Origin of the sequence: uncultured Eudoraea sp., assembly GCF_947258925.1 — a bacterium.
Lineage (GTDB): Bacteria > Bacteroidota > Bacteroidia > Flavobacteriales > Flavobacteriaceae > Eudoraea.
The window spans coordinates 1-57,671 of sequence record NZ_CAMYKG010000002.1 but is presented as its reverse complement, the minus strand read 5'-3'; the positions used below and the strand labels follow the sequence as shown (position 1 = coordinate 57,671).

Annotated in this window: 53 protein-coding genes, 1 pseudogene and 2 riboswitches (1 of these 56 running past the window's edge); of the genes and pseudogenes, 47 read left to right on the top strand and 7 right to left on the bottom strand. The window is 37.6% G+C overall.

Translation table 11 applies throughout. The features are described from left to right. Positions 1-44, top strand: a riboswitch (SAM riboswitch) (it extends 68 nt beyond the left edge of the window). A 178-nt stretch (positions 45-222) separates the two neighbouring features. The 13 genes and pseudogenes from Q0X77_RS00945 to Q0X77_RS00885 all read left to right on the top strand — a co-directional run bounded on the left by Q0X77_RS00945 (position 223) and on the right by Q0X77_RS00885 (position 16,836). Next, positions 223-1,515 (top strand): O-acetylhomoserine aminocarboxypropyltransferase/cysteine synthase family protein, encoded by a 1,293-nt coding sequence (locus Q0X77_RS00945; protein WP_297791932.1) that lies wholly within the window; start codon positions 223-225, stop codon positions 1,513-1,515. Positions 1,516-1,602: 87 nt separating this feature from the next. Next, positions 1,603-5,007, top strand: a complete 3,405-nt coding sequence (thrA, locus tag Q0X77_RS00940; RefSeq protein WP_297791930.1) for a bifunctional aspartate kinase/homoserine dehydrogenase I — start codon at positions 1,603-1,605, stop codon at positions 5,005-5,007. Between the two features lie 32 nt (positions 5,008-5,039). Next, complete coding sequence (locus Q0X77_RS00935; protein WP_297791928.1) at positions 5,040-6,212, top strand: aminotransferase class I/II-fold pyridoxal phosphate-dependent enzyme; 1,173 nt, start codon at positions 5,040-5,042, stop codon at positions 6,210-6,212. Positions 6,213-6,249: 37 nt separating this feature from the next. Next, positions 6,250-6,663, top strand: a complete 414-nt coding sequence (locus Q0X77_RS00930; RefSeq protein ID WP_297791926.1) for an Rrf2 family transcriptional regulator — start codon at positions 6,250-6,252, stop codon at positions 6,661-6,663. Positions 6,664-6,840: 177 nt separating this feature from the next. After that, positions 6,841-7,104 (top strand): DUF2061 domain-containing protein, encoded by a 264-nt coding sequence (locus Q0X77_RS00925; protein ID WP_297791924.1) that lies wholly within the window; start codon positions 6,841-6,843, stop codon positions 7,102-7,104. Positions 7,105-7,127: 23 nt separating this feature from the next. Continuing rightward, positions 7,128-7,751: a phosphoadenosine phosphosulfate reductase family protein gene (locus tag Q0X77_RS00920; RefSeq protein ID WP_297791922.1), complete on the top strand. Its 624-nt coding sequence runs from the start codon at positions 7,128-7,130 to the stop codon at positions 7,749-7,751. Next, positions 7,733-8,344 (top strand): annotated as a pseudogene (locus tag Q0X77_RS00915) (NAD(P)-dependent oxidoreductase). Before Q0X77_RS00920 ends, Q0X77_RS00915 begins: the two are co-directional and overlap by 19 nt. A gap of 250 nt (positions 8,345-8,594) precedes the next feature. Continuing rightward, positions 8,595-8,714: riboswitch (SAM riboswitch) on the top strand. Between the two features lie 161 nt (positions 8,715-8,875). After that, positions 8,876-9,895, top strand: a complete 1,020-nt coding sequence (locus tag Q0X77_RS00910) for a homocysteine S-methyltransferase family protein (RefSeq protein WP_297791920.1) — start codon at positions 8,876-8,878, stop codon at positions 9,893-9,895. Between the two features lie 3 nt (positions 9,896-9,898). After that, on the top strand, positions 9,899-12,667 hold the full coding sequence (metH, locus tag Q0X77_RS00905; RefSeq protein ID WP_297791918.1) for a methionine synthase: 2,769 nt from the start codon (positions 9,899-9,901) through the stop codon (positions 12,665-12,667). A gap of 52 nt (positions 12,668-12,719) precedes the next feature. Continuing rightward, positions 12,720-13,673: a methylenetetrahydrofolate reductase [NAD(P)H] gene (metF, locus tag Q0X77_RS00900; RefSeq protein WP_297791915.1), complete on the top strand. Its 954-nt coding sequence runs from the start codon at positions 12,720-12,722 to the stop codon at positions 13,671-13,673. A gap of 166 nt (positions 13,674-13,839) precedes the next feature. Next, complete coding sequence (locus tag Q0X77_RS00895) at positions 13,840-14,940, top strand: acyloxyacyl hydrolase (RefSeq protein ID WP_297791913.1); 1,101 nt, start codon at positions 13,840-13,842, stop codon at positions 14,938-14,940. 40 nt (positions 14,941-14,980) lie between these two features. After that, complete coding sequence (locus Q0X77_RS00890; protein ID WP_297791911.1) at positions 14,981-15,754, top strand: head GIN domain-containing protein; 774 nt, start codon at positions 14,981-14,983, stop codon at positions 15,752-15,754. A 68-nt stretch (positions 15,755-15,822) separates the two neighbouring features. Further along, positions 15,823-16,836: a serine hydrolase domain-containing protein gene (locus Q0X77_RS00885; RefSeq protein WP_366939185.1), complete on the top strand. Its 1,014-nt coding sequence runs from the start codon at positions 15,823-15,825 to the stop codon at positions 16,834-16,836. 1 nt (position 16,837) lies between these two features. Here Q0X77_RS00885 and gldA read toward each other — a convergent pair whose 3' ends face one another. Continuing rightward, the gene (gldA, locus tag Q0X77_RS00880; RefSeq protein ID WP_297791909.1) at positions 16,838-17,734 is read right to left on the bottom strand and encodes a gliding motility-associated ABC transporter ATP-binding subunit GldA; all 897 of its coding nucleotides are present in this window, start codon (positions 17,732-17,734) and stop codon (positions 16,838-16,840) included. A gap of 400 nt (positions 17,735-18,134) precedes the next feature. On the opposite strand from gldA, the gene Q0X77_RS00875 reads away from it, so the two are divergent. The 15 genes from Q0X77_RS00875 to Q0X77_RS00805 all read left to right on the top strand — a co-directional run bounded on the left by Q0X77_RS00875 (position 18,135) and on the right by Q0X77_RS00805 (position 32,032). Continuing rightward, a complete protein-coding gene (locus Q0X77_RS00875) occupies positions 18,135-18,962 on the top strand; it encodes a prephenate dehydratase (protein ID WP_297791907.1) in 828 nt (275 codons plus the stop codon). Continuing rightward, positions 18,959-20,104 (top strand): aminotransferase class I/II-fold pyridoxal phosphate-dependent enzyme, encoded by a 1,146-nt coding sequence (locus tag Q0X77_RS00870; protein ID WP_297791905.1) that lies wholly within the window; start codon positions 18,959-18,961, stop codon positions 20,102-20,104. The genes Q0X77_RS00875 and Q0X77_RS00870 overlap by 4 nt, the downstream gene beginning before the upstream one ends. 77 nt (positions 20,105-20,181) lie before the next feature. Further along, complete coding sequence (locus tag Q0X77_RS00865; protein ID WP_297791903.1) at positions 20,182-21,048, top strand: prephenate dehydrogenase; 867 nt, start codon at positions 20,182-20,184, stop codon at positions 21,046-21,048. A gap of 2 nt (positions 21,049-21,050) precedes the next feature. Beyond that, a complete protein-coding gene (locus tag Q0X77_RS00860; protein WP_297791901.1) occupies positions 21,051-22,151 on the top strand; it encodes a bifunctional 3-deoxy-7-phosphoheptulonate synthase/chorismate mutase type II in 1,101 nt (366 codons plus the stop codon). Between the two features lie 109 nt (positions 22,152-22,260). After that, entirely contained in the window at positions 22,261-22,935 is a 675-nt protein-coding gene (locus Q0X77_RS00855; RefSeq protein ID WP_297791899.1) for a head GIN domain-containing protein, read from the top strand. Between the two features lie 153 nt (positions 22,936-23,088). Next, entirely contained in the window at positions 23,089-24,039 is a 951-nt protein-coding gene (rsgA, locus tag Q0X77_RS00850) for a ribosome small subunit-dependent GTPase A (protein ID WP_297791897.1), read from the top strand. Beyond that, positions 24,036-24,491: a D-aminoacyl-tRNA deacylase gene (gene dtd, locus Q0X77_RS00845; RefSeq protein ID WP_297791895.1), complete on the top strand. Its 456-nt coding sequence runs from the start codon at positions 24,036-24,038 to the stop codon at positions 24,489-24,491. The genes rsgA and dtd overlap by 4 nt, the downstream gene beginning before the upstream one ends. Continuing rightward, positions 24,488-24,814, top strand: coding sequence for a nucleotide pyrophosphohydrolase (locus Q0X77_RS00840; RefSeq protein WP_297791893.1), 327 nt, complete (start codon positions 24,488-24,490; stop codon positions 24,812-24,814). The genes dtd and Q0X77_RS00840 overlap by 4 nt, the downstream gene beginning before the upstream one ends. A gap of 36 nt (positions 24,815-24,850) precedes the next feature. Continuing rightward, positions 24,851-26,083 carry a 3-phosphoshikimate 1-carboxyvinyltransferase gene (locus Q0X77_RS00835; protein ID WP_297791891.1) on the top strand — a complete coding sequence of 411 codons (1,233 nt, stop codon included), beginning with the start codon at positions 24,851-24,853 and terminating at the stop codon, positions 26,081-26,083. Positions 26,084-26,164: 81 nt separating this feature from the next. Next, entirely contained in the window at positions 26,165-27,214 is a 1,050-nt protein-coding gene (gene queA, locus Q0X77_RS00830; protein ID WP_297791889.1) for a tRNA preQ1(34) S-adenosylmethionine ribosyltransferase-isomerase QueA, read from the top strand. Between the two features lie 77 nt (positions 27,215-27,291). Further along, on the top strand, positions 27,292-28,335 hold the full coding sequence (rlmN, locus tag Q0X77_RS00825) for a 23S rRNA (adenine(2503)-C(2))-methyltransferase RlmN (RefSeq protein ID WP_297791887.1): 1,044 nt from the start codon (positions 27,292-27,294) through the stop codon (positions 28,333-28,335). Between the two features lie 159 nt (positions 28,336-28,494). After that, positions 28,495-29,472, top strand: coding sequence for a polyprenyl synthetase family protein (locus Q0X77_RS00820; RefSeq protein ID WP_297791885.1), 978 nt, complete (start codon positions 28,495-28,497; stop codon positions 29,470-29,472). A 104-nt stretch (positions 29,473-29,576) separates the two neighbouring features. Further along, the gene (locus Q0X77_RS00815; protein WP_297792010.1) at positions 29,577-30,140 is read left to right on the top strand and encodes an RNA polymerase sigma factor; all 564 of its coding nucleotides are present in this window, start codon (positions 29,577-29,579) and stop codon (positions 30,138-30,140) included. Then, positions 30,127-30,870 carry a hypothetical protein gene (locus Q0X77_RS00810; RefSeq protein ID WP_297791883.1) on the top strand — a complete coding sequence of 248 codons (744 nt, stop codon included), beginning with the start codon at positions 30,127-30,129 and terminating at the stop codon, positions 30,868-30,870. Before Q0X77_RS00815 ends, Q0X77_RS00810 begins: the two co-directional genes overlap by 14 nt. A gap of 82 nt (positions 30,871-30,952) precedes the next feature. Then, a complete protein-coding gene (locus Q0X77_RS00805; protein WP_297791881.1) occupies positions 30,953-32,032 on the top strand; it encodes a hypothetical protein in 1,080 nt (359 codons plus the stop codon). An 83-nt stretch (positions 32,033-32,115) separates the two neighbouring features. Here Q0X77_RS00805 and Q0X77_RS00800 read toward each other — a convergent pair whose 3' ends face one another. Continuing rightward, positions 32,116-32,316, bottom strand: coding sequence for a zinc-ribbon domain-containing protein (locus Q0X77_RS00800; RefSeq protein WP_297791878.1), 201 nt, complete (start codon positions 32,314-32,316; stop codon positions 32,116-32,118). 165 nt (positions 32,317-32,481) lie between these two features. Between Q0X77_RS00800 and dnaG the strand changes: the two genes are divergently transcribed. Then, positions 32,482-34,461 carry a DNA primase gene (gene dnaG / locus Q0X77_RS00795; protein ID WP_297791876.1) on the top strand — a complete coding sequence of 660 codons (1,980 nt, stop codon included), beginning with the start codon at positions 32,482-32,484 and terminating at the stop codon, positions 34,459-34,461. Between the two features lie 85 nt (positions 34,462-34,546). On the opposite strand, the gene Q0X77_RS00790 is transcribed toward dnaG, so the two are convergent. Together Q0X77_RS00790 and nadE are read right to left on the bottom strand one after the other, a co-directional pair. Beyond that, on the bottom strand, positions 34,547-35,176 hold the full coding sequence (locus Q0X77_RS00790; protein ID WP_297791874.1) for a response regulator transcription factor: 630 nt from the start codon (positions 35,174-35,176) through the stop codon (positions 34,547-34,549). 166 nt (positions 35,177-35,342) lie between these two features. Further along, the gene (gene nadE / locus Q0X77_RS00785) at positions 35,343-36,131 is read right to left on the bottom strand and encodes an NAD(+) synthase (RefSeq protein ID WP_297791872.1); all 789 of its coding nucleotides are present in this window, start codon (positions 36,129-36,131) and stop codon (positions 35,343-35,345) included. A 91-nt stretch (positions 36,132-36,222) separates the two neighbouring features. Between nadE and gldB the strand changes: the two genes are divergently transcribed. Then, positions 36,223-37,185: a gliding motility lipoprotein GldB gene (gene gldB / locus Q0X77_RS00780; RefSeq protein WP_297791870.1), complete on the top strand. Its 963-nt coding sequence runs from the start codon at positions 36,223-36,225 to the stop codon at positions 37,183-37,185. 3 nt (positions 37,186-37,188) lie between these two features. Then, complete coding sequence (gene gldC / locus Q0X77_RS00775; RefSeq protein WP_297791868.1) at positions 37,189-37,527, top strand: gliding motility protein GldC; 339 nt, start codon at positions 37,189-37,191, stop codon at positions 37,525-37,527. Here the strand turns inward: gldC and Q0X77_RS00770 are convergent. Then, a complete protein-coding gene (locus Q0X77_RS00770) occupies positions 37,524-39,140 on the bottom strand; it encodes a hypothetical protein (protein WP_297791866.1) in 1,617 nt (538 codons plus the stop codon). The two genes, gldC and Q0X77_RS00770, sit on opposite strands and share 4 nt — an antisense overlap. A 108-nt stretch (positions 39,141-39,248) precedes the next feature. Here Q0X77_RS00770 and Q0X77_RS00765 point away from each other — a divergent pair, with 108 nt between their 5' ends. Next, a complete protein-coding gene (locus tag Q0X77_RS00765) occupies positions 39,249-39,638 on the top strand; it encodes a GTPase (protein ID WP_297791864.1) in 390 nt (129 codons plus the stop codon). An 11-nt stretch (positions 39,639-39,649) separates the two neighbouring features. Here the strand turns inward: Q0X77_RS00765 and yihA are convergent, their stop codons facing one another. Together yihA and Q0X77_RS00755 are read right to left on the bottom strand one after the other, a co-directional pair. Continuing rightward, positions 39,650-40,261, bottom strand: coding sequence for a ribosome biogenesis GTP-binding protein YihA/YsxC (gene yihA / locus Q0X77_RS00760; RefSeq protein WP_297791861.1), 612 nt, complete (start codon positions 40,259-40,261; stop codon positions 39,650-39,652). A 13-nt stretch (positions 40,262-40,274) separates the two neighbouring features. Further along, positions 40,275-41,039: an alpha/beta hydrolase gene (locus Q0X77_RS00755; protein ID WP_297791859.1), complete on the bottom strand. Its 765-nt coding sequence runs from the start codon at positions 41,037-41,039 to the stop codon at positions 40,275-40,277. A gap of 269 nt (positions 41,040-41,308) precedes the next feature. On the opposite strand from Q0X77_RS00755, the gene mraZ reads away from it, so the two are divergent. From mraZ to Q0X77_RS00680, 15 genes are all read left to right on the top strand, one after another. Continuing rightward, entirely contained in the window at positions 41,309-41,773 is a 465-nt protein-coding gene (gene mraZ / locus Q0X77_RS00750; protein ID WP_297791857.1) for a division/cell wall cluster transcriptional repressor MraZ, read from the top strand. Further along, the gene (rsmH, locus tag Q0X77_RS00745) at positions 41,751-42,656 is read left to right on the top strand and encodes a 16S rRNA (cytosine(1402)-N(4))-methyltransferase RsmH (RefSeq protein WP_297791855.1); all 906 of its coding nucleotides are present in this window, start codon (positions 41,751-41,753) and stop codon (positions 42,654-42,656) included. The genes mraZ and rsmH overlap by 23 nt, the downstream gene beginning before the upstream one ends. A 37-nt stretch (positions 42,657-42,693) precedes the next feature. Next, the gene (locus Q0X77_RS00740) at positions 42,694-43,014 is read left to right on the top strand and encodes an FtsL-like putative cell division protein (protein WP_297791853.1); all 321 of its coding nucleotides are present in this window, start codon (positions 42,694-42,696) and stop codon (positions 43,012-43,014) included. Continuing rightward, entirely contained in the window at positions 43,015-45,021 is a 2,007-nt protein-coding gene (locus tag Q0X77_RS00735; RefSeq protein ID WP_297791850.1) for a penicillin-binding protein, read from the top strand. Beyond that, positions 45,018-46,481, top strand: a complete 1,464-nt coding sequence (locus Q0X77_RS00730) for a UDP-N-acetylmuramoyl-L-alanyl-D-glutamate--2,6-diaminopimelate ligase (RefSeq protein WP_297791848.1) — start codon at positions 45,018-45,020, stop codon at positions 46,479-46,481. The genes Q0X77_RS00735 and Q0X77_RS00730 overlap by 4 nt, the downstream gene beginning before the upstream one ends. Positions 46,482-46,495: 14 nt before the next feature. Continuing rightward, a complete protein-coding gene (gene mraY / locus Q0X77_RS00725) occupies positions 46,496-47,716 on the top strand; it encodes a phospho-N-acetylmuramoyl-pentapeptide-transferase (protein WP_297791846.1) in 1,221 nt (406 codons plus the stop codon). After that, the gene (gene murD / locus Q0X77_RS00720) at positions 47,716-49,050 is read left to right on the top strand and encodes a UDP-N-acetylmuramoyl-L-alanine--D-glutamate ligase (protein WP_297792008.1); all 1,335 of its coding nucleotides are present in this window, start codon (positions 47,716-47,718) and stop codon (positions 49,048-49,050) included. Before mraY ends, murD begins: the two co-directional genes overlap by 1 nt. Positions 49,051-49,052: 2 nt before the next feature. Beyond that, complete coding sequence (locus Q0X77_RS00715) at positions 49,053-50,252, top strand: FtsW/RodA/SpoVE family cell cycle protein (RefSeq protein ID WP_297791844.1); 1,200 nt, start codon at positions 49,053-49,055, stop codon at positions 50,250-50,252. Beyond that, positions 50,239-51,330, top strand: coding sequence for an undecaprenyldiphospho-muramoylpentapeptide beta-N-acetylglucosaminyltransferase (murG, locus tag Q0X77_RS00710; protein WP_297791842.1), 1,092 nt, complete (start codon positions 50,239-50,241; stop codon positions 51,328-51,330). The genes Q0X77_RS00715 and murG overlap by 14 nt, the downstream gene beginning before the upstream one ends. A 1-nt stretch (position 51,331) precedes the next feature. Next, the gene (murC, locus tag Q0X77_RS00705; RefSeq protein WP_297791840.1) at positions 51,332-52,684 is read left to right on the top strand and encodes a UDP-N-acetylmuramate--L-alanine ligase; all 1,353 of its coding nucleotides are present in this window, start codon (positions 51,332-51,334) and stop codon (positions 52,682-52,684) included. Then, positions 52,674-53,393, top strand: a complete 720-nt coding sequence (locus Q0X77_RS00700; protein ID WP_297791838.1) for a cell division protein FtsQ/DivIB — start codon at positions 52,674-52,676, stop codon at positions 53,391-53,393. The genes murC and Q0X77_RS00700 overlap by 11 nt, the downstream gene beginning before the upstream one ends. Before the next feature lie 6 nt (positions 53,394-53,399). After that, the gene (gene ftsA, locus Q0X77_RS00695) at positions 53,400-54,722 is read left to right on the top strand and encodes a cell division protein FtsA (RefSeq protein WP_297791836.1); all 1,323 of its coding nucleotides are present in this window, start codon (positions 53,400-53,402) and stop codon (positions 54,720-54,722) included. Positions 54,723-54,763: 41 nt separating this feature from the next. Next, complete coding sequence (gene ftsZ / locus Q0X77_RS00690) at positions 54,764-56,680, top strand: cell division protein FtsZ (protein ID WP_297791835.1); 1,917 nt, start codon at positions 54,764-54,766, stop codon at positions 56,678-56,680. 101 nt (positions 56,681-56,781) lie between these two features. Further along, the gene (locus Q0X77_RS00685) at positions 56,782-57,231 is read left to right on the top strand and encodes a GatB/YqeY domain-containing protein (RefSeq protein ID WP_297791833.1); all 450 of its coding nucleotides are present in this window, start codon (positions 56,782-56,784) and stop codon (positions 57,229-57,231) included. 7 nt (positions 57,232-57,238) lie between these two features. Further along, the gene (locus tag Q0X77_RS00680; RefSeq protein WP_297791831.1) at positions 57,239-57,562 is read left to right on the top strand and encodes a TraR/DksA C4-type zinc finger protein; all 324 of its coding nucleotides are present in this window, start codon (positions 57,239-57,241) and stop codon (positions 57,560-57,562) included. Positions 57,563-57,671 lie beyond the last annotated feature (109 nt).

The window sequence follows — 57,671 nt, the reverse complement described above, 5'->3', positions numbered from 1 at the left end:
GAAGGTGCTAAATTCTATCACATGTATTGTGTGACAGATAACAATATAGAATTACCCCTAGTAATTTATCTTTCTTATTAACATTTTAATCATGCCTGGTTGCCTTTAAGAGCGCCGAGGCTTGGATTGCACTATTATTTTTGACCAAAGAGCGACGAGAAAGTCGCTGAAAGAATTGTATTAAGAACCAGTATTCAATTTGAATACATAGAAACGAACATTATGAGTGAACACAAATTTTCTACCAATGCATTACATGCCGGTCATGACACAACTATAAATGGAGGTACACGTGCAGTCCCGATTTATCAGAGTACAGCCTACGTTTTTAATGATTCTGAACATGCTGCTAATTTATTTTCATTAGCGGAGATTGGGAACATATATACAAGGATAAATAATCCTACCAATGATATTTTGGAACAACGTTTGTCTGCATTGGAGGGAGGTATTGCCTCCGTTGTTACTTCATCCGGAACCGGAGCAATTAATACGGCGCTTTTAGTATTGTTGAAATCAGGAGATCATATAGTAGCTTCAAACAGCCTGTATGGAGGAACGTATAATTTATTAAGTGTTACCCTACCCAGATTAGGAATTACAACAACATTTGTAGACCCTTCAGACCCTTCTAATTTTGGTAATGCAGTAAAAGAGAATACACGTGCGATTTTTGTAGAATCTTTAGGAAATCCAAAACTTGATGTGCTGGACCTCAAGGCAATATCTGCCGAAGCAAAAGCTGCTAAAGTACCTTTTATCGTGGATAATACAGTTGCAACACCGGCTTTGTTAAATCCTATTGAGCATGGAGCAAATATTGTTATTCATTCACTTACCAAATATATAAATGGTAATGGCACAGCCCTGGGCGGGGTAGTAATAGATGCCGGTACTTTTGATTGGGCTAATGGGAAATTTCCGGAATTTACCGAACCTTCACCGGGATATCATGGTTTAGTATATCATGATGCCCTGGGACCGGCGGCATTTATCGCTAAGGTTCGGATCGAAGGCCTGAGGGATCACGGAGCTTGCCTAAGTCCGTTTAATGCTTTTCAAATTATCCAGGGTCTTGAAACTCTAGAGGTACGTATGAAAAAGCATAGTGATAATGCGCTTGAACTAGCCGAATGGCTTGAAGGCCGAAATGAAGTTACCTGGGTGAATTATCCGGGTCTAAAAAGCAGTAAATATTTTGCAGAGGCTGAGGCTTATCTGCCAAAAGGACAAAGTGGATTAATAACATTTGGTGTTAAAGGCGGGTACGATTCGGCAAAGAAAATAGCCGATGGAACACAGATCTTTTCTCTTTTAGCCAATATAGGTGATACAAAATCTCTGATCATACATCCTGCAAGTACAACGCATCAGCAATTAGATGATGCAGAACAGGAAGCTACAGGTGTTACCAAAGATTTAATTCGATTATCTGTTGGTTTGGAAAATTTAGATGATCTAAAGGCCGATCTGGAACAGGCATTTTCAACTATTGATAAATCTGTTCTGGCTTAGAACGCCAAACACCTCTTTTCAAAGCTGAGTTGAATGGTTATGCTGTACTGGTAACTTTTCAACTCGGTTTTAAATTATTTCGTTCACATGAAAGACCAGAATACAAAACTTCAAAGTATAAAAATCCCCTCTTATAAAACCTATAGTGGGGTAGTGCAAGATTTGGAGTTATCCTATCAACTTTTTGGTCAGGAATTGCATTCCGCTCCAATTGTATTGGTTAATCATGCCTTAACCGGAAATTCAAATGTAGCTGGCTATGAAGGATGGTGGGCCACTTTGATAGGTGACGGTAAATGTATTGACACAAATAAGTATACGGTACTGGCATTCAATATTCCGGGTAATGGTTACGATGGATTTGTAATTGATAACTATAAAGATTTTGTTGCTGGTGATGTTGCAAGGATTTTTATTGAAGGTTTGAAAGCGCTTCATATAGAACGGATTTATGCCTTAATAGGCGGTTCTTTAGGTGGTGGAATTGCCTGGGAAATGGCGGCGATGAATCCTTTACTAACAGAACATTTGATTCCTGTTGCAGCCGATTGGAAATCAACAGATTGGCTTATTGCCAATTGTCAGATTCAGGAGCAGTTTCTTGTTAATTCCAAGCAACCGGTACACGATGCCAGAATGCATGCTATGCTGTGTTATAGAACGCCACAGTCTTTTAAAGCACGGTTCCAGAGAAGCACAAATGAAGAACTCCAGGTTTTTAATGTGGAGAGTTGGCTGTCTCATCATGGTAAAAAACTGAATGAGCGATTTGAGCTTTCCGCTTACAAATTGACTAACCAGTTATTAAAGACAATAGATATTACCAGAGAAGGGGAAGATGCATTTGTTAATTTACAAAACAGCCCTACCAATATTCATATTATTGGGGTAGATTCTGATCTTTTTTTTACCGCGAATGAGAACAAGGACACCTTTAAACAATTAGCCCAAGCCAATAGCAATGTAACTTATGGTGAAATACAATCGCTGCACGGACATGATGCATTTCTTATTGAATATGAACAAATGCAGCAGCTACTTAAAGGGATATTTGACAAAAATGGTAAATCCGGAAGAATTAAAATTCTAAAATTTGGCGGAAAGTCACTTGCTAATGGAGAAGGCCTGGGTAGGGTATTAGAAATTATAAAGGAAAAAGTAAAAAATGACGAAAACATTGCCGTGGTTTTGTCAGCGCGTGAAAAAGGGACTGATCAACTCGAAACCATATTAGACAAGGCGGCAAAAGGAATAGACTATAGAGAGGAATTTGGGAGATTTGAACAATATCAAAAGCATACTTTTAAGAATATCAATCTTTCAGAAGAATTCAGTGCATTGGTAAAATTGTTTGAGGGAGTTGCCCTGCTTGGAGACTATAGTGCTAAAATAAAAGACCAGGTTCTGGCATATGGGGAACTTATTTCGGGCAAGTTGATGACAAAGTTGCTAATAGGGGAAGGGATTAATGCAAAATTGCTTGACACCCGCCGGTTGATAAAAACAGATGCGACTTATGGAGATGCAAAAGTTCTGGAAGAGATATCCAGAGAAAATGTACTTCTTGAATTTTCCAAAATAAAGACAGAAGAGGTGCCATTGATCACGGGTTTTATCGCATCAACAGAGACCGATGAAACCACTACGCTTGGGCGGAATGGCAGTAATTATACAGCTTCCCTTATTGCTAATTTTTTGGATGCTGAAGAGCTTCAGAACTACACGCATGTAGATGGTATTTTTACAGCAAATCCCGAATATGTTGCTGAAGCACAGAGGATTGCGCAATTATCATATGGTGAGGCTAATGAACTTGCTAACTTTGGAGCAACTATTTTACACGCAAAGACCATTATTCCGTTAATCGAAAAGAATATTCCACTAAGGATACTCAATACCTTTAACAATGACAACGAGGGGACACTTATCAGTGCGAAGTCCAGCAAGGAAGGAATAAAATCATTATCTGTTATTGAAAACGATGCATTAATTAACCTCGAAGGTAGGGGGTTGCTGGGGAAGGTAGGTATTGATGCGCGAATTTTCAGAACGCTTAGCCAGAATAATATCAGTGTGAGTATCATCTCCCAGGGATCTTCTGAGCGAGGAATAGGATTGGTGGTGAATTCAGAAAAGGCCCTTTTGGCAAAAAGGGCGTTGGAAATGGAGTTTGAAAGCGATTTCCAATCACGTGATATTAATGCGATTACCATTGTAAGTGAAGTTTCCGTTATCTCAATAGTTGGTCAGGATTTAAGCACTTTTCACAAACCGTATAATGCTTTAATTAAGAACCAAATAGTGCCCCTGTTGTTTAATAATACCATAACAGGAAAGAATGTGAGCCTGGTGGTAAAGAAATCTGATCTTCACAAGGCACTTAATGTAATGCATGGTCAAATTTTTGGAATTAGTAAAAAAGTTAACCTTGCAATTTTTGGACATGGAAACGTAGGCGGCACCCTTGTAGATCAGATATTAGTATCGAAAAAAGGAATAGAAGAAAGGAAAGGCATTAATCTAAATATCTTTGCTTTGGCGAATTCAAGAAAATTACTTTTAAACAAAAGTGGTATCTCAGAATCTTGGCGTGAGGATATCCAAGAAAAGGGGATGTCTTATACTATTGAGGATCTCTTTGATTATGCCAGAATGCATCATCTTGAAAATTTAATTACCATTGATAATACGGCAAGTCAGGATTTTGTGGCTAATTATTTTAATTTTATCGAAAATGGATTCGATTTGGTTTCTTCGAATAAAATTGCCAATACGCTGGGGTTTGATTACTATAGCTTGATTAGGGACGAGTTGGCAAAAAAACAGAAACAATACCTATATGAAACCAATGTTGGTGCAGGTTTGCCATTGATAGATACCATTAAACTTTTACACCTGTCTGGCGAAAACATAACGCGAATAAAAGGTGTTTTTTCAGGGTCTCTGAGCTATATATTTAATACTTTTTCGGAAGGGGAATCTTCTTTTTCTGCAATTTTAAATGAAGCCATTAATAATGGATTTACTGAGCCTGATCCCAGGGAAGATTTATGCGGTAATGATGTAGGAAGAAAATTATTGATTTTAGCTCGAGAATTGGATCTTGAAAATGAATTTGATGATATTTCCATCCAAAATCTCATCCCCGAATCGCTTCGTAAAGGCACTGTGTTGGAATTTTTGGATAACCTGGATATCCTGGATGATTTTTTTAATAAAATTAAAGATAATCAGGAGCCCAATCATGTCCTTCGATATGTGGGAGATCTACATGGGGATTTGCAAAAAGAGCGAGGTGAACTAGACGTAAAACTGATATCTGTTCCCAAAGAAAGTGCCTTGGGCCAGGTAAAGGGTTCAGACTCTATTATAGAGATTTATACAGAATCATATGGTGAACATCCTTTGGTTATACAAGGAGCAGGAGCCGGAGCAGCCGTAACGGCACGCGGAGTTTTTGGGGATATTTTGCGTATTGCGGAGAAAGGATAATTACTTTTTAAATAAGACAGCTTATAGTAAGGATGAAGAAAAAAAGATTTGAAACTGAGGCAATACGTACACAAATAGAGCGTACCAGGTTTTTGGAACATTCGAACCCATTATACCTTACTTCCAGTTTTGTTTTTGAAGACAGTGAAGATATGAGGGCATCCTTTGCTGAAGAGAAAGAGCGAAATATTTATTCCAGATATTCTAACCCTAATTCTTCAGAATTCATCGAAAAAGTATGCAAAATGGAAGGTGCAGAAGATGGTTTTGCATTCGCCTCCGGAATGTCTGCCGTTTTTTCAACTTTCGCTGCTTTATTGAGTAGCGGGGATCATATTCTTTCAGCACGCAGTATATTTGGATCAACCCATAGTCTGTTTACTCAGGTTTTCCCTAAATGGAATATAAACCATAGTTATTTCAAAACAACTGAAACGCCTGAACTTGATGCATTAATTACTCCGCACACGAAAATACTATTTGTAGAATCCCCAACAAATCCTGCAGTAGATATCCTGGACCTCGAAGCGCTTGGCCGGTTTTCAAAAAAGCATAATTTGATAATGATTGTTGATAATTGCTTCGCTACACCTTACCTGCAGCAACCTATAAAATTTGGTGCAGATCTCGTTATACATTCTGGCACAAAACTTATGGATGGTCAGGGACGGGTTTTAGCGGGTATTACGGTCGGCAGAGCTGATTTAATAGATCAGATTTATCGATATTCAAGAATCACCGGACCTGCTTTATCTCCATTTAATGCCTGGGTTCTTTCTAAAAGTCTTGAAACTTTGGGAGTTAGAGTAGACAGACACTGTTCAAATGCCTTAAAAGTGGCAGAATTTCTTGAAACTCATAAAAGTGTTAATTGGGTAAAATATCCATTTTTGAAATCCCACCCTCAGTATGAGCTTGCCAGGAAACAAATGGCAGCTGGTGGATGCGTCGTTGCATTCGAAATCAAGGGTGGACTGGATACGGGCAAGAGATTTTTTGACTCTATCGGATTGTTATCTCTATCCGCTAATCTAGGCGATACCAGAAGTATAGTAACACACCCGGCATCCACCACCCATGGCAAATTATCTTCCGAAGAAAGGTCGGAATGTGGCATCACAGATGGGATGGTACGTATTTCGGTTGGATTGGAACACGTAGATGATATTATTGGGGATATCCAACAGGCGCTGGATAATATTTGAGAGATAGAAATCTTCCTATTTTGACTATCTTCGCTTCATGCTTTCTAAAAAGACCAAATATGGCTTAAAGGCTCTTACTTATTTAGCATTACAAAGTAAACGAGAACCTGTGCAGATTTCGGAAATAGCCAGGCACGAGAATATTCCTCAAAAGTTTTTAGAAAGTATTTTACTTACTTTGCGCAAAACAGGATTATTAGGATCGAAGAAGGGAAAAGGAGGGGGTTATTACCTGATAAAAGAACCCAATGAAATTCCTATGACAACAGTTATACGTGTCTTGGAAGGTCCTATTGCCATGGTGCCGTGTGTAAGTCTAAATTTTTATGAAAAGTGCGACGATTGTCCCGATGAAAATAAATGCGCTGTCCACAAGTTAATGCTTCAGGTTCGTGATAGTGCCCTGGAAGTCTACAGAAAAAATACACTTGCTGATCTTATTTCGGAATAACACATTTCTAAAATACTTGAGAAATCAATGAATCATACGCAATAACTGCATCTTAATTTAATTAATCTATTAAAACTATAGAGTAAAAAGAATATTTAATAATTATTAACGTCTTACTCTAAAATATTATTTTATTTTTGTTAACTCTATAAAATCGATAGGGTAAAAGTAAAATAGATGATTGCAGACCGAATTTTAATTGATAGAAAAACAACACCTAGCAATTATAAAGCAGATAGTACTTCTGAACATCCGAAAAGAAGTATCGTTAAGTCTATTAGCTGGCGCCTGGTAGGAACATTAGATACAATACTGATATCATGGATAATTACAGGAACTCTTTCTTTGGCATTTTCCATTGGATTAGTGGAATTGATTACAAAGATGGTCTTGTACTTTATGCATGAAAGATTGTGGAATACTATCAAGTGGGGCCGGTAATTTTTAACTTAAAAAAGTCAGATATGGGTTTATCAAAGGAGGATATTGAGCATTTAAATAATCATTTCAGAGGAATTCCCCCGGAAGAAATAATTTCATGGGCAATTCTCTATGGTTCCAAGCCTGTTGTAACTACAAATTTCAGGCCTTACGAAGTTGCCATTTTAAATGCGGTCACTGAAGTTAAATCGGATATTCCCGTTATCTGGTGTGATACAGGTTATAATACGCCCAACACATACAGGCATGCAGAAGAATTGATAGTTGGCCTGGATTTGAATATCAAGCTATTTTTACCCAAACAAACAGCAGCACATAGAGATGCAGTAATGGGGATTCCCGATATTGATGACCCCAGGCATAAAGAATTTACTGAACAGGTAAAGTTGGAACCTTTTCGCAGGGCTATGGCAGAATATAAACCGGACGTCTGGTTTACAAACCTCCGAAAGGGTCAGACAGCTTTAAGGGATACCTTAAATATTTTAAGCTTAAGTGAGACAGGGGTACTCAAGGTAAGTCCGTTTTACCATTGGAGTGATACCAGGCTCGATGCCTATTTAAATAAAAGAGGACTTCCTAATGAACATACTTATTTTGATCCTACCAAAGTTTTAGAAAACCGCGAATGCGGATTACATTCTTAAGAATAAGCGTTCTGGGCTTTATAACCAAAACAAACTACAGTCTAAAAGGTTTTAAGGTAATGTTAGGTGGCGGATTAGGTTCACAACCCCGCCATGCAGATGAATTGTATGCATTTCTAGCGGCCAGGAAAATTACTCCCATGATGGAGGCTGTTATTCGTTTATTTTACAGATATGGCGAAAGAAAAAGCAGGGCCAAAGCGCGATTGAAGTTTCAATTAAAAAACCTTGGACTCGAGAACTTTAGGGCGCTGGTGATTGCTATCACAGACAAACCAGAAATTAACATGATGGTTTACAATGACTGCAGAAGCAGGCATTAACTTGTTAATGTTGCTGACACCACTTCTTCTTGTGATTTTTATATTGGCGGGATTGCGACTAAGGGCAATGTTAAAATTGCTATATCAACCAATGGAAAATCCACGACAATGGCTAAAAGATTAAGAAAGTTTTTTGAAGAGATCATTCCCCAAGATATCAACAGGATGGTTAAGAATCTTAATCTTTAGAGAAAGACAATTAAAGGCGATTTTGAACAAAAAGTTGATAAAATGAATGAAATTACCGAAACACTAATTTCAGATAGCTAAGGAGAGCTCTATTTGAATTTCAAAACTTATAGTATCAGGCATTAAAGGACAGAGTGATTAAATCAAGAACAGTATAAATTCAATTTATAATTTGGGCCTGATAATATAAAACCAGCTCAATATTTGATCGGGTTAGTGTATTCATTCGGCCACTTTGGTCATAGCTCCGGTCAAACCAAAAAAAGTACATTTTCCTTGTTTTTAAATAACACGTGGTGTTTCTTTGTGCCAGTTCATTACAACATTGACATTGTTATCAAGAAAGGTGTAGGGAATAGACCCGTTGAAACCTTAGCAACCCTTTAACTATAAAGAAGGTGCTACATTCTACCACTATTATGCTTTTTGCGCAAACAGGGCTAGATAACACGAGTATAGGAAATAACCGACACCTAATTTCTTGATAATTTTATAGAACGTGCTGTGAGTACATTTGATGATCAAATGTATCAAGTATTATTTCTAATAGTTGCATTTTAAGGACGTATAACATTAGAAAAGAAAATTTTAATTCCTAATTACAAGTAACATATGAAGAAGATTCAGGAGATACTTAAAGAGCGGGTTATGATATTGGATGGTGCCATGGGAACTATGCTTCAGCGTTATAAATTTACGGAAGCAGACTTTCGGGGAAACCGTTTTAAAGATTGGCCTCATCCGCTTCAGGGAAACAATGACCTGTTGACGATTACGCAGCCGGACGCTATTGCCGAAATTCATAGAAAATATTTCGATGCAGGTGCGGATATTGTGGAGACCAATACCTTTTCTGCTACTTCCATAGCTATGGCGGATTACCATATGGAAGATTTAGTATATGAACTTAATTATGAGTCTGCGAGAATAGCCAAAAAGGTGGCCGGTGAATTTACGAAAAGAGAACCAGATAAGCCAAGATTTGTGGTAGGCAGCATGGGACCCACCAATAAAACAGCAAGTATGTCACCCGATGTAAATGACCCTGGTTACAGGGCCGTGACATTTGAGACATTACGTTTAGCATATAAACAGCAGGCCGAAGCACTTTTAGATGGCGGAGTTGATATTCTTATGGTGGAAACCATTTTTGATACACTTAATGCTAAAGCAGCACTTTTTGCAATTGAAGAAGTAAAACAAATACGAAATACGAATATTCCGGTTATGGTAAGCGGTACCATTACGGATGCCTCAGGACGTACCCTATCCGGACAGACAGCAGAAGCATTTCTGATATCCGTAGAGCATATTCCGCTGCTGTCGGTTGGGTTTAATTGCGCATTGGGCGCAAAGCAGTTAGTACCTCATTTAGAGGCTATTGCCAACCGTACGGAAATTGCAATTTCTGCTCATCCTAATGCGGGTTTGCCTAATGCCTTCGGAGCTTATGATCAAACACCCGATCAAATGGCTGATCAAATAAAGGAGTACCTGGATAAGGGTCTGGTAAATATTATCGGAGGCTGCTGTGGCTCTACCCCGGAGCATATTACTGCGATAGCAAATATTGCGGCTGATTATAGCCCCAGGAAGTTTAGTTTGTCTCAAGGAAAAGGGGTTGCCATATAAATCATGACAAATTCAACCAACATACCTTATAATACAGACAAGGAACAAAAAGCCGGAAATAAGCCATTGGTTAAATCAAAAGTTCTAAAGCTATCTGGCCTGGAGCCCCTGGTAATTACCCCGGAGAGCAATTTTATTAATGTAGGGGAACGAACAAATGTTGCAGGATCAAAAAAATTTTTACGCTTAATTAAGGAAGAAAAATATGAGGAAGCTCTGGAGATAGCCCGTCATCAGGTTGAAGGAGGTGCCCAGATCATTGATATAAACATGGATGATGGGCTTATAGATGGAAAACAGGCTATGAGCAGGTTTTTGAATTTGGTTATGGCCGAACCGGATATTGCCCGGGTACCCATTATGATTGATAGTTCTAAATGGGAGATTATCGAGGCAGGCCTGCAATTGGTTCAGGGAAAATGTATTGTAAATTCAATTAGTCTGAAGGAAGGAGAAGAAGAGTTTATTCGTCAGGCAAAACTAATACGACTTTATGGAGCAGCAGTAATAATAATGGCCTTTGACGAAAAAGGGCAGGCTGATAATTTTGAGAGGCGTATAGAAATAGCGAAAAGATCCTACGATATATTGGTTGAAAAGGTTCATTTCCCACCGGAAGATATCATTTTTGATCTTAATATTTTTCCGGTGGCAACCGGAATGGAGGAACACAATCGAAATTCGGTAGATTTTATTAAAGCTACTGCTTGGGTGCGAAAAAACCTTCCTTATTGCAGTGTTAGTGGGGGAGTGAGTAATGTTTCATTCTCTTTTAGGGGGAATACCCCTGTGCGCGAAGCCATGCATTCAGTTTTCCTATATCACGCAATTCAAGCCGGTATGAATATGGGTATTGTTAATCCGGCCCTGCTGGAAGTATATGACGACATTCCAAAAGATTTACTGGAAAAGGTGGAAGATGTTATTTTAAACAGAAGGGATGACGCCGCTGAACGACTACTCGATTTTGCCGAAACGGTAGTGGGAAAGGCAAAGGATAACAAAGTAGACTTATCCTGGCGAAATGAACCGCTTCAGGATAGGATTACCAGGGCTTTGGTAAAAGGAATAGATCAATACATCCTGAATGACGTTGAAGAGGCTCGATTGGCTGTCTCTAAGCCTATAGAAGTCATAGAAGGTTATTTAATGACCGGGATGAATGTTGTTGGTGATCTCTTCGGCAGTGGAAAAATGTTCCTCCCACAAGTAGTTAAATCTGCAAGGGTAATGAAGAAGGCTGTGGCTTATTTACTGCCCTACATTGAAGAAGATAAAGACAATAAATCGCAGTTGGCCGGTAAAATCCTTATGGCAACTGTAAAAGGTGATGTACATGATATTGGTAAGAATATTGTAAGCGTAGTTTTAGCTTGTAATAACTATGAGATTATTGATTTGGGTGTAATGGTACCTCCCGAAAAAATAATTCAAAAAGCCAAAGAAGCACAGGTAGATGTAATAGGGTTAAGTGGTTTAATCACACCATCTCTGGACGAAATGGTACATCTGGCTCGTGAAATGGAGCGCCAAGGATTTAAAATACCCCTGCTCATTGGAGGAGCAACAACCAGTAAGGCTCATACTGCTGTAAAGATTGATCCACATTACAGCGCTTCAGTGGTGCATGTAAATGATGCCTCCAGGGCCGTTACGGTAATGGGGGATCTTCTGAAGGAAGAATCAGCCGATGCTTATAAAGCAAATATAAAAACCGACTATTCTGTTTTCAGGGAGAAATTTCTCAGTAGGGGGAAGCAAAAAGAATATTTAAGTTTGGAGGAAGCAAGAAAGAATAAATTCCAAATAGATTGGGAACTTTCCGAAATCATAAAACCCAAAGAGTTAGGGATCAAGGTTATTGACGAATTAGATCTCCCGATCCTGGAAGATTTTATTGACTGGACCCCATTTTTTAGGAGTTGGGATCTTCATGGAAAATATCCGGCAATCTTAAGTGATGAAATTGTAGGCACACAGGCTTCGGAGCTTTTTAAAGATGCGCAGTTGATGCTCCAAAAGATATTTGAGGAGAAATTATTGAAGGCCAGGGCGGTTTTTGGAATTTTTTCAGCAAATACAATTAATCATGATGATATTGAAGTAAGAGTGCATTCTTCTAATCCAGAAATGTCTGCTATAAATGAAACGAATAAGCATTTCATTTTTAGAACCTTGCGACAGCAATCCAAGAAAAAATCTGGTGTTCCTCATTTGGCTTTGGCAGATTTCGTTGCTCCCAAGGAATCTGGGAAACAGGATTATATGGGTTGTTTTTGCGTCACGGCAGGTTTTGGTACTGCTGAGTTAGCAGAAAAATATGAGAAGGAACTGGATGATTATAATGCTATTATGATCAAAGCATTAGCAGATAGATTAGCTGAGGCTTTTGCGGAGTATTTGCATAAGGAAATACGCACAAAATATTGGGGATATGCGACAAAGGAGCAGCTATCCAATGAGAATTTAATCAAAGAGGAGTATGTGGGAATAAGACCGGCACCGGGCTATCCGGCATGTCCGGATCATACCGAAAAACAAACTATATGGGAATTACTGGATGTAGATAATAAGATTGGCGTAAAATTGACCGAAAACCTTGCTATGTTTCCGGCAGCCAGTGTCAGCGGGTATTATTTTGCACATCCGGAATCACGATATTTTGGACTGGGTAAAATAACTGAGGACCAGTTAAAAGATTATGCCACGAGAAAGCAAATCGAGATAAGTAATGCCAGGAAATGGCTGGCCCCAAATCTAGCTGATAAATAAGTGAGCATCCTTTAAGATTTTAAATAAAATAAATTGAAAATCGGCGTGTAAAATGAAAGTTACGGAACATATTGTGAAGGCAAAAGGGAAAACGCTGTTCTCCTTTGAAATTATTCCTCCGGTTAAAGGAAGAAACATAAAAGAGCTATATGACAACATAGATCCTTTAATGGATTTCAATCCTCCTTTTATAGATGTCACCACTTCTCGGGAAGAATATATCTACATCGACAAGGATGGACTTTTAGATAAGAAACTGACGCGTATGAGGCCGGGTACGGTTGGAATTTGTGCGTCAATAAAGCACAAGTATGATGTGGATACCATACCGCATGTCCTTTGTGGAGGATTTACCAGGGAAGAAACAGAATATTTGTTAGTTGATTGTCACTATCTGGGGATAGACAATATTATGGCCCTAAGAGGAGATGCAATGAAGGAGGAGAAATATTTTGAACCCTCAAAAGGGGGTCACGTGTATGCATCAGAACTGGTTCAACAAATACATAATCTAAATTGCGGGCAGTATTTACATGAAGTAGTTGAGACAGATTATTGTGCTGATTTTTGTATTGGTGTAGCCGGTTATCCCGAAAAGCATATGGAAGCACCTTCTTTACAAACAGATTTAAAATGGCTGAAGAAAAAAGTTGAACTTGGTGCAGATTACGTGGTAACCCAAATGTTTTTTGATAATAAAAAGTTTTTTCATTTTGTTGAAGCAGCAAGAAATATGGGTATTAACGTTCCAATAATTCCCGGGATAAAACCAATTGCCGTTAAAAGGCATTTACAATTATTGCCTCAGGTATTTAGGATTGACATTCCTCAAGATTTGATTGATGCCGTTGAAAAGTGTAAAGACAATAAAGAAGTACGGCAAGTAGGGATTGAATGGGCCATTGAACAGTCAAAAGAATTAAAGGAGGCGGGAGTACCCGTACTTCATTATTATTCTATGGGCAAATCAACTAATATTAAAGCTATTGCTGAGGCGGTATTTTAATAAAAGTCCTTTTTTTGAAGGGATTTATGATTTTTGATAGTTTTGTTATTCTTATCGCTGTGCTAATTCCCTGAGGTTTTGGTAAGGTTTAGTACATTTAATTTCTTTATGCAGACCTCTCACTTCAAGATTTGATTACTTGTTTTATTTGTTATTTTTACACCCAATGGACACCAGATTATTTTATGCCTGCTTGCTTTCCTGTTTATGGTGTTTTTCCCAAAAAGATGAAACATCTAAGAGGTTTACAGTAGATGCCAATCCCTTTTATGGTTCTATTATCCTTCACAACACAGATATTTCTCATTTGATAAATGAACACCCTGCAGGCGTCATTCTTGGGTTCAACAAGAAAAATTTCGGATCTGAAGAATGGCATCAGGAATATAATTACCCCGATACCGGTATTTCTTTTATTTATCAGGGTATGAAAAATAAAACTTTGGGTGATAACTATAGTTTATACCTGCATTATAATTTTTACTTCTTTAAACGGAACATGCAGTTCAGAATCGGTCAGGGTTTAGCATACAATACCAACCCATATGATAAGAATGATAATTTCAGGAATAACGCATATGGATCACATATTATGAGTACCACTTTTTTTATGCTTAATTATCATAAGGAACAGATATTAAAAGGTTTGGGTTTTAAGGCGGGAATTTCAATTATTCATTACTCTAATGCTAATGTGAAAGCACCTAATACCTCAACGAATACTTTTGCCTTTAACGCAGGGCTTGTTTACGATTTTAACGGAAATGAAGAGATAGTTTATATAAAAAAACAAAAGAAGGAAAAGATTAAAGAACCCATTAGAGCCAATCTTGTATTTAGAACAGGTATTAATGAAAGTGATGTGGTTAATTCGGGACAATTCCCCTTCTATATTTTCTCGGCTTATGCGGATAAACGCCTTTCCAGAAAGAGTGGTTTACAATTGGGTGCAGATCTGTTCTTTTCCAATTTTCTCAAGGAATTAATTAGCTTTCAGGCTACATCTTTTCCAGAATCAAATGTTGATCCCGATACGGATTATAAAAGAGTAGGAATGTTCCTGGGATATGAACTGTATATTTCTAAATTAAGTGCTATAGCCCAACTGGGCTATTATGTTTATTACCCCTTCGATTTTGAGGGGCGGGTTTACAATCGAATTGGTTTGAAATACTATTTTGGCAAAAAAATACATGGAGCAATGACCTTAAAATCTCACGGTGCGAAAGCCGAAGCTGTAGAATTTGGATTCGGAATACGATTATGAAAAGAATAAATAACTTACAATTACTGCTAATAGCTAGAAAATGAAGCAATTGAAACATACACTACGGTGGATTCCTGTTTATGTCGGGTTCATCTTTTTTATGGGTTGTAACGGGGATAATGTGCCCGATTGCTTTCAAAATGCAGGGGATTCTATTCGGGAAGTAATTCCGGTAGAAAACTTCACAAAAATAGTAGTAAATGAAAATGTTAAACTGGTACTTAAAGAAGGAAATACACCGTTGGTGGAAGTTGAAACCGGAAAATTTTTGAGGAATGAAGTAAGTGCCCGAGTCACAGACGGGACCTTAAGTTTAAACGATAACAATAACTGTAACTTTTTTAGACCATACGGAGTTACCACGTTTTATGTCACCGCCCCGGATATTACCGAGATCCGAAGTAATACAGGTTTTTCTACAATCAGCGATGGAGTGCTGACCTATCCTGAAATTAAATTGATTTCTGAAAGCTTTAATGACCCTGAAAACCTGACGACCGATGGTGAGTTTGATTTGGAATTGGATTCACAGCGCATTAATGTAGTAGTTAACGGGATTGCATATTTTAAGTTGAGAGGAAATTCAGTAGATTTAAGTGTGGTGGTCGCAGCAGGAGATTCCAGGATTGAGGCAGAGTCATTGATTGTGCAAAATGTAACGGTCAATCATAGGGGAAGCAACGATATACTTATTAATCCCCAGGAATCACTAAGAGGTACAATTCGAGGTGTAGGTGATGTTATTAGTTATAACCGTCCGGACAATATAGAAGTGGATGAAATTTATAAAGGCAGGTTACTATTTAATGATTAGAGACGCCTCCTGTTAAGATGCTAAAAATGAATTTTTTAGGACAATAAATACAATTGAAGAAAGATACTATGCTTAACGCGTTTACTAGGGCAGATAAAATGTTAAACGCGCTCGTAATGCAAAATAAGGTGCCTGGTTTGTCTATTTCTGTTGAGCAAAACAATCAAGTCCTTTTACAAAGAGGGTATGGTTTTGCCCATATTGAAACCAGGATACCGGTGGATCCTTTAAAAACAATATTTAGAATAGCCAGCGCTTCAAAGCCAATTGCAGCCACAGCTCTGGCTCATATGGTTGAAGAAGGGATATTGAATTTAGACGCATCTTTTTATGATTATGTGCCTTATTATCCCAAAAAATCAGAAGATTTTACTATTCGTCAATTGGCGGGTCATACTGCTGGCTTACGGGGATATCGGGGAAAAGAATATGCCCTGAACCTCCCTTTGGACATCAAGGAAAGTATAGATATTTTTAAAGATGATGAATTGCTTTTCAAACCTGGTTCAGATTATTTTTATACCAGCTACGATTGGGTTTTAGTGTCCCTGGCGATGCAGGAAGTGAGTGCAATCCCATTTGCAGAATATGTTGAACAAAACGTTTTAAAGCCTTTGGGTCTTTTTAATACCTATCCCGAATCTCCACATGATCGGAATAGTAATTGGGCCACTTTTTACACGAGAAAAGCATCGGGGTTTAAACCTGCGGTAGCGGTGAACAATTTGTATAAACTAGCCGGAGGGGGTTATCTATCTACTTCGGCAGATCTTGCTAAACTCGGGAAAGCCTATTTGGATAAGAAAATTGTCAATGAGACTGTAGTTGATGAATTTATCACATCACAGAAAATAGGGGATACCCCTACCTATTATGGTCTTGGATGGCAGTCGAGTTTTGATAATAAAGGACGACCCTATTATGGACATATTGGTAATGGAGTTGGCGGCTATTCTAATTTTTATATTTACCCCCAACAGGAAATAGTAATCGCAATATTAATTAACTGTACGGATCCCAAAGTGCAGATGGAATTGGATAGTATTATAGATGTTTTTCTCTCAACTGAATTGCTGGGCTGATTTAAGTAGCGGTCAATTCGGTGAACAGGCTTTCGAGATTTTTATTTTTTCGACTAAGTTGTAGTGTTTTGAGTTGATTATCATGTGCAAAATCAAAAACTACAGAGCGCATATCTTTGGAAGTCCCAAAGGTAATTTCATACACGAAGCCACCAGTGTTTTCTACTTTTAGGACATGGGGAAGTTTGTTAAGGAAAGCTTCTTCCACTCGATAATCAAACTCAACTTCTATTATTTGTTCATTTTCTTCTCTTAGATCTGCAAGTTTTTTATCGGCTACCAGGACGCCTTCATTGATAATAAGCACCCGGTCACAAACCGCTTCCACTTCTTTCATGATATGTGTGGATAACAAAATGGTCTTTTCTTTACTAATATGTTTAATAAGTTTTCTTATTTCAATGAGTTGATTGGGGTCCAGTCCCGTGGTAGGTTCATCCAGGATAAGTACATCAGGATCGTGCAATAAGGCAGAGGCAAGCCCCACACGTTGCTGGTATCCCTTGGACAATGCCCCGATTTTCTTATGTGCTTCTCCACCTAAACCGGTTTGTTCAATTACAGTAGGGATTCTACTTTTAGATGTTTTATAAACTTCTGCATTAAAAGCCAAATATTCCTTTACATACATGTCTTTGTAAAGTGGGTTATGCTCGGGTAAATAACCTATGCTTTTTTGTACTTGCCTTGACTGGGAATTTACATCAAATTCGTTTACATAGGCTTCACCATCGTCTGCTTTACTATACGTTGTCAGAATCTTCATCATAGTAGATTTTCCTGCACCATTTGGCCCCAGGAAACCTACAATCTCACCTTTCTGAATGGCAAAGGACACACCCTTTAGTGCTTTTTGCGCACCATAACTCTTGGAGATATTTTTAACCTTTAACGACATGTAAAATATTTTCAGTAAAAATAAACATTGCGCACTTAAGCCCGAATTAACTTGGAATATTTTTAACGACTTTGTAAGGATTGTATATGCTTAACAAGTTTTCCTTGCTCTCAGGCAATGACAAATTCTCAAAAAAAAATAATATTAAAAAAATTATCCGCAAAGAATTGTTCAATATGGTGAATATTCAGAAAAAGATATTTATAAACTTTAATTTTTAAATTTAATATTTACCTTAGTCCTATAATTAAAAGAAAATGACAAGCAATTATTTTTGGAACGGTTTCTATTTTTACTTCTTTTTTAAAAGAAGCATGGGACTGTTTTAGATTATTGTGAAAAATATATCAAATGAGGTCCCGTGAAATACGGGATTTTTTTTTGTTAGTAGTTTAACCAAATGGGTCTTAAAATAGCCATACAGGGAATTAAAGGGTCTAATCATCACCAGGTAGCTTTGAATTACTTTGGGAATGATATAGATTTAGTTGAATGCCTGTCGTTTCATAAATTGGTAGACCAATTACTGAACAAAAAGGCTGATAAAGGCATAATGGCCATAGAAAATTCAATTGCAGGTTCTATTATTCCGAACTATGCTTTGGTTTACCACAATAATTTGCACATTATTGGTGAACATTATCTCAATATTCATCATAATCTTATGGCTTTGGAAGGGCAGCAACTGTCCGAAATAAAGGAAGTACGCTCACACCCTATGGCCCTGTTACAATGCAGGGAATATTTAAAGACACAACCGCATATTAAAATGGTTGAAGATGTGGATACGGCAGAAACGGCGAAGCAAATTCAGGAAAAGCGTTTAGTGGGTATAGCAGCCATTGCACCTGTAGTAGCTGCAGAACTTTATGATTTAAAAGTCATTGCACCTGAAATTCAAACTATTAAAAATAATTCCACAAGATTTATTATCGTCAAAACAAAAAATAAAGAACTTCCGAAAGAAGTGATCAACAAAGCCTCGATAAGGTTTGTTACAGATCATAAAAGAGGTAGTCTGGCGACCGTTTTAAATGTTATGAGCGATTGTAATTTAAATTTAACTAAAATACAATCGTTGCCTATTATTGAAACGCCATGGAAATATGCATTTTTTGTGGATATTACTTTTGATAGTTATAATCATTTTGAAAAAGCCAAATCCTTATTAGATATTATGTCTGAAGATTTTAAAGTTTTGGGTGAATATAAAAATGCGCGTTTATGATACAAACGGCTGATCGTTTACAAACAGTAGAGGAGTACTATTTCTCTATAAAATTGAGGGAAGTCAGAAGTATGGCTGCTTCGGGTAAGCCCATAATAAATATAGGGATAGGTAGCCCGGACCTTCCCCCATCCGAAGCTGTAATCTCTTCTTTTCAGGAGTCAATAAGGCATGCAGGTGCACATCAGTATCAAAGTTATCAGGGGCTTCCAGAATTAAGAGAAACCATTGCTCACTTTTACAAGGAAAAATTTAATGTTGATGTAGACCCGTCTTCGGAGATATTGCCGCTAATGGGTTCAAAAGAGGGGATCATGCATATTAGCATGGCCTTTTTAAACCAGGGGGATGAAGTCTTGATTCCCAACCCTGGTTACCCAACATATACTGCGGTCACAAAGCTTGTTGGAGCTATTCCAAGGCAATATGACCTGCTTGCTGCAAACGGATGGTTTCCTGATTTAGAGAAACTAGGGAAGGAAGACCTGTCTAAAGTAAAAATCATGTGGGTAAGTTACCCCCATATGCCTACAGGTGCTACTGCAAGTTCTTTGCAGTTGGAAGCATTGGTTACCTTCGCAAAAAAAAATAGCATCTTATTGGTAAATGACAATCCTTACAGCTTTGTATTAAGTAAGAATCCATTGAGTATTTTAAGTGTAAAAGGAGCCTCTGAGACGGCTTTGGAACTTAATTCCCTCAGTAAGACTTTCAATATGGCGGGCTGGAGAGTTGGTATGGTTTTAGGAAGCAAACTCAATCTGGATGCAATATTAAAAGTAAAAAGTAATATGGATTCCGGAATGTTTTATGGGATTCAGAAAGGTGCTATAGAAGCATTAAAGAGTGGAAAAGAATGGTTTTTTCACTTGGATAAGATCTATGAATCCCGCCGAAAGTTGATGTATCAGTTGGCGGATAAACTGCAATGCACTTATGACACCAATGCCGTGGGCATGTTTGTATGGGCGAAACTGCCCAATGGATCAGCGGATTCAGAGGCTTTTATAGATCAAATATTGCAGGATAAAAATATTTTTATTGCACCAGGGACCATATTTGGAAGCAATGGTGAGGGCTATATTCGGTTTTCACTTTGTGTAACTGAAGAAAAGATTCAAGAGGCAATCCAAAGATTTTGACCCACGGAAGAAGTATATATGAAGGTTAATTTATTGTGGGAAAATCAGATAGGGGTAAAAGAAGTTAAATTGGAAGTATGAATGTTGTAATCGTAGGTATCGGATTAATTGGTGGCTCATTGGCCAGGGATTTAAGATCCCATTATCCGGAAATATCAATCTATGGAATAGATGCAAGTGACGCCCACCTTAAAGAAGCTATAGAGCTAGAATTGATAGATGGGATTGCAAGTGCAAAGGAATTGGCAGAGGCTGATGTCCTTTATATTAGTATCCCGGTAGACGCTATTGTACATGAACTTCCAAAATTATTAGATGCGATAAATGACGATACCCTGGTAATAGATGCAGGATCAACAAAATCAGAAATATGCAGAAGGATAATAAATCATAAAAGAAGACGGAACTTTTTGGCTTCACACCCTATTGCCGGAACGGAATTTTCCGGGCCTTCCGCAGCAATTTCAGGTTTGTTCGAAGGCAAAACAAACATAATTTGTGAAGTTGAAAAAACGGCATTTAAGCTTCAGGAACGCGCATTAAGTATTTTTAGTAGGTTAGGTATGCGCATAAGATACATGAATCCTGAGGCTCATGATAAGCATATTGCGTATGTTTCTCATCTTTCACATATTAGTTCTTTTATGCTAGGAAAAACGGTGATCGAAAAGGAGAAAAATGAGCGCGACATATTTGATATGGCGGGCAGTGGTTTTGAAAGTACGGTGAGATTGGCTAAAAGTTCACCGGCTATGTGGACGCCTATCTTCGAACAGAACAAAGAAAATGTTGTAGAGACTCTGGATGAATATATTCAAAATCTGGAAGATTTTAAACAAAAGCTATTAGACGATAATTTTGAAGGCATATATAATGAAATGGATAATACGAATAAGATAAAAGCAATTTTAAAAGGAATACCACAAAATAACAAAGACAGATAATAATGGAGAATTCGAAAAAACTAAGATCATGGTTAGATGACATGAAGTTACCACATCCGCTGGTAATTGCAGGACCGTGTAGTGCAGAAACTGAAGATCAGGTATTGGGAATAGCTCATGAGCTTAAAGATACTGATGTAAATTATTATAGAGCAGGTATCTGGAAGCCTAGAACCAGGCCTGGCAACTTTGAGGGCGTAGGAGCAATAGGTCTAAAATGGTTACAAAAAGTAAAGGAAGAAACCGGACTTAAGACAGCAACTGAAGTCGCCAATAAAACTCATGTGGATCTTGCCTTGGAACATGATGTGGATCTACTCTGGATAGGCGCCCGGTCTACTGTAAGCCCTTTTATAGTCCAGGAAATTGCAGACGCCTTAGAAGGCACAGATAAGATTGTTCTGGTGAAAAACCCTGTCAATCCGGACCTGTCCTTGTGGTTAGGTGCAGTAGAAAGATTGTCAAAGGCAAATATCAAGCATTTAGGGGTAATTCACCGTGGTTTTTCGACCTATGAAAAAACCAAATACCGCAACATTCCCGAATGGCAAATGGCCATTGAACTTCAAACAAAATTTCCTGATCTGCCTCTTATCAATGATCCATCACATATTAGTGGAAATCGGGATATGATTTTTGATATTTCACAGACTGCTCTCGACCTTAATTTTGATGGTCTAATGATCGAAACGCATTATGATCCGGATAATGCCTGGAGTGATGCTGCACAGCAAGTGACACCAAAAAGGCTAATTCAAATCATGGAAGATTTAAAGATCAGAAAAGAAACAGATGAGGAAGCAGATTATAACCAAAAAATTAGTAATCTTCGGGCACAAATAGATATCATCGATAATCAGCTAATAGATACACTTGCTAAAAGGATGAAAGTATCTGATGGAATCGGGGAACTGAAGAAACAGCGAAACGTTGCCGTACTTCAAACCAATCGATGGAATGCTATTTTGGGTAAAATGATACTCGAAGGAGAATCCAAAGGGCTTAGCGAGGAATTTGTCCTCAAAATGTTTAAGGCCATTCACCAGGAATCCATTAACCATCAGGAAAAAATAATAAAAGCTTCAGAATCCTTAGTGAAATAATATAATAGCTAATCTCCTTGAGCTTTAAAGTCAATTAAAAAATAAACATTCAAAGTGTAACAAAACTTAATTGGCAAAGTCTTTATAAAAACCATTAACACTTCAAAAGATGAAAAAAATATTGACACTATGCTTCATATTTATGGCTTTTAATTCCTTTTCACAAACTATTCTGGATAAAGAGGTTGGTGATTTCCACGAAATAAAGGTTTATGACCTGATTGAAGTGAACCTTATTAAGTCGGACAATAATAGAATTTCCATTAAGGGTCATAACGTCTATGATATAAAATTCGTAAACAAGAATGGGATCTTAAAATTGCGGATGGAATTAGATAAAAAATTCCGGGGCGAAGATACTTTTGTGGAAGTATATTATACAGATTTACGCACTATTGACGGAAATGAAGGGTCTAAGATTGTTTGTAATGAACTTGTTGAAAAAGAGAAGATAGAGATAAGGGCTCAGGAAGGGGCGCAAATAAAAATTGGGATGGATGTTGTGAACGTTGAAATGAAAGCCGTTACCGGAGGAATAATTGAGGCGTCAGGATTGGCAAAAAATCAAATTATTGTTTTGAATACAGGAGGTGTATTTGAAGGGAAAGAACTATTAACGGAAGTAGCCAGCGTCAAAATTTCGGCTGGAGGTGAGGCAAAGCTTCATGCTACAAAGAAATTGGATATCGATGTAAAGGCAGGAGGAGATGTATATGTTTATGGTAATCCAAAGGATGTCAACAAAACCACTTTAGCGGGAGGTAGAATTGTTTTCAAAGACTAATATAAAAAGGTTATAAATAGAACCGGCAATCTGTATTTGCCGGTTTTTTAGTGCAAAAAAATGCAGTGGAAGTGATAAATTGGGAATTACCGAAACAAAAATTCCGTTCCAAATTAAAGTAATTCGTTTCTTTGTATTGAAAGACAAACATTTATGCATGGAATTGTTTATAAGTCCACTGGAAGCTGGTATACAGTTAAGACTGATGATGGAGATATTTATGAATGTCGGATTAAAGGAAAATTCCGTCTTAAGGGAATAAAAAGCACCAATCCAATCGCAGTTGGTGACAGGGTGGTTTTTAAAGTGGAGGAAGTTGGAGACGAGTTATTTGGTGTAATATCTGAAATTGAGGAACGTAAGAATTACATAATCAGGAAATCAGTTAAGTTATCCAAACAAACTCATATCATAGCTGCCAATATTGATCAGGTTTTTTTATTGATTACCCTTAAGAATCCAAAAACTTACACCATTTTTATCGACCGTTTTCTTGCAACCTCGGAAGCCTATGATATAAAAGCCGTACTTCTTTTTAATAAGGTTGATATATATAATGAAAATGAGTTATCGGAAGTAAAATATTTAGCTTCCTTGTACAGGCAAATTGGTTATACTTGTATTGGGATTTCTGCAAAAACCGGAAAAAATATTGATAAAGTAAAAGACTTGATGAAGGAACATACAAGCATGTTTGCCGGACATTCAGGGGTGGGAAAATCCACACTAATAAACTTCATTGCACCCGGTCTTAATATAAAGACCACTGAAATTTCTGATCAACACTATCAAGGTCAACATACTACAACCTTTGCAGAAATGTATGATCTGGAATTCGGGGCAAGAATAATTGATACTCCGGGTATCAAAGGATTTGGTGTTGTGGACATGGATAAGGATGAAATTGGAGATTATTTTCCGGAATTTTTCAGGTTAAAGGGTAATTGTAAGTTTAATAATTGCCTGCATTTGGATGAGCCGAAATGTGCTGTCAAAGAAGCTTTGGAAAAAGATGAGGTGTCATGGAGCAGATATAGGAGTTATGTACAGATCGTTTCTGGTGATGAGGATACCTATAGGATGGATAATTATGAGGACTTATGAAAGCAGTATTGCAAAGAGTTTCCTCAGCAAGTGTCCGGGTGGATGGTGAGATAATTTCCCAAATTGAATCGGGTATTATGATATTGCTCGGTATTGAAGATGCTGATACATCTGATGATATCTTATGGCTGTCAAAAAAAATTGTAAACCTCAGAATATTTAACGATGCCAATGGGATTATGAATCTGTCATTAATGGATACTGATGGAGATGCTATTGTTGTAAGTCAGTTTACGTTACACGCCTCGACCAAAAAAGGCAATAGACCTTCATATGTTAGGGCTGCCAAACCAGATATTGCTATTCCTCTTTATAAAGCTTTTATAAAGCAGATGCAAACAGATTTAGGAAAGAAGATAGGAACAGGGGTTTTTGGTGCGGATATGAAAGTTTCCCTGGTGAATGATGGCCCTGTTACCATATTGTTTGATACAAAAAATAAGGACTTATGAATATTGAAAATGCACAATTGGCTGTAGATAATTGGATTAAAGATCATGGTGTTCGCTATTTTAACGAATTAACGAACATGGCTCAGCTTACAGAAGAAGTTGGCGAGGTAGCACGTATTATCGCCAGGAGGTATGGGGAGCAAAGTGAAAAACCGTCGGATAAAGGAAAGGATTTGGGCGAGGAATTGGCCGATGTTCTCTTCGTCGTTCTGTGCCTGGCTAATCAAACAGGAATTGATCTGCAGGAGGCTTTTGACCGTAAACTGGATATGAAAGCTAGGCGGGATCACGACAGGCATCAAAACAATGAAAAATTGAAATAGTAGTATCTTTGATTTCCTCTTAAAAACAATACCAAATTGAAATTATATCTCTCTGGCCCATCGGATAAGCTATTGAAATCCCACATTAAGATTACGGGTTCCAAGAGTGAATCCAACAGGTTGTTATTACTTAAAGCTTGTTATCCCGGGATTTCAATAAAAAACCTTTCGAATTCTGATGACGCAGCTGTCATGAAGAAAGGAATACAAGTTAATGAAGGAGAAGTTGATATCCACCATGCCGGAACAGCTATGCGTTTTTTGACGTCTTATTTTGCATCTCATGAAGGTAAACACGTTACCCTCACCGGTTCACAAAGAATGCAGGAAAGACCAATAAAAATATTGGTGGATGCTCTGAAGTCTTTAGGAGCAGACATAACTTATTTAAAGAATGAGAATTATCCACCATTACGAATTAACGGGAGAACGTTGAGCAAAGCGAAAGTAAAACTTCCGGCAGATATTAGTAGTCAGTACATTTCTTCTTTATTGCTTATTGCACCGGGATTGGAACGAGGGCTTCAATTGGAATTGATAGGAAATATTACTTCGGTTCCCTATATAAAAATGACCCTTGGCTTATTGGGCCAAATAGGTGTTGAGAGCTCTTTTGATGGCAATATAATTACCGTTCTTCCCAAAAGATCTGTGGGTGAATTGACTTTAACGGTGGAATCTGATTGGAGTTCAGCCTCATATTATTACAGTATTGCAGCACTTAGCGATATAGGCACAAAAATTTCGTTGTCCTCGTATCGGAAAGACAGCCTTCAAGGCGACTCCATTCTCAAAGAACTTTATAAGGATTTTGGGGTTAATACTGAATTTAAGAAGGACAGTATCACGCTCTCAAAAAGTAAAATTGGTTTAAAAAAGGATGTACATTACGACCTGACAAACGCTCCTGATTTAGCCCAGACTATAGCCGTGACATGTTTTGGTATGGGAATACGATGCCATCTTAGCGGTTTACACACCCTGAAAATCAAAGAGACAGACAGGCTGGTGGCCCTTAAAAAGGAACTTTCAAAATTAGGGGCAGCTATTTCTGTAACTAATAGCATGCTTTCTCTGGAACCTTCTGATGGGATAAAAAAAGGGGTGGCTATAGATACTTATAATGATCATAGAATGGCCATGGCGTTTAGTCCACTCGCGTTAAAAGAAGAAATAGCGATTAATGACGCGGAAGTGGTATCCAAGTCATATCCGGATTTTTGGGAAGACCTGGAACATCTCGGATTTAAAATAAGAAATCAAGAATAGTATTTAATACTGCATTTACTTGACAAGCCCTACTTCAGGATTGTATATTTGCAGCCGCAAAAGGCGAATTAAAATTCACATATGAAATTATCACACTTTAGTTTTGAATTACCAAATGATCTCATGGCAGAGTATCCTGCGGAGCACAGGGATGAATCCAAATTAATGGTAGTTCACAAAGATACCGGTAAAATTGAACACAAAATGTTCAAGGACCTTATTGATTATTTTGATGAAGGCGATGTTATGGTATTAAATAACACCAAAGTATTTCCTGCCAGGTTATATGGTAATAAGGAAAAAACAGGTGCCAGGATAGAAGTGTTTTTACTTAGGGAACTCAATGAAGAGCAACGATTATGGGATGTTTTGGTTGATCCTGCAAGGAAGATCAGAATTGGAAATAAGTTATACTTCGGGGAAGATGAGAGTTTAGTGGCTGAAGTTATAGATAACACTACTTCAAGAGGAAGAACACTCCGTTTTCTTTATGATGGATCTTATACCGACTTCAGAAGGAAATTAAGAGAGCTTGGTGAAACTCCCCTTCCAAAATATATTAAAAGAGATGTTGAACCCGAAGATGAATCACGGTATCAAACCATATATGCGAAGTACGAAGGTGCTGTTGCCGCACCAACTGCAGGGCTTCATTTTTCCAAACATTTATTAAAAAGATTGGAAATAAAAGGTGTGGATTTTGCAGAACTCACGCTCCATGTTGGGCTGGGAACCTTTAATCCTGTGGAAGTAGAGGATCTGTCCAAACATAAAATGGATAGTGAGGAATTGGTTATAGAGGAAAAGGCTACAGAGATTGTGAATTCAGCGAAAAAGAACAAGAAAAGAATATGTGCAGTGGGAACAACTGCAATGAGAGGTCTCGAAAGTGCCGTTTCATCAGAACATACTCTGAACACGTATAACGGTTGGACCAATAAATTTGTTTTTCCACCTTATGACTTTAGTATTGCCAATGCCATGGTAACTAATTTTCACTTGCCAAAGTCTACCCTATTGATGATGGTTTCTGCTTTTATGGGGCATGACCTAATGAAAAGGGCTTACAAAGAAGCAATACTTGAGGGATATCGCTTTTATTCCTATGGAGATGCTATGCTTATCATATAAACAATGTTATAAAAAAATAGAGAATCCTGCCAAAACCTTTTACCATAAAGGTGCGGCAGGATTTTTTCGCTTAAACAATGGTTGCAAAGAAGAAAGATATCCGTGCCCTTACCAAAGAGCAACTTCGTGATTTTTTCCAGGATCAGGGAGATAAAGCTTTTCGGGGAAATCAGGTTTATGAATGGTTATGGCAAAAATCAGCGCATTCATTTGATGCAATGACGAATATCTCTAAAGATACGCGCCAAAAATTGGAAGCGAATTTTGTGATTAATCATATAAAGGTAGATCAATTACAAAAAAGCTCCGACGGCACAATTAAGAATGCAGTCCGGTTACACGATGGCTTGGTGGTAGAATCTGTACTTATTCCAGCCAAAGACAGGACCACCGCTTGCGTCTCTTCTCAAGTGGGATGCAGTCTGGATTGTAAATTTTGTGCCACCGCCAGATTAAAGAAGATGAGGAACCTTAATCCTGATGAAATATATGATCAGGTGGTCGCCATCAATAATGAAAGCGAACTTTATTTCAACAGACCCTTAAGCAATATTGTTTTTATGGGAATGGGTGAACCGCTAATGAATTATAATAATGTTCTAAAGGCAATAGACAAAATAACTTCACCCGAAGGCCTTGGAATGTCTCCAAAACGGATAATTGTTTCTACTTCGGGAGTTCCAAAAATGATTAGGAAGCTGGCCGATCAGGGGGTTAAATTTAAACTAGCAGTATCTCTTCATTCAGCTATCGAAGAGGTCCGGACATCAATAATGCCTTTTAATGCAACATTTAACCTGAAGGATTTGAGGGATTCTTTGATCTATTGGTATTCTAAAACAAAGAGTCGGATTACCTACGAATATGTGGTGTGGGAGGGGATTAACGATAGTGAAAAAGATATAAATGCCCTCGTGGCATTTTGCAAATTTGCACCTTCAAAAGTGAACCTCATAGAGTATAACCCTATAGATGATTCTAACTTTAAGCAGGCATCTAATGCTGCAGTTAATAATTATGTGGAAACCCTGGAGCGTAATGGAATTGTTGTTACAGTGCGACGATCAAGGGGAAAAGATATTGATGCAGCCTGCGGACAACTGGCGAATAAATCTTTATAAAATGCAAGTTGATCAACGGATTTTCCATGGGCGAATTTCAGAATAATAAAACTAGCCCGGATGACGTACTGCCAGTATCTTCTTATTTCTTAATTCTCACGTCGTTCTCCTTGTTATTTTCCCTAAATTTATCGTCCATCATTGGTAAAATCAATTCTATTGAAAATTGTCGCGCAAATAACTGAACCGATCAATGAAGAAATGGAACTTTTTGAAAGAAAGTTTCGTGATTCCATGTCAACAAAAGTGGCACTTCTTAATCGGATTACTTACTATATTGTAAACCGTAAAGGAAAGCAAATGCGGCCAATGTTTGTTTTTCTTACGGCAAAGCTGGTGAATAACGGTGTTGTCAATGAACGGACATATCGGGGAGCATCGGTAATAGAATTGATACATACAGCATCTCTGGTCCACGATGATGTAGTAGATGATAGTTATAAGCGAAGAGGTTTTTTCTCTATCAACGCACTTTGGAAAAATAAGATTGCAGTGCTTGTTGGGGACTATTTGCTTTCAAAGGGCATGTTACTTTCCGTTGAGCATGAAGATTTTGATTTATTAAAAATTATTTCAATCGCAATCCGCGAAATTAGTGAGGGCGAATTGCTTCAAATTGATAAAGCCAGGAGATTAGATATTACCGAGGAAGTATATTACGAAATCATCAGACAAAAAACAGCGACCCTTATCGCGGCGTGTTGCAGTCTTGGAGCCTGTTCAGTAAAACCGGGGAGTTCAGATGTTGAAACTTTTCGAAAATTTGGAGAACTCTGTGGTATGGCCTTTCAGATTAAAGATGATCTTTTTGACTATGGAGAAGAAAAAATAGGTAAACCTACCGGGATTGATATAAAGGAGCAAAAAATGACACTACCGTTAATATATGCCCTTAACCATAGTACTCCCAAAGAGAAAAAATGGCTTATTAACTCGGTAAAAAATTACAATAAGGACAAATCCCGGGTTAAAGAAGTAATCGCACTGGTTAAAGCAAAAGGAGGGCTGTCTTATGCAGAAGCTAAAATGCATGAGTTTAAAAATAATGCCCTGGATCTTTTGAATACTTACCCCAATTCGGAGTATAAGGATGCACTTACATTATTAGTAAGTTATGTTGTGGATCGAAAAAAATAGTGCTTTATTATCTAATCATAAGTCAATTAGAATAAAATTCTGATCTCAGGCAACGTTTTTGATTTTGAAAACGTCTTTATATACAGAGGACCAAAATGAAACGCTTGAAAATTATTTCCTTTTACAATAATGAAAAAGCCCTGATCAGGAAGGCGATATCAGGTCATCCCGACGCGCAAAGGGGTATCTACGAAAAGTATGCACCCAAGATGCTTGGGGTATGCAGGCAGTACATTAAAGACCTGCACTATGCTGAAGATGTAATGATCAATGGTTTTGTTAAGGTGTTTAAAAGTTTAAGTTCATTTAGACATGAAGGAAGCTTTGAAGGCTGGGTCAGACAAATAATGGTTAGGGAATCTATCTCTTATCTAAGAAAAAAACAATTTGTTGTCTTTGATGAGCAGGTTTATGAATATAGCGCTCAAAAACAGATTACCATTCCATCAGCATTAGATGTTGAATATATTCAACAATTAATTGACAATTTACCAGAAGGGTATAAAATGGTCTTTATGCTTTTCGCTATTGAAGGGTATAAACATTCTGAAATTGCAAATATGCTTGGGATTTCAGAAAGCACATCAAAATCTCAGTTGTTTAAGGCCAGAAGAATATTACAGCATAAATTAAAAGAACAAAGTATTTTAGGTTATGGAACCCACTAAATTTGAAAATCATATTAAAAACTCTCTGGATAAGAGGAAAATTAATCCTTCAGAGGAGGCCTGGCATAAAATAAAAGAAGAGCTTGGGAATGACTATATGCCAGAAAAAAGAAAATATCTCCGGTATGGCATTGCGGCTGGGTTTATCGGCTTTTTACTGATAGCGGCACTATTTTTTTGGAAAGATGATAAGGCTTTAGAGCAGGAGTTTCAAATTGTTGATAAACCTTTAATACCTGTGATAGAACCAGAACGGGTGTTACCACAGGATGAGACAGATCTTGTTTCAGAAAAAGCAGTGACTACTGTAGAAAAATTGGTAACTGAAGACAAAGAAAACAGGTATGAAGTGCCAAAATCCCAATCAAAGCATGAGATGGTTTTGGTTGAAGATACACAAGAACCCATAATAGAAAACACCCAAAACAATCCGGACTCAGATTCTGATGAACTTTTTAATGCCAAAATTGCCGAGGTAATGGCTCAGGTGAATGAAATGGAAGGGAAAGACAAAGAGCTATCGGATATGGAAATTGATTCGCTCTTAAGACAGGCACAAAGGGAAATTTTAGCAGAAAAAATTACAAATTCTGATAATTCAATCAACCCATCAGCTCTGCTTTCACAGGTAGAAGAAGAGCTGGATCAATCATTCCGTGATCAGATTTTCGAAAAATTGAAAACGGGTTTTGTAAAAGTCAGGACGGCTGTGGCGGATCGTAATAATTAGTATTAATCAGGTTCTTAGAACCTTCTTACTATACTTAAAAAGCTTAACAGAGTTTATTCATCAATCATTAATCAAAACCAAAATGAAAACAATCAGCACTTATTTCGTTATTATTTTGATGTGTTTTATTTCCAATTCCATAGCGGCGCAGGAAGACCATCAAGAAGACTATAAAGAAAAGATAGAAGCACTTAAAGAACAGAAAGAAAAAATAACACAGGAAGAAAAAGAGGCTTTAAAAAGGGAAGTAGAAGCCATTAATAAGCGCTCAGAAAATGGTGCAATCACCACTGAAGAAGCAAAAAAACTTAAAGAAGAAGCCGCCAGGAAAAGAGCTTTAAATATTGAGAACAGAATAGCAATAATTGACAACGAAATTGCATTACTGGAGCGCAATAAGGGAGAAGTGCTGGCTCAGGAAGAGGATAATACCGGGAATGATGATGATGATGGTTTTACCATAAGAATTGACGATGAAGAATGGGAAATAAATGATAACAAGTATGGCTGGTCAAAATATGGAAGGCGTACCTATTCAGACCTTATTGTTGCATTTGGTTTGAATAATGCAATAATTGAAGGTCAGTCCTTGAATGATACTCCTTATAAGGTTGGTGGAAGCAGGTTTTTTGAAATTGGCTGGGCATGGCGAACAAGGGTATTTAACAAAACAAATTTTATGAGGATCCATTACGGTTTTTCCTTTCAGTTTAATGGATTAAAATCAAAGAATAACCTCTATTATGTGGTGAATGATGAAGGAGAAACAGTTCAGGAAGAATTTCCGTTCGATCTTAGGAAATCAAAACTTAAGTTGGACAACCTGGTTATACCCATTCATTTTGAATTTGGTCCGTCGAGAAAAAGAATCTCTGATAATAATGTAAAATATTCTTTAAAGCATCAGTTTAGAATTGGTCTTGGCGGATATGGTGGTTTTAACATGGGGACACGCCAAAAGTTGAAATACAATGATAGTGGTTCTAGTAAAAAAACAAAGATTAAGGGCGGTTTAAACAGTAATCCCTTTATCTATGGATTAAGTGGTTACATTGGAGTAGATTGGTTTCTGCTCTATGTTAAATACGATCTAAATCCGATTTTCAAAAGTCCATCCCAGGAACAGAGGAATATTTCACTTGGACTCCGATTTGATATATAGAACGGCAAGATTTGAAATTCTGTCTCAGGTATAATCAGCCAGAATTATATTTACCTGAGACAGACACTCATTTTTGTTAAGAATTAGTTTTGCTTTTCGAAGCTCCGTTTCATTTCTGGTGTAAATTCTTCTTCATAGAATCCTTTTTTGCAATGATCACAATGCACTACCTTAGGTGTAGATACGCGAAAAATAGGAATCCAGAATAAGTGAAAAAAATGAGGTGTACTTTCACCCCTAAGTGTATTGGACTGATTACAATGAGAACACTTTATATGACTCATGTTAACTGTTCTTGTCTTCCCCGGCCGAATACCAAAAAATAGGATCATATTAGATTTCAATTAGTTTTACTATAAATAATGTTTCCCCATAGAACTGTAATCTAAAAATACGTTATTTTAAAGCATTCTATTTTCTTATTTTTACAATTCAAATAGTTCGTCACTTTGATTTCAAAATTTACAATAGATCAAGTTTATGAAACTGCCCGGCTAGAGGAAGTCATCGGGGATTTTGTGCAACTCAAAAAGGCTGGTTCCAATTTTAAGGGGTTAAGCCCTTTTACGGATGAACGCACACCAAGTTTTATGGTGTCACCCGTAAAACAGATTTGGAAGGACTTTAGCAGTGGCAAAGGTGGAAATGTTGTTGCATTTCTCATGGAACACGAGCATTTTACCTATCCCGAGGCTATTAAATATTTGGCTAGGAAATACAATATTGAAATAGAAGAAACTGAACGTACTGATGAACAGAAGGAACAAGCCGATGAGCGAGAAAGTATGTATCTGGTTTCGGAATATGCCCAACAGTATTTCGAGAAAACCCTTTGGGAGAAAGAATTAGGAAAGGCAATTGGACTTAGTTATTTCCGAGAACGCGGTTTTACAGATGACATAATTAGAAAGTTTGGATTGGGCTATAGCCTGGACCAATGGGACGTTTTTACCAATTCAGCCCTGAAAGAAGGATATCAGCTGGAATTTTTGCAAAAAACAGGTCTTACGATTCTAAAAGAGGATGCTGGCAATCCCGGGACTTCTAGAAAATTTGATAGGTTTAAAGGAAGGGTAATGTTTCCCATTCATTCTATGAGCGGTCGTGTACTCGGATTTGGAGGCAGGATACTTTCTAAGGAAAAAAAGGCTGCAAAATATCTCAACTCTCCTGAAAGTGCAATTTATCACAAGAGCAAAGTCTTATATGGAATATATTTTGCCAAACAAGCTATCGCAAAAGAGGATAACTGCTATTTGGTAGAAGGCTATACAGATGTTATTCAACTGTATCAAAGAGGAATACATAATGTAGTTTCATCCAGTGGAACCGCACTTACCCCTGAACAAATAAGGCTAATTAACAGATTAACAAAAAATATTACGGTATTATTTGATGGCGATGCAGCAGGTTTACGCGCCTCACTTCGAGGGATTGATCTTATCCTTGAACAGGGAATGAATGTTAGGATTTGTACATTTCCTGAAGGCGAAGACCCTGATAGTTTCGCAAAAAACAATGAGATTGAAGAAATCTTGGGATATCTTCAGAAAAATGCCAAAGATTTTATTCAGTTTAAAACCTCCTTACTGGCCAAAGATGCGGCTGATGATCCGATTAAAAAGGCTGAAACTATTCGTGAAATTGTAAATAGTATTTCTAAAATCCCGGATAGGATTAAGCGTGAGATTTATATTCAGGAGTGTTCGCAAATAATGAATATTTCAGAAGAGGTCTTGTTCAATACGCTGGCTCAGATTGGAAGAAAAGAACAAACAGAAACGGCCACAAAACGGAGGCAGGAACAAAAAGCTTTTGAGGTTGTTAAGCATAGCCAAAAGGAACAAAAATTAGATGTTCAATATGAACTGGAAAGAAAAATAATAGAAATGCTTCTCCTTTACGGCAATGAACTTCAGGAATTCGAGGACCTTATTTTAAAGGAAAATGAGGAAGGAGATCTCGTATTAGAACCGGAAAACATGGAAGCAAAGGTTTATGAAAAGGTATATCTGGACCTTCAGGAAGATGAGATAGAACTCACACATGACCAATTCAGAAATATCTATTACAAATTAATGGAGGGACTTACAGAAAATGAAGAATTTTCCATAACTACTTTTATGACTGAACTCGATCAGGAAATGGTCTCCCAAATCTCCTCTATCTTGATGGAAGAGGAAAAATATGAGTTACATCAATGGGAGCGAAAGGATATCTATCCAAAAGACAAGGAAAAAAGTATCTCCCAGTTGGTAAGTGAAACCATCTTAACTTTACGTTGCTTTCTGATTAAAAAACGGATTACTTCGCTCCAGGAAAATACCGAAGATTCAAACGGAGATCACAAGGAAACCCTTGAAGAAATAATGAATTACCTTCAATTGAACAAACTCTTAAATAAGAAGTTAAACAGGGTACTCGCGTAACTAAACCGACTTGGCTATTTTAAACTTGGTTTCCATAAAAAACCCCGACTTATGAGTCAGGGTTATTATTTTAATCAATCTTAACTTAGTACAACTCCAAAGCTTTAGCTTGTTGAAGTAAATCCACAAGATTGTCAACATTTAGTTTTTTCATTAGACGAGCTTTATACGTACTCACGGTTTTTTCGTTGAGATTCAACCCAAGGGCAACATCCTTGTTGCGCTTGCCGCTAGCCAAAAGTTTAAGTACTTCAACTTCTCTGGTAGACAATTTTCTGAAGAACCTTCGAGGCTTCTGAGTTCCTTCATCAAACGCCAGACGTTGTGCCAACTCATTTGTGATGAACATATTACCTTCACTAACTTTTTTAACCGCAGTAATTATGTAGTCCAAATCTGCAGTTTTTGAGAGATAACCAAATGCTCCTGCCCTTATCGTACTTAAAGCGTAAACGTCTTCAGATTGACCGCTATAGATCAATACTTTTATATCCGGGTATTCTTGTTTAAGCTTTCTAAGCGCAGCTATTCCATTGATTTCCGGGATATCCATTTCAAGTATTACAACGTCGGGGGTTAACGTCTCTAATTTTTTAAAAAGTTCAGTAGTAGTGGTAACATCATCAATAATCTCAAAATCGGAGGCCGAACTTAATACGTCCCTTATTCCCATTCTGACTATCGGATGATTATCCGCAATTAAAACTTTTATCATTTTGATTGGTTTTCTAGATTTTAACACTAGGGCATGTCTAAAAATACTGACATGCAATGTAAGGTTAAATTATCTAATTTCTTAAACAAAAGTGTACTTTTTTTCTTAATAATTAGGAATAATAGCCCTATTATTCGTTTTAATTAACTTATTCTTAGCCAAGATGTTATTTTAGATTGTCCGGAATTTCACAAACAGGGATTGGGAGCATCTTGTGTTGATTCATGGTATTGTATCTTTTAAAGATAAGAAATACCTCTTTTTCCCTTCCTTTAAAATCCTTGGCTTCCTTCCCATTATCATCCATTTGCATGGCCCATTCCAATTCGGGATAACTTGCCCCAATCTGATCTTCATCGGTGCGATCATCACCCCATAAACCATCTGTAGGAGGCGCAATAATTATTTCGTGGTTAATGCCTAAATATTCTGCGATTTCATAGACTTCTGTCTTTAGAAGGTCAGCGATTGGACTTAGATCCACACCACCATCCCCATATTTTGTATAGAAGCCAATACCAAAATCTTCCACCTTATTCCCCGTTCCTGCTACTAAATAATTCTCAAGGGCCGCAAAATAATAAAGCGTTGTCATACGAAGTCTTGCACGTGTGTTAGCCAAAGACATAAACCTGTCTTCCACATTATCAACTGGTGGCAGTGATGCAACCAGATTATCGAACACATCGGTAAGATTTACAGGCTGCCTTGAAACATTTTCAAAGTTTTGCATTAGCCAATCAATATGATTGGATGCTCGCGTCACTTGGTTTTTACCCTGGTGGATAGGCATTTCAACACATAATAATTTAAAACCTGTTTTTGCACATAAGGTTGAAGTGACTGCGGAATCTATCCCTCCGGATACACCTATAACAAATCCTTTAATTTTTGCCTGGGTTGCATATTCCTTTAACCAATTTACGATGTGATCAACTACCTTTTCTGTTTGCATAGGCTACATTATTATATGGAAGTACTAACTTTGCAGCGATAAAAATAAAACCAAAACCCTGAATAATAAAACTGAAGAGGAATTACTTACTATGAAAAAAATACTTTTTACCATTTTAGTAATGTTTTTTACCCTACAAGCTTGTAAAAAGGAAAAAAAAGTATCTCAAGATGTTTCAATGATTCAGCTAGACCTGAAAGTAGAGCGTTTTGACAGGGAGTTTGCAGAAGCACAACCGGAGGATATGGCAAAACTAAAACAGAAATTCCCATATCTTTTTCCAAAGCAATATTCCGATAGTGTTTGGATTGCAAAAATGAAGGATACCTTGCAAATTGAATTAAGTAGTGAAGTCAAGGCTGTTTTTCCCGATTTTAAACAAGAAACAAAAGATCTCGAACTCTTGTTCAAACATACCTTGTATTACTTTCCCAAATACAGGGTTCCTAGAGTAGTTACAGTTATTTCTGATGTGGATTACACCAACCGTGTTATTTTAGCAGACACGCTTCTATTGATAGGCTTGGATAATTATTTGGGCAAGGAGCATAAATTTTATGCGGGCATTGAGAATTATATAGCTGCCGGACTGGATAAAAACTTTTTAACTAGTGATGTGGCAAGTACTTTTGCAAAAACAAGACTACCCCCTCCACAAGACCGTACTTTTTTGGGACAGATGATATACTATGGGAAAGAATTATACCTTAAGGACAGATTGATGCCGTTAAGCACCGATGCTCAAAAAATTGGATATTCTCCTGAACAAATAGCATGGGCAGAGGCCAATGAAGAACAGATTTGGCGCTATTTTATTGAAAGAGAATTACTTTATAGTACGGATAATATGCTCGCGCCAAGATTTTTAGACCCTGCTCCGTTTTCTAAATTCAGGTTAGAACTTGATAACGAATCTCCCGGAAGATTGGGTAGGTGGATGGGATGGCAAATAGTAAGATCATTTATGGAAAATAATGATGTTAAACTTAATCAGCTTTTGGAATTATCTGCAGATGAAATATTTAAGAAATCTAATTATAAACCGAAAAAATAAATCATGGGTAAATTACATACTTCGCAAATAACACTAAAAGTTGGCCTCGATGAGAATCGTGTTCCGGAAGAGTTGAACTGGTCTGCAGAAGATGGCGGTATTGTAAATGAGGAGGCAAAAGCCATGTTTTTATCGGTATGGGATAGTAAGAACCAGGAGTCTTTAAAAATTGATTTATGGACAAAAGATATGCCTGTAGATGAAATGAAAGTATTCTTTCACCAAACCTTGATCGCAATGTCTGATACTTTTATGAAAGCCACTCAGGACGAAAAGATGACTGCAACTATGAAGGATTTTTGTTCCTATTTTGCAGAAAAACTGGATTTAAAAAAGGATTAATCCAGTACAACAGTAATGGGCCATCCCTCAAATTGAGAAGCTTTGCCTGTTGTGACATCGGTATATCTGGGCCAGCATTCAAAGGTAACACGCTTCTCTTTTTGGTTAAATCTTATTAATCCGTAACCACCGCCATGGGAAGGGCTTTCAGGGTTAACATAGGCCATAACACTTATTTTGTTGCCAAATCCATCTAAATAATCACCTGTCCATGGCAATGAGGTGTTATTATTAGGGTTAACCCCGGCTTGTTCATCTTCCGGCCACCACCATCGGCTATAATAGTCGTTTACAATTGCGGGTACCACGAAGGCCCAGGGTCCATCTCTAAATTCTTCGATACCATGTTGGATAACAGTTGCCAGATGCTGATCTCCTGCAATATGTACCGCATTTGCTTTTTTAATGAGCTTCAATGCCTTATTTCTCCCGCTTTGGGGCCAGCCATTGGAATCCAGGTCCGCATGTAACCGATTATCAATGGAACCATGAATATGGGCACCCCCACAAAACCCGGTTTGGGATAAAACTACTTTCATAGACCCGGGATTTTCACCAGCCCAATTTTCTAAAAAAGCAAGTTGTCTCTCGCCTAATAAAGTCAGCTCTTCCAGATCAATAGACTTTGGATCGTATTCTGGATTCCTGATATGGTCAGGACGAGGGCCTTGCTGAGGAATTTTACCTTCCGGCCCGGATTTAAACTTTCTGTCTTCCAGGATGGCGAAATCAATACCGCTAAGACTAAGATTTGTAAAGTACACCCCAATGCCCTGTTCAATGGGTGTTGGATCATAGGGGTCCGGCAGATGGGCGGTTTGACACCTTTCAACCATTTTCACATATTCCGGATGATAGGTGTATCCTCCATCACTACTTCCTTTTGCGGTAGATAATTTACCATTTTCACCCCAAAGATTACCCTGGCCAATATCATGATCATCAGGAATGGTTATACAGGGCCTGTTCCTGAAAGTTTCACGAAATTGAAGCCCGAATTTGAGCCATGCGGCGGTATGCTCAGTATGATCATATGACTGATCCCCGGCAAAGAACATCAGGTCCGGGTCCTGATAATTTATATTCCGCACATAATTTTCTCTTAACCCCCTGTCTTTATTTGAATTACATGAAAGTGCCGCCATAACAATCTCTGAATTATCTGCAGGATTTTTTCTGATAATACCTTCAAAAAAGGCCCGTTTCCCATGGGTAATTTTGTATTTGATATCTTTGGTCGAATCCCAATTTTCTACCCTGAATAATGCAGACCATCCCAATTCATTAACATTTTGCCTTTGGACTTCTTTCCATTTTTCATCACTGTATAGCTCCAGGATAATTTCTCTCGTTTCATTGGGGTATAGGGGATAAAGTTGCCCCGTTAATTTTAGAGTATTATTGTGTACGGTATAAAGGCCAAAGGCCACCACACTATCTCTATTAACTTTTAGATTGATTATTGGATTAGATTCCCTATTCCACCAATCATTGGTTGCCAGTGTATCTAAATCTTTAAAAGGGGCAGTTAATGGGGCGGATCCCAATTGGGTATGACCTATCTGCGGTGAAAACGCAATTAACAGAATAAAATATTTTATACATTTATACATAGTAGGGTTGATCAGATAGCTATATGTGATGTAAGTAATGCGTAATTTTATTGACTACAAAGTATAGTCAAAGCACGGATCAGTGCTTTTTAAATGTATTAAATAAATATGAAAGAAGACATAAAGGGCAAGCTGATTTTTATTTATAATGCCAATTCGGGAATGAAAAATTCCATTTTGGATGCAGCGCATAAAGCGCTAAGTCCAAATACATACCAGTGCAATCTCTGTGATCTGACATTTGATGTTTTTAATGAGAAGAAAAGATGGAAACAATTCCGGGAACAAGAAGATTGGCACATGGAATTTTTGCATAAAGATGAGTATAGTAAACTCTATGCATCAAAGTTTGGATATAAGTTTAAGTTCCCAATCGTATTATTAGCGGTAAATGAAGAGTTACAGGTGTTTATTACGACAAAAGAACTCAATGAACTAGAGAATACTGAAGCCTTAATTGATTTAATTAAGAAAAGAAGCAAAGCACTGACAGCGTAGGGTAACAGTCATTATTTCTTTTGGTAGAATTCTAAATTTATTTCTTCTATATAATCCAAAACCTCTTCCCTGCCCATCCTGTTTGATGAGGAAGTTACGAAATGAATAGGCACCTCTTCCCAGGCACCCATAAGTAAATGATCTAAGTAATTTTTTACATTTCTTTCAATTGCTTTAGGTTTCAGTTTATCGGCCTTGGTAAAAATTATAGAAAACGGGATGCCGTTCTCACCTAACCACTGCATGAATTCAAGATCTATTTTTTGAGCTTCATGCCGAATATCAATCAGAAGAAAGGCATTAACCAATTGTTCCCTTCTTAAGAAATAATCGGTAATATATTTCTGAAAAGTCTTCTTGTCTTTTTTAGAAACTCTGGCGTAGCCATATCCGGGTAAATCTACAAGGAACCAGTTATCATTTATTTTGAAATGATTAATAAGTTGAGTTTTTCCTGGTCGCCCTGATGTTTTAGCGAGGTTCTTACGGGAAGTGAGCATATTTATAAGTGAAGATTTCCCTACATTCGATCTTCCAATAAAAGCATACTCCGGTAATTGTTGGTTTGGGCATTTATCCACACTGGAGTTACTCATTAAAAAGTCGGCAGACTTTATTTTCATAACGGTTGTGGTGCTAGAATTGACGCTTTTGCAACCATTTGTCCAGGATGTCATTAAATTCATTTGGATGTTCCATCATGGGTGCATGGCCACATTTCTTTATCCAGAAAAGTTCTGAATCCGGAAGTAAGTCATGAAATTCCCTTGCTACATTAGGGGGTGTTACGGAATCATTTTCACCCCAAATAATACAAGTGGGCGTCATCATATGGGGTAAATCTTTGGACATATTATGTCGTATCGCACTTTTAGCGATTGATAACGTCTTAATTAGTTTTTTTCTGTCATTTACTGTCGCAAAAACTTCATCTACAATTTCTTTGGTAGCTACTTCCGGATCATAAAAAACATCCTGAGCTTTCTTTTTAATAAAATCATAGTCTCCTCTTTTGGGATAGCCATCTCCCATAGCACTTTCATAGAGCCCCGAACTACCGGTAATTACAAGGGCTTTTACAATTTGTGGATAAAGTTTGGTATGTAGCAAGCCTACATGACCTCCAAGGGAATTACCCAGTAAAATCACATCTTTAAGTCCTTTGTATTCAATAAAACCCTCGAGGAACCTCGCAAAGTTTTTAACATTGGTTTTTAGGAGAGGCAAAGAGTAAATTGGTAGTTCAGGGATCAGGACTTTATAACCCTTACCAGGGAAATAATTTGTAACCCCATGAAAATTACTGAGGCCACCCATAAGGCCATGAAGTATAATCATCGGAGTTCCTTCTCCAACTTCAATAAACTTGTATTTGCCTTCTTTTTTAATGTGTTCTTCCATTAAATACTGCTTCACTCTTCAGTGGGCAAATATAGGCATTTCCGAATAATACCAATACTTTTGTAAAAATGTCCTTAACTATATGTTACTGAATTTTTACCTTTAAAAAGAAGCTTTCTGCTGTTGAAAATACTTCTTAAAACAGCGGAATCTGGCATAAAACTTCTCTGGCAAGATTGAATTTTTTTCAATAAAGTGGTAAATTGTGGTAAATTGTGGTAATAAATTCTATATATTTGAGTTTATAATACAAAACCGGCCAGTTTTAAGTGATAAGTTTTATAGGTACATATGATTGTAAAGCTGATGTTAAGGGGCGAGTAATGATACCAGTTACCCTTAAAAATCAGATGGCCCCTGTTCTTAACAAGGGCTTTGTCATAAAACGCTCTGTTTTTCAGCCTTGTCTTGAATTGTACCCTATGGATGAGTGGAATCTCTTAATGGAGAAAATGAATAAGAAAAACAGGTTCAAAAAGAAGAATAATGACTTTATCAGACGATTTTCAGCCGGCGTAAAACCCATAGAAATAGATGGTACAGGAAGGTTATTAATCCCCAAAAATCTGGTCTCCATCGCAGGGATAAAGAAAGAAGTTGTTTTGAGTTCAGCAATAAATATAATTGAGATTTGGGATAAGAATAGCTATGAACAAGTTCTAGATGAAACTGCAGAAAATTTTGCAGAATTAGCGGAAGAGGTAATGGGTGATGATGGAGACGAACTATCATAATCCTGTATTGTTAAAAGAGTCCGTTGATGGACTTAATATAATTGAAAATGGAATTTATGTCGATGTCACCTTTGGTGGTGGTGGACATTCCAGAGAGATCTTGAGGAGATTGGGTGATGCAGGTAAATTGTTTGCATTTGATCAGGATGAAGAGGCTTTACAGAATATTATTAGGGATGAAAGATTTACGCTGATCAATGAAAATTTTAGATATATAAAGCAGTTTCTAAAGTTCTATGGCATTAGGAAAGTGAACGGAATCTTGGCAGATTTTGGGGTTTCTTCGCATCAATTTGACAAGGCTGAACGTGGTTTTTCTACCCGTTTTGATGCGAATCTGGATATGAGAATGAGTTCCAGTAACAAAAAGAGTGCTTATGAGGTTGTTAATTCATACAGCTATGATGATCTCCGAAAAGTTTTGTTTCGTTATGGAGATTTGAGACGTGCCGATCCAATGGCTAAAACCATTGTGGAACATAGGGATAAAACTCCTATCAGGACAACATCGGACTTGAAATTGGCATTAAAAAATTATCTGCCAAAATTTAAGGAGAACAAAATTTTGGCACAGGTGTATCAGGCTATTCGCATTGAAGTGAATGAGGAATTATCGGCAATTGAGGAATTTCTGTTACAAACTCCTGATATAATGGACAAAGGGGGCCGGCTGAGTTTAATTAGTTACCACTCTTTAGAAGACAGACTGGTAAAGAGGTTTATCAGATCCGGTAATTTTTCTGGTGAAGTGGAAAAAGATTTTTACGGCAACACAATTACTCCCTTTAAAAAGATAGGAGGATTAATTGTTCCAACAGATAGCGAAATAGCTCGGAATAGTAGGGCGCGTAGTGCAAGGTTAAGAATAGCCGAGCGAATTTAATTTGTGAATTTAAGTGGTTCAAAATAACACAATACTTATGAGAAAAGGCATCATAGATATTTTAAAAGGGAAGTTCCTTGTGAGTGGGGATGCTCCAAAAAATTGGCTCTTTATCATTTTTGCATCCGTTTTAGCAACTGTAATGATTGCAAGTTCACATAGTGCTGATAAGAAAGTGCATCAGGTAGCAGCTTTGAATGAAGAAGTTAAGGAGTTAAAAAATGAATTCGTAGATATGCGTTCGGATGTGCAACGCTTGAAATTGGAATCCACTATTACTGAAAATGTAATGGATGAAGGACTTTTTCCTTCAGAAACACCACCTAAAAAAATAAAAGTAAAAACCAGCAATAAATAAGTGGCCATATCCGAAAAAAAAATATTGACCAGACTTTATATAGTATCTGCATGTCTTTTCCTGTTTGCGATTTCTGTGGCTGTTAAGCTGGTAAGTATCCAGATGGTTCACGGCAATAAGTATAAGGCGATGGCTCTGCAGCGAACCGAAAGGCTTTTTACAATTGCTCCCAACAGAGGCAACCTCTATTCTGATGATGGAAGTTTACTGGCTACATCGGTCTCAAGATATACCATACGATTTGATGCCGTTACTGTAAAAAATTCAGATTTTGAAGAAGAAGTAAAGCCATTGTCAGACGCTTTAGCCAAGCTATTTGGAAAACCCGCTGCCCATTATGAGCAAGTCTTGAGAAAGGCCAAAGCCAATAAAAACAGATATGCTTTAGTGGTGAGGAATCTTGATTATTCCGACTATATGCAGGTCAAATCTTTTCCGCTTTTTAATAAAGGACCTAATAGAGGAGGCTTTATTGTGGAACAAAAAACAGTGAGGGAACATCCTTTAGGTAAAATAGCGGAAAGAAGTGTTGGTTATGAACGTTTCGATGAAAATGGCTATGTGACCAGGGTTGGACTTGAAGGGGCCTTTGGTAATTATTTAAGAGGAATTGAAGGCAAAAGACTAAAACAGAAAATTGCAAAAGGACAGTGGAAACCTATTGGTTTAGACAATATTGTTGAACCAAAAGACGGGTACGATGTTGTTTCAACCATTGACATTAATATTCAGGACATTGCCCATCATGGTCTTCTAACGCAATTAGAAAAGTATAAAGCAGACCATGGATGTGTGATTGTAATGGAAACCAAAACAGGGGAAATAAAAGCCATCTCCAATCTTGGAAGAACAGAAGATGGTAAATATTATGAGAGACTAAATTATGCGATAGGAGAATCACACGAACCCGGTTCTACATTTAAACTAATGTCCTTGGTTGCTGCCCTTGAAGATGATAAAATAGACACTAGCACTGTTATTGATACCGAAAAAGGACGTTGGAGAATATACGATAGAACTGTACGGGATTCCAAGCACGGAGGTTATGGTAAAATTTCAATGGCAAGGGCTTTTGAAGTTTCTTCAAATACGGCTTTCGCTAAAATGATTCATAATAGTTATAAAGAAGAACCAACTGTCTATGTAGATCGCCTGATGTCTATGGGGCTTCATCAGGAACTGGGAATGCCGATTAAAGGAGAAGGTAAACCTGTAATCAGGTATCCGGGAGATAAGGGATGGTCTGGTATTTCACTGGCTTGGATGTCTCATGGTTATGAAGTATCCCTTACACCTTTACAGACCCTGGCTTTTTATAATGCCATTGCCAATGATGGTGAAATGTTGCGACCTCGCCTAATAAAAGAGGTTAGAGAATGGAACAAAACCATTTATAAATTTGACAAAGAAGTTATTAAGGAAACTATCTGTTCCAAAGAGACTGCAAAACAAGTGCAGGACTTATTAAAAAATGTGGTGGAAAAGGAACATGGAACAGGACACCGTTTGTATTCCAAGAATTTTTCCATGGCAGGTAAAACCGGTACGGCTCAAAAAAACTATGTGGCCCGTGATCCGGACAAATTAAGGTATATCTCAACCTTTGCAGGCTATTTTCCTGCCGACAACCCCAAATACTCGTGCATAGTAGTAATTCATGAGCCTGATAAAAGTGTTGGGTATTACGGAGCAGATGTATCTGGTCCGGTCTTCAAATCCATTGCCAGAAAGATTTATGCCAACAATCCATTAATAGACGAAATAAACACATTAGACCCTTACAACGTTGATTTAGATGCAAGTTTTCAGAGTTATTATTTGGAGGCTCAAAAAAATTATAAACAGATGCCGGATGTTAAAGGCATGAGTGGTATGGACGCTATTTCAATTTTAGAAAACATGGGACTTGAAGTAGAGGTCAAAGGAAATGGAAAGGTTAAAAATCAATCTATTTCTAAAGGAACAGATTTGAAAAAGGTAAAGAAAATAATTCTAGAACTTTCATGAAGCCGCTAAAAGATATACTATATGGGGTTAGACTTTCTGCGGTTAGTGGGTCTACGGGAGTTTTGGTAAATACCATTTGCTTTGATTCAAGAAAAGTGGTCAAGGGAGATGTTTTTATAGCTATTCGGGGATTGATAACTGATGGTCATAAATATATTGATAAGGCAATAGCATCAGGTGCCAATTCAATTGTATGTGAAAACCTCCCTTCAAATTTGAAGAATAATATTACATACGTTGAAGTTGGCGATGCTAATCAGGCCCTTGCTATTATGGCATCCAATTTTTATGATACTCCATCCAAAAATTTAAAACTCATTGGCATTACCGGTACCAATGGAAAAACGACGGTCAGTAGTTTGCTGTATCAATTATTTAAGAAAGCCGGTTACAAAGTTGGACTAATATCTACTATAAAAATTATTGTAGATAATGAGGAATTCCCTACTAGTCATACCACACCGGATGCCATGGTAATCAATCATTATCTCTCCCTGATGAATGAAGCAGGGGTGGAATTTTGTTTTATGGAAGTGAGTTCCCATGGCATTCATCAAAAAAGAACGGAAGGGCTGGTGTTTGAGGGAGCAATCTTTACAAATTTATCACATGACCACCTGGACTATCACAAGACTTTTGCAGAATATAGGAATACCAAAAAGAAGTTATTTGATGACTTGCCAAAAAAAGCATTTGCCTTAACCAACATTGATGATAAGAATGGGCTTGTGATGCTTCAGAATACAACAGCTAAGAAATATACCTATGCACTAAAAAGTTATGCTGATTACAGGGCTCAGATATTGGAAAATCAGTTTAACGGGCAGTTGCTAAAAATAGAAGAAAATGAGCTTTGGACAAGGTTAATAGGACATTTCAATGCTTACAATATCCTGGCAATATATGCAACAGCCGACTTGCTGGGATTGGAAAAACTAGAAATCCTTCGGTTGCTTAGTGAATTGGAAAATGTAGATGGAAGGTTTCAATATTTTATTTCTAAAGAAAAAATAACAGCTATTGTTGATTATGCCCATACGCCGGACGCCTTAAAAAATGTACTTGATACTATCAATACATTGAGGACTGGAAATGAAAACGTCATCACCGTAGTGGGGTGTGGTGGTGATCGTGACAGGTCTAAGCGTCCGGTAATGGGACATATCGCTTCAGCAATGAGCAGCAAAGCCATTTTCACCTCTGATAATCCAAGATCAGAACCACCTTTGATTATCATTGAAGAGATGGAAGCCGGTGTTGAACCTCAGCATGTAAAGAAGGTTTTATCGATTGAAAATCGGGACCAGGCCATCAAAGCTGCTTGCCAGTTAGCGCTGCCTAATGATATTATCCTCGTTGCAGGAAAGGGCCATGAAACATATCAGGAAACAAACGGCGAACGAGTAGATTTTGACGATTTTAAAATTGTGAAGGAAGTATTAACCAGTTTAAACAAATAACAAGACAATCCAATATGCTGTATTATCTGTTTGAATATTTAGAGAAGGAATACCAACTGCCGGGAGCAGGTCTGTTCCAGTTTCAGACGTTCAGGGCAGCTATGGCGGTATTATTATCTCTGCTATTGGCAACAGTATATGGAAAGCGAATTATTCTATTGCTAAGGAAAAAACAGATAGGAGAGACCATCCGTGATCTTGGACTTGAGGGACAAAAGCAAAAGACCGGCACCCCAACAATGGGTGGATTAATAATAATAATGTCCACCTTAATTCCTGTATTATTATTTGCCGATCTAAAGAATATTTATGTCATATTATTGATAGTTACCATCCTATGGATGGGGATTATAGGGTTCATAGATGACTACATTAAAATATTCAGGAAAAACAAAAAAGGCCTAAAGGGTAGGTTTAAGATCCTGGGTCAGGTGGTTTTGGGACTCATTGTTGGTGCAACTTTATATTTCCATCCTGATGTTACCATGCGTGAGAGGACCAATACAATTATTACGGAGCAATATAAGGTCGAAAAAATAAATGGTGGAGATATAAAATCTACAATGACCACCGTTCCATTTTTTAAAAATAATGAGTTTGATTATGCCAATCTGATCTCGTGGGCCGGCAAAAATGCAGCTTCATATGCGTGGTTGATTTTCATTCCAATCGTGATCTTAATTGTAACTGCCGTTTCCAATGGCGCAAACCTTACAGATGGCATTGATGGATTGGCTGGCGGTTCTTCAGCCATAATCGTGCTAACCCTGGGGATTTTTGCATGGGTCTCAGGTAATATCATTTTTTCAGAATATCTGGACATCATGTATATACCACGGGCTGGTGAACTATTGATATTCATAGCTGCATTCGTTGGCGCACTAGTCGGGTTTTTATGGTACAACGCTTTTCCAGCTCAAGTTTTTATGGGTGATACGGGAAGTCTTACAATAGGTGGTGTTATTGCTGTGATTGCTCTTATTGTAAGAAAGGAGTTACTGATTCCCATTCTCTGTGGAATATTCTTTGCCGAATCCATTTCGGTAATGTTGCAGGTTGGTTATTTCAAGTATACCAAAAAGAAAACAGGTGAAGGGAAACGAATTTTTTTAATGGCTCCCCTGCATCACCATTATCAGAAAAAAGGATATCACGAAAGTAAAATAGTCACAAGGTTTTGGATTGTAGGAATACTATTGGCCGTAATTACCATTGTGACGCTCAAAGTGAGATGATGAAATTATTGGTTGTGCTCGGGGCTGGTGAAAGTGGGGTTGGAACGGCCATTCTGGCTAAAAAAAAGGGGTACAGGGTTTTTGTCTCGGACAAGAGTAAGATTAAAGAAAATTATAAAGAAGTTCTTGAACATTTTGAGATTGATTGGGAAGAAGAGCAACATTCAGAAGACAAAGTTCTCAATGCAGACATTGTAATGAAAAGCCCGGGTATTCCGGATACGGTGCCATTGGTAAAAAAACTTCTGGATACCGGTGTTCCGGTAATTTCTGAGATTGAGTTTGCAGCTAAATATACAGATGCCACTATAATAGGTATTACGGGTAGTAATGGCAAAACAACTACTACCATGCTGACCTATCATATTTTAAAAAATGGTGGTTTGAAGGTGGGGATGGCAGGTAATATTGGCAAAAGTTTTGCCAGAATGGTTGCTGAAGAGGACCATAACTATTATGTCCTGGAAATAAGCAGTTTTCAATTGGATGGGACGGTTGATTTTAAACCGGAAATCGCGGTGATAACAAATATAACCCCTGACCATTTAGACAGGTATAATAATTCCTTTGAGGATTATGTGGCGTCTAAATTCAGGATAACTCAAAACCAGGACAAGGAAAACAGCTTGATTTATGATCACGATGATGACGTAATTAAAAGATGGCTGGAGGATAACCCAATAAGATCAAAATTATTGCCTTTTACGATAAGCAAAGAACTAAACGAAGGGGCATGGTTAGAGAACAATAAAATAGTGATAAGAACAGATAATAAAACCATGGAAATGAAAGCAGATTCTTTAGCATTAGAAGGTTTACACAACCTTAAAAATACAATGGCTGCATCAACAGTTGCAAAGTTGGTTGGAATTCGTAAAGAGACAATACGCGAAAGTATACAGAATTTTGACGGGGCTGCTCATCGTTTGGAAAAGGTATTAAAAATTCACCATGTACAATATATAAATGATTCAAAGGCCACCAATGTTAATGCCACATATTATGCTTTGGAGAGTATGAATACTCCCATAGTATGGATTGTAGGAGGTGTAGATAAGGGTAATGATTATAAGGCACTGATGCCTCTTGTCAGGGAGAAGGTGAAAGCAATTATTTGCCTGGGGATGGATAATTCCAAAATTAAATATGCCTTTGGCAACGTAGTAGATTTGATTGTGGAGACCTATGCTATGAGTGAAGCGGTAAAAGTGGCTTATAAGATTGCAGAACGGGGAGATACAGTATTACTTTCTCCTGCTTGTGCCAGTTTTGATCTTTTTGAAAATTATGAAGACAGAGGAAATCAATTTAAAGAAGCAATAAAAAACTTATAAAAATGTCCAGGTTTTTAAACAGTATAAAAGGAGATAAGGCCATTTGGGGTGTAGTTGCCCTTCTAGCCCTTTTTTCATTTCTACCTGTTTATAGTGCCAGCAGTAATTTGGTATATGTAGTCGGGAATGGCACAACAATTGGGCATTTGGTTAAACATGGGATGTTGCTTTTTTTAGGATTTGGTATAATCTATGGAGTGCATCGAATTCCTACACATTTTTTTAAAGGGTTGTCTATAATTGCTCTGCCAATTGTACTGGTTTTATTGGTATATACACTTGCGCAGGGCACAACAATCGAAGGTGCAAATGCCAGCAGATGGATACGTCTTCCTTTAGTTGGAATTACCTTTCAGACTTCGAATTTGGCAGCGGTTGTACTCATGATTTACGTTGCAAGATATCTAACCAAAATCAAAGACAAACGAATCACATTCAGTGAAAGTCTTGTCCCTTTATGGCTTCCTGTTTTTGTAGTTGTCATTTTGATATTACCGGCCAACTTTTCTACTGCTGCAATTCTTTTCTTTATGGTATTGACCCTTTGCTTTTTAGGGGGTTACCCAATAAAATACCTTTCGGGTATAGTAGGTGCAGGCTTGTTGGTTCTTACCATTTTTGTTCTTACTGCTAAAGCGTATCCCGATCTTTTCCCGAATAGAGTTGATACTTGGATTAATAGAGTTGAAAGTTTTTGGGATCCGGCTGATACGGAGTCGGACTATCAAATAGAAAAAGCAAAGATAGCCATTGCCAGTGGTGGAATAGTTGGCAATGGAGCGGGAAAAAGTGTAATGAAGAATTTCCTTCCTCAGAGTTCTTCGGATTTTATTTATGCGATCATAATAGAGGAATATGGTCTTGTGGGAGGATTTATTCTGATGTTTTTTTATATGCTTTTGTTGTTTAGAATTGTCGTAGTGGCAAACGCAAACGTGACGGTATTTGGGAAATTATTGGTAATGGGAGTCGGTTTGCCTATCGTTTTTCAGGCGCTTATAAACATGGCTGTTGCTGTAGAATTATTTCCGGTTACCGGGCAGACGTTACCTCTTATTAGTAGTGGAGGTACTTCTATCTGGATGACCTGTTTGGCGATTGGTGTTGTATTAAGTGCAAGTAGAAAATTCAGATCTGTGGATCCCAATGAGTCTGATATAGATGAAACCAACCCTTTAGAAGTATTGAGTGGACAATTATAGATTTATATTATCAGGTGGTGGTACAGGAGGTCATATTTACCCGGCAATTGCCATAGCCGATGAATTGAAATCAAGACATCCAAATGCATCTTTTTTGTTTGTAGGTGCAAAAGACAGGATGGAAATGGAAAAGGTGCCAAAGGCAGGGTATCGGATTAAAGGTTTGTGGATAAGTGGAATTCAACGAAAATTGACATTAAAAAATTTAATGTTTCCATTAAAATTAATAAGTAGTTTGATTAGTGCAGGAAAAATAGTAGCGAATTTTAGGCCTCATCTGGTGGTAGGTACAGGCGGATTTGCTAGTGGACCACTATTAAAAATGGCCTCTAGAAAAAGAATCCCCTACGTATTGCAAGAACAAAATTCATATGCGGGTATTACAAACAAATTGCTTGCTAAACATGCGGCTAAAATTTGTGTGGCATATGACAATATGGATAGATTTTTCCCTTCAGATAAAATTGTAAAAACAGGGAATCCTGTTCGAGAAGATTTATTAGCATCATCAAAAGATACAAAAGAGTATTACGATTTTTTTGGTTTAAGTCAGGCTAAATCAACGTTGCTCGTTCTGGGAGGAAGTCTGGGTGCACGCAGAATAAATCAACTTATTGAAAAAGAACTTGACTTCTTTTCAAAGTTAGGGATACAGCTTATTTGGCAGTGCGGGAAGGGCTACTACCAGGAATATAAAAAATATGACTCCGAAAATGTGAAGGTATACGACTTCATCAATAAAATGAATTTTGCGTACTCGGCTGCAGACATCATCATATCAAGGGCAGGAGCCAGCTCAGTTTCTGAATTGTGCATCGTTGGAAAACCGGTCATCTTCATTCCCTCACCAAATGTAGCAGAAGACCATCAAACTAAAAATGCACTGAGCCTTGTGGTAAAAGAAGCTGCATTACTTGTAGAGGAAAAAGACCTGGAAGAGAAATTTGAGAACGTTTTTTCAGATCTGTACAAATCTGAGGATCGCAGAAAAGTCTTATGTGAGAATATCAAAGCTATGGCTTTACCTAATGCAACAAAGAATATTGTAGATGAAATAGAGCATTTACTAAAAATTTGAAATGGTACTAAAAGATATACATAACGTTTATTTTATAGGCATTGGAGGCATAGGGATGTCTGCTCTGGCACGGTACTTCAAATTGTTAAATAAGAATGTGGCCGGTTATGACAAAACCGAGACGCCGCTAACGCGGGAGATTTCCGAATTGGGAATTGAGATACATTATAAAGATGATATTACTGAGATCTCCAATGAATATAAAAATGTAAGTGATACCCTGGTTATTTATACTCCTGCAATACCATCCGAGCACAAAGAATACAATTATTTTTTATCCGGAGGATTTGAAATAAAAAAGCGGTCAGAAGTATTGGGGATTATTACCAGAAACACGTTTTGTTTTGCTGTTGCCGGAACCCATGGTAAAACAACAACAAGCAGTATCCTTGCACATTTGCTAAAGGAAACCGGAACACCTGTGACTGCTTTTCTGGGAGGGATCTCGGAGGACTTCAATAGTAATTTTTGGTTCAGTGGAAATGAATATTCCGTCGTTGAAGCTGATGAATATGATCGTTCCTTCCTCCAATTATCACCCAATATTGCTTGTATTACATCTATGGACGCCGATCATTTAGATATTTATGGCGACAGCAATGAACTAATAAAATCCTTTAGGGAATTTGTAAACAAGATTAAACCAAATGGCAAGTTGTTTATAAGAAATGGTTTGCCTTTAGAAGGAATAACTTATGGAATAGAAGATGATTCAGATTTTTGTATCAGAAATTTAAAAATAACACATGGCGCCTACATTTTTGATTTGGAAACTCCGGTTACTACCCTTAAGGGCGTTAAGTTCAATAAACCAGGTAAACATAATTTACTCAATGGTTTAGTGGCTTTTGCAATGGCACTGCAGGTAGGTACCCCACCTTACCGTCTTGTCAAAGCACTCGAAACCTTTAAGGGTGTGCAACGGAGATTCTCATATCGAATAAACGAAATTGATTTCGTTTTTATTGATGATTATGCGCATCATCCAACGGAAATAGATGCTGTATATGATGCTATTTCGGAAATGCATCATAGTAAAAAAGTACTGGCTGTTTTTCAACCACATTTATTTTCAAGAACTAGAGATTTTGCTGATGAGTTTGCCTTAAGCCTCGCAAAATTTGATAGTGTATTATTATTGGATATATACCCGGCAAGAGAGGAACCTATAGAGGGTATTACCTCGGAGTGGCTCATGGGAAAAATAAGGAATCAGAATAAAAAACTGATCCAAAAAGAAGATCTGATTAAGGAAATTAAAGAACAAGAACCCGAAGTATTAGTCACCATGGGTGCAGGTGATATAGGGTTGGAAATACCAAGAATAGAAAAAGAACTGGAGCATGAAAATTAATTGGAATTACATCAAGTTTATTGGACTAATAATCTGTATTACAGGCCTTTATTCATTTTCGAATCACCGAAATAATTTGAGAAAGGTAAGCGGGATAACTATAAAATTTACTGGTGAGGACAATCTCTACCTGACACAGTCTATGGTTAATAAATTGTTAATACAAAATTATGGGATCATTAAAAACGTGCCCAAAGAAAAATTAGTTTTGAATACTATGGAAGAGGTCATCGAGACCAATGAAATGGTAAAAAGTGCCCAAGTCTATGTTACTATAAACGGTGAACTTATATCAAATATTGAACAAAGGCAACCAATCGGACGTGTAGAAGGAAAGACAAAATTCTATCTTGATGAGGAAGGTAAGAACATGCCTTTATCTGATAATCACTCAGCCAGAGTACCGATAATTACGGGCAATATTACTGGAAAAAGTTTGGAAGATGTTTATGTGATTTTGAAATATATAAACAGGGACGACTTTTTAAGAAAAAATGTAATTGGAATTCACATTGAGGATGAAGAAAATTATCAGTTGAAATTTCGGTTGGAGAATTTTGTTGTGAATTTGGGGAATGTGACCGATTTGGAACAAAAGTTCAATAATTTCAAGGCTTTTTATACCAAAGCTGCCAAAGATAAAACATTGGCAAACTATAATATAGTAAGCTTGGAATTTAATAATCAGGTAGTGTGCACCAAAATTTAAATTAATATGGAAAAAGGTAATTATTCAGTTGGATTAGACATCGGTACTACAAAAATTGTTGCCATCATTGGGAAGGAGAATGAGTATGGTAAAATTGAGGTTTTAGGTATAGGCAGGTCTAAAAGCCTTGGTGTACATCGGGGTGTGGTTAATAATATTACTCAAACCATCAAGTCTATACAACAGGCTGTGGAGCAGGCTGAGGCCGATTCTGGTCTGAAGATAGGATCGGTAGTTGTTGGAATTGCTGGTCAGCACATTAGAAGCCTTCAGCATAGCGATTATATTACAAGGGCAAATTCTGAAGAAGTAATCAATGAGGAGGATTTAGACAAACTCTGCAACCAGGTCTACAAACTTGTAATGTTACCCGGAGAGGAGATTATACATGTTTTACCTCAGGAATACAAGGTTGACGGACAAGCAGAAATTAAGCAACCTATTGGAATGTACGGAGGTAGGCTTGAAGCCAATTTTCATGTGGTTGTAGGCCAGGTTTCGTCAATTAAGAATATTGGCAGATGTATTAAAAGTGCTGGGCTTGACCTTGGAAACATTACCCTCGAACCCCTGGCTTCTTCAGATGCAGTGCTTAGCCAGGAAGAAAAAGAAGCAGGAGTTGCTCTTATAGATATTGGTGGAGGAACAACAGATTTAGCCATCTTCAAGGATGGTATAATAAGGCATACTGCTGTAATTCCATTTGGAGGGAATGTAATTACTGAAGACATAAAAGAGGGTTGTTCAATTATAGAAAAGCAAGCAGAACTTCTTAAAATAAAATTTGGTTCTGCATGGCCCGGAGAAAACAAAGACAATGAAATTGTTTCTATTCCCGGATTGCGCGGAAGGGAGCCAAAGGAAATTACACTTAAAAATTTGTCCAAGATCATACATGCCAGAGTTGTTGAGATTGTTGAGCAGGTGTATGTGGAAATAAAAAATTACGGGCATGAGGAACAAAAAAAGAAACTTATTGCTGGTATAGTCTTGACAGGTGGCGGAAGTCAGTTAAAGCATTTGAAGCAGTTGGTAGAATATATTACCGGTATGGATACGAGGATTGGGTACCCCAATGAGCATTTGGCCGGGGATTCAGATCAAGAAATTGCAAGTCCTTTATATGCCACAGCTGTTGGTCTGTTGATGAATGCAATTGAAAATAAAGTAAAGCATCCTGCATATTTGGAAGGAAACGGGGATGTTGAAGAATTGGTTTTTGAAGGTCATCCGGAGAGCAGAACAGCGGAAAAGTCAAAAGTTGAAAGAAAATCTGTATTTGACGTTTGGTCAGAAAAACTTAAAGATTTTTTAGATAACGCAGAGTAAACCTAAATAGTAGCACGTAATAACCCAATAATACTAAAAACATGAGCAAGAATACCGAATTTGAAAATATCGCCTTTGATTTACCAAAGAATCAAAGTAATGTAATTAAAGTAATTGGCGTTGGTGGGGGAGGAAGTAATGCTATAAATCACATGTTCCAGGCCGGAATAAATGGAGTCGATTTTGTGATTTGTAATACAGATTCACAGGCCTTGCAAAATAGCCCTGTACCTAACAAAATACAATTGGGTGTAAGCCTTACTGAAGGCCTGGGTGCGGGAGCGAATCCTGAAGTAGGTGAACAGGCGGCCCTGGAAAGCATGGAGGAAATTAAGCAAATGCTGGATAATACCACCAAGATGATCTTTATTACGGCCGGTATGGGTGGTGGAACAGGTACCGGAGCTGCTCCGGTTATCGCTAAGCAAGCCAAAGAAATGGATGTCCTAACGGTAGGGATTGTTACAATGCCATTTCAATTTGAAGGCAAAATGAGGTGTCAACAAGCTCAACTTGGCATTGAAAAGCTGCGGTCTAATGTAGATTCTTTAATTGTAATTAATAACAACAAATTAAGGGAAGTATATGGCAACTTGGGTTTCAAAGCTGGTTTTTCAAAGGCAGATGAAGTTCTTGCAACAGCCGCCAGGGGAATAGCGGAAGTAATTACCCATCATTATACACAAAATATTGATTTACGTGATGCTAAAACGGTACTTTCAAATAGTGGAACAGCTATAATGGGATCCTCTACCTCATCGGGATCTGCGAGAGCTCAGGAGGCCATTATGAAAGCATTGGATTCTCCGTTATTGAATGATAACAAGATTACAGGAGCAAAAAATGTATTATTGCTTATAGTTTCCGGTTCTCAGGAGATTACGATTGATGAAATAGGGGAAATAAATGATCATATTCAAATTGAAGCCGGGCATGGTGCTAATATTATTATGGGTGTTGGTGAAGATGAAAATCTTGGTGAAGCTATAGCCGTTACAGTAATTGCCACAGGGTTTAACATAGACCAGCAGGATGAAATTGTAAATACCGAAACCAAAAAGATTATACACACTCTTGAAGATGAGCAAAAAGCAGAGCAAGATTTGAGTGATAAAAATGACGAATACCAACCGGAAAAGGTGGAAGAAGTATTTGAGCCAATAATAAAACATACTTTAGAAGAAGAAATTATAGATCTTATACCAACAACCAATTACATTAGAAATTTTAATGTGTTTTATGACGAGGTGGTAGCTGAAGAAATTAACAAGGACGATTTTATTATTATAGATTCTAAAAAGGATTTAAAGGATATTGAGGTAATAGATCCTGAAGTTGTCGCTAACAAAACAGAGGAAAAAGAACAAATTGCACTAAGTTTTGATATGCCCCTTACAGATTCAACCGATGAAGTTGAAAATGATAATGTAATTACTTTTAGCCTGGATGAAAATGTCAGGGATCTTGAAGTTAATGAGCATATAGAAGTAATCCCGGTTTTGGAATACAATAAGGAAGGAGAGACTCGTTATAGCCTGGATGATTATATGGAGTTAGAGAATAAGTTGACAGGTGCTAAATCCAAAGCGGAAGAATTTGAACCTAAACTCGTTGAGGATGAGTTGATTTTTGAACGAAAAACCGTTGCTAAGTCAGAGAATGATACTAAGGAAATGGGGTCGGAAGAGCCTGATCCTATGAACACTCCAATTGAAGAGATTTTGCGTGAAAGGGCAGATGAGCGAAGAAGAAAACTAAAAGATTTCAATTATAAGTTTCAGAATAGTGTAAACAATATTGACGAAATAGAGAAGGAACCTGCTTATAAACGTCAGGGGATTGATTTGAATGAAAAACCAAAAGAAGGTAAAGTTTCCAGAACTACTTTAAGTGAAGACAGCAATGATGAAATTCAATTGCGTTCTAACAATTCCTTTTTGCATGATAATGTAGACTAGTCCTTTTTTGGGAGTACTACGCCCAAACTAACAATGAGCCCGAAAATGCACCATATTTTCGGGTTTATTTTTTATCTTGTCTCTGCTAAAATTTAAAGAATATGAGCTTACAAAATGAAGTGATGGAACAAATTAAAGCAGCTATGAAAGCAAAAGATGCTACAGCTCTTGAGTCTTTAAGGGCAATAAAATCTGCTTTACTAATGGCCAAAACCGAAAAAGGAGCTGGAGGCCAGTTGTCCGAAATGGATGAAATAAAATTGATTCAAAAGCTGGTCAAACAACGAAAGGATAGTGCAGCTATTTTTATTGAACAGGGTAGGCAAGATCTTGCGCAGCCTGAACTGGATCAGGTGGCAGTAATAGAAAAGTTTTTACCGGCTCAAATAGGCGTTGATGAGATTGAAAGTATCGTAGTCCAGACCATAGAGAAAACTGGTGCCAGTGGTATGAAGGATATGGGTAAAGTCATGGGTATCGTATCTAAACAATTGGCAGGACAGGCAGATGGCAAGACCATCTCAGAAATTGTGCGAGCCAAACTTAATTAATCCTTTAATGAATCTTCCGGAGATTAAAGACCGCCTTGAAGCCGATATTGCAAGGACAATAAAGAAGATAAAACAATATGAAGAACTGTCCGGCCCCATTGCCCCGGATAACGCAATAGGTCGTGTTTCGCGCATGGATGCAATAAATAATAAAAGTGTGATGGAAGCCGCCCTGCTTAAAGCAAAAGAACATCTGAAGGGACTTAATCATTACCTGGATAAATTGGGAACCAAAGATTTTGGTATCTGCCCTAAATGCAAAAAGAAAATACCAATTGAACGTATTTTATTAGCACCAAATAGCACTTTTTGCGTAACTTGCGCTCGCTAAAACTAATGGCCCCGTGGCCTGCCTCAGGCAGGCAGGCGCAATCCGCCAAAGGCGGACAGGCTGAATACGAGCCCGACTAAGTCGGGGCGCATCTGAAACATATGGAATA

Coding starts and splice junctions, on each gene's coding strand:
- Q0X77_RS00945 (WP_297791932.1), top strand. CDS start 223: ATGAGTGAACACAAATTTTCTACCAATGCATTACATGCCGGTCATGAC.
- thrA (WP_297791930.1), top strand. CDS start 1,603: ATGAAAGACCAGAATACAAAACTTCAAAGTATAAAAATCCCCTCTTAT.
- Q0X77_RS00935 (WP_297791928.1), top strand. CDS start 5,040: ATGAAGAAAAAAAGATTTGAAACTGAGGCAATACGTACACAAATAGAG.
- Q0X77_RS00930 (WP_297791926.1), top strand. CDS start 6,250: ATGCTTTCTAAAAAGACCAAATATGGCTTAAAGGCTCTTACTTATTTA.
- Q0X77_RS00925 (WP_297791924.1), top strand. CDS start 6,841: ATGATTGCAGACCGAATTTTAATTGATAGAAAAACAACACCTAGCAAT.
- Q0X77_RS00920 (WP_297791922.1), top strand. CDS start 7,128: ATGGGTTTATCAAAGGAGGATATTGAGCATTTAAATAATCATTTCAGA.
- Q0X77_RS00910 (WP_297791920.1), top strand. CDS start 8,876: ATGAAGAAGATTCAGGAGATACTTAAAGAGCGGGTTATGATATTGGAT.
- metH (WP_297791918.1), top strand. CDS start 9,899: ATGACAAATTCAACCAACATACCTTATAATACAGACAAGGAACAAAAA.
- metF (WP_297791915.1), top strand. CDS start 12,720: ATGAAAGTTACGGAACATATTGTGAAGGCAAAAGGGAAAACGCTGTTC.
- Q0X77_RS00895 (WP_297791913.1), top strand. CDS start 13,840: ATGGACACCAGATTATTTTATGCCTGCTTGCTTTCCTGTTTATGGTGT.
- Q0X77_RS00890 (WP_297791911.1), top strand. CDS start 14,981: ATGAAGCAATTGAAACATACACTACGGTGGATTCCTGTTTATGTCGGG.
- Q0X77_RS00885 (WP_366939185.1), top strand. CDS start 15,823: ATGCTTAACGCGTTTACTAGGGCAGATAAAATGTTAAACGCGCTCGTA.
- gldA (WP_297791909.1), bottom strand. CDS start 17,734: ATGTCGTTAAAGGTTAAAAATATCTCCAAGAGTTATGGTGCGCAAAAA.
- Q0X77_RS00875 (WP_297791907.1), top strand. CDS start 18,135: ATGGGTCTTAAAATAGCCATACAGGGAATTAAAGGGTCTAATCATCAC.
- Q0X77_RS00870 (WP_297791905.1), top strand. CDS start 18,959: ATGATACAAACGGCTGATCGTTTACAAACAGTAGAGGAGTACTATTTC.
- Q0X77_RS00865 (WP_297791903.1), top strand. CDS start 20,182: ATGAATGTTGTAATCGTAGGTATCGGATTAATTGGTGGCTCATTGGCC.
- Q0X77_RS00860 (WP_297791901.1), top strand. CDS start 21,051: ATGGAGAATTCGAAAAAACTAAGATCATGGTTAGATGACATGAAGTTA.
- Q0X77_RS00855 (WP_297791899.1), top strand. CDS start 22,261: ATGAAAAAAATATTGACACTATGCTTCATATTTATGGCTTTTAATTCC.
- rsgA (WP_297791897.1), top strand. CDS start 23,089: ATGCATGGAATTGTTTATAAGTCCACTGGAAGCTGGTATACAGTTAAG.
- dtd (WP_297791895.1), top strand. CDS start 24,036: ATGAAAGCAGTATTGCAAAGAGTTTCCTCAGCAAGTGTCCGGGTGGAT.
- Q0X77_RS00840 (WP_297791893.1), top strand. CDS start 24,488: ATGAATATTGAAAATGCACAATTGGCTGTAGATAATTGGATTAAAGAT.
- queA (WP_297791889.1), top strand. CDS start 26,165: ATGAAATTATCACACTTTAGTTTTGAATTACCAAATGATCTCATGGCA.
- rlmN (WP_297791887.1), top strand. CDS start 27,292: ATGGTTGCAAAGAAGAAAGATATCCGTGCCCTTACCAAAGAGCAACTT.
- Q0X77_RS00810 (WP_297791883.1), top strand. CDS start 30,127: ATGGAACCCACTAAATTTGAAAATCATATTAAAAACTCTCTGGATAAG.
- Q0X77_RS00805 (WP_297791881.1), top strand. CDS start 30,953: ATGAAAACAATCAGCACTTATTTCGTTATTATTTTGATGTGTTTTATT.
- Q0X77_RS00800 (WP_297791878.1), bottom strand. CDS start 32,316: ATGAGTCATATAAAGTGTTCTCATTGTAATCAGTCCAATACACTTAGG.
- Q0X77_RS00790 (WP_297791874.1), bottom strand. CDS start 35,176: ATGATAAAAGTTTTAATTGCGGATAATCATCCGATAGTCAGAATGGGA.
- nadE (WP_297791872.1), bottom strand. CDS start 36,131: ATGCAAACAGAAAAGGTAGTTGATCACATCGTAAATTGGTTAAAGGAA.
- gldB (WP_297791870.1), top strand. CDS start 36,223: ATGAAAAAAATACTTTTTACCATTTTAGTAATGTTTTTTACCCTACAA.
- gldC (WP_297791868.1), top strand. CDS start 37,189: ATGGGTAAATTACATACTTCGCAAATAACACTAAAAGTTGGCCTCGAT.
- Q0X77_RS00770 (WP_297791866.1), bottom strand. CDS start 39,140: ATGTATAAATGTATAAAATATTTTATTCTGTTAATTGCGTTTTCACCG.
- Q0X77_RS00765 (WP_297791864.1), top strand. CDS start 39,249: ATGAAAGAAGACATAAAGGGCAAGCTGATTTTTATTTATAATGCCAAT.
- yihA (WP_297791861.1), bottom strand. CDS start 40,261: ATGAAAATAAAGTCTGCCGACTTTTTAATGAGTAACTCCAGTGTGGAT.
- Q0X77_RS00755 (WP_297791859.1), bottom strand. CDS start 41,039: ATGGAAGAACACATTAAAAAAGAAGGCAAATACAAGTTTATTGAAGTT.
- rsmH (WP_297791855.1), top strand. CDS start 41,751: ATGATGGAGACGAACTATCATAATCCTGTATTGTTAAAAGAGTCCGTT.
- Q0X77_RS00740 (WP_297791853.1), top strand. CDS start 42,694: ATGAGAAAAGGCATCATAGATATTTTAAAAGGGAAGTTCCTTGTGAGT.
- Q0X77_RS00730 (WP_297791848.1), top strand. CDS start 45,018: ATGAAGCCGCTAAAAGATATACTATATGGGGTTAGACTTTCTGCGGTT.
- mraY (WP_297791846.1), top strand. CDS start 46,496: ATGCTGTATTATCTGTTTGAATATTTAGAGAAGGAATACCAACTGCCG.
- murD (WP_297792008.1), top strand. CDS start 47,716: ATGAAATTATTGGTTGTGCTCGGGGCTGGTGAAAGTGGGGTTGGAACG.
- Q0X77_RS00715 (WP_297791844.1), top strand. CDS start 49,053: ATGTCCAGGTTTTTAAACAGTATAAAAGGAGATAAGGCCATTTGGGGT.
- murC (WP_297791840.1), top strand. CDS start 51,332: ATGGTACTAAAAGATATACATAACGTTTATTTTATAGGCATTGGAGGC.
- Q0X77_RS00700 (WP_297791838.1), top strand. CDS start 52,674: ATGAAAATTAATTGGAATTACATCAAGTTTATTGGACTAATAATCTGT.
- ftsA (WP_297791836.1), top strand. CDS start 53,400: ATGGAAAAAGGTAATTATTCAGTTGGATTAGACATCGGTACTACAAAA.
- ftsZ (WP_297791835.1), top strand. CDS start 54,764: ATGAGCAAGAATACCGAATTTGAAAATATCGCCTTTGATTTACCAAAG.
- Q0X77_RS00685 (WP_297791833.1), top strand. CDS start 56,782: ATGAGCTTACAAAATGAAGTGATGGAACAAATTAAAGCAGCTATGAAA.
- Q0X77_RS00680 (WP_297791831.1), top strand. CDS start 57,239: ATGAATCTTCCGGAGATTAAAGACCGCCTTGAAGCCGATATTGCAAGG.